At 45.2% G+C, this 57,671-nt stretch carries 44 protein-coding genes and 3 tRNA genes (2 of these 47 cut by a window edge); 10 read left to right on the forward strand and 37 right to left on the reverse strand.

What is annotated here, in order from left to right; translation table 11 throughout:
• Positions 1–260, reverse strand: the start of a protein-coding gene (locus tag ACQKMP_RS05230; protein ID WP_427468950.1) for an ABC transporter substrate-binding protein. 1,036 nt of this gene lie to the left of the window's left edge; the window shows 260 of its 1,296 coding nt (coding positions 1–260); its start codon is at positions 258–260; its stop codon lies off the left edge, out of view.
• A 118-nt stretch (positions 261–378) separates the two neighbouring features.
• On the reverse strand, positions 379–2,178 hold the full coding sequence (locus ACQKMP_RS05235) for a cache domain-containing sensor histidine kinase (RefSeq protein ID WP_076283298.1): 1,800 nt from the start codon (positions 2,176–2,178) through the stop codon (positions 379–381).
• A gap of 399 nt (positions 2,179–2,577) precedes the next feature.
• On the opposite strand from ACQKMP_RS05235, the gene ACQKMP_RS05240 reads away from it, so the two are divergent.
• The gene (locus ACQKMP_RS05240; RefSeq protein WP_427468951.1) at positions 2,578–3,159 is read left to right on the forward strand and encodes a TetR/AcrR family transcriptional regulator; all 582 of its coding nucleotides are present in this window, start codon (positions 2,578–2,580) and stop codon (positions 3,157–3,159) included.
• Positions 3,160–3,183: 24 nt separating this feature from the next.
• On the forward strand, positions 3,184–4,386 hold the full coding sequence (locus tag ACQKMP_RS05245; RefSeq protein WP_427468952.1) for an MFS transporter: 1,203 nt from the start codon (positions 3,184–3,186) through the stop codon (positions 4,384–4,386).
• Between the two features lie 144 nt (positions 4,387–4,530).
• On the opposite strand, the gene ACQKMP_RS05250 is transcribed toward ACQKMP_RS05245, so the two are convergent.
• The 3 genes from ACQKMP_RS05250 to ACQKMP_RS05260 are packed head-to-tail and all read right to left on the reverse strand — an operon-like array spanning position 4,531 to position 7,936.
• Positions 4,531–5,361, reverse strand: a complete 831-nt coding sequence (locus ACQKMP_RS05250) for a sugar ABC transporter permease (protein WP_379422373.1) — start codon at positions 5,359–5,361, stop codon at positions 4,531–4,533.
• Positions 5,362–6,684, reverse strand: a complete 1,323-nt coding sequence (locus ACQKMP_RS05255) for a carbohydrate ABC transporter permease (RefSeq protein WP_427468953.1) — start codon at positions 6,682–6,684, stop codon at positions 5,362–5,364.
• 28 nt (positions 6,685–6,712) lie between these two features.
• On the reverse strand, positions 6,713–7,936 hold the full coding sequence (locus tag ACQKMP_RS05260) for an extracellular solute-binding protein (protein ID WP_427468954.1): 1,224 nt from the start codon (positions 7,934–7,936) through the stop codon (positions 6,713–6,715).
• A 161-nt stretch (positions 7,937–8,097) separates the two neighbouring features.
• Here ACQKMP_RS05260 and ACQKMP_RS05265 point away from each other — a divergent pair, with 161 nt between their 5' ends.
• Together ACQKMP_RS05265 and ACQKMP_RS05270 are read left to right on the forward strand one after the other, a co-directional pair.
• A complete protein-coding gene (locus ACQKMP_RS05265; protein WP_379422379.1) occupies positions 8,098–8,985 on the forward strand; it encodes an AraC family transcriptional regulator in 888 nt (295 codons plus the stop codon).
• A gap of 91 nt (positions 8,986–9,076) precedes the next feature.
• Positions 9,077–11,071: a glycoside hydrolase family 31 protein gene (locus ACQKMP_RS05270; RefSeq protein WP_427468955.1), complete on the forward strand. Its 1,995-nt coding sequence runs from the start codon at positions 9,077–9,079 to the stop codon at positions 11,069–11,071.
• 155 nt (positions 11,072–11,226) lie between these two features.
• Here the strand turns inward: ACQKMP_RS05270 and ACQKMP_RS05275 are convergent, their stop codons facing one another.
• Genes ACQKMP_RS05275 through ACQKMP_RS05285 form a run of 3 tightly spaced genes read right to left on the reverse strand, consistent with a single transcriptional unit; the run spans position 11,227 to position 14,268 of the window.
• Positions 11,227–12,231 (reverse strand): FecCD family ABC transporter permease, encoded by a 1,005-nt coding sequence (locus tag ACQKMP_RS05275; protein ID WP_427468956.1) that lies wholly within the window; start codon positions 12,229–12,231, stop codon positions 11,227–11,229.
• Positions 12,218–13,234: a FecCD family ABC transporter permease gene (locus ACQKMP_RS05280; RefSeq protein ID WP_379422385.1), complete on the reverse strand. Its 1,017-nt coding sequence runs from the start codon at positions 13,232–13,234 to the stop codon at positions 12,218–12,220. The genes ACQKMP_RS05275 and ACQKMP_RS05280 overlap by 14 nt, the downstream gene beginning before the upstream one ends.
• Before the next feature lie 38 nt (positions 13,235–13,272).
• A complete protein-coding gene (locus tag ACQKMP_RS05285) occupies positions 13,273–14,268 on the reverse strand; it encodes an ABC transporter substrate-binding protein (protein WP_427468957.1) in 996 nt (331 codons plus the stop codon).
• A gap of 156 nt (positions 14,269–14,424) precedes the next feature.
• Here ACQKMP_RS05285 and ACQKMP_RS05290 point away from each other — a divergent pair, with 156 nt between their 5' ends.
• Positions 14,425–15,051 (forward strand): TetR/AcrR family transcriptional regulator, encoded by a 627-nt coding sequence (locus tag ACQKMP_RS05290; protein ID WP_427468958.1) that lies wholly within the window; start codon positions 14,425–14,427, stop codon positions 15,049–15,051.
• A gap of 79 nt (positions 15,052–15,130) precedes the next feature.
• Here the strand turns inward: ACQKMP_RS05290 and ACQKMP_RS05295 are convergent, their stop codons facing one another.
• The 7 genes from ACQKMP_RS05295 to ACQKMP_RS05325 all read right to left on the reverse strand — a co-directional run bounded on the left by ACQKMP_RS05295 (position 15,131) and on the right by ACQKMP_RS05325 (position 24,207).
• A complete protein-coding gene (locus ACQKMP_RS05295; RefSeq protein ID WP_427468959.1) occupies positions 15,131–17,041 on the reverse strand; it encodes a beta-N-acetylhexosaminidase in 1,911 nt (636 codons plus the stop codon).
• A 62-nt stretch (positions 17,042–17,103) separates the two neighbouring features.
• Complete coding sequence (locus ACQKMP_RS05300; RefSeq protein WP_042193549.1) at positions 17,104–17,964, reverse strand: carbohydrate ABC transporter permease; 861 nt, start codon at positions 17,962–17,964, stop codon at positions 17,104–17,106.
• 56 nt (positions 17,965–18,020) lie between these two features.
• Complete coding sequence (locus tag ACQKMP_RS05305) at positions 18,021–18,893, reverse strand: carbohydrate ABC transporter permease (RefSeq protein WP_427468960.1); 873 nt, start codon at positions 18,891–18,893, stop codon at positions 18,021–18,023.
• Positions 18,894–18,925: 32 nt separating this feature from the next.
• Positions 18,926–20,257 (reverse strand): extracellular solute-binding protein, encoded by a 1,332-nt coding sequence (locus ACQKMP_RS05310; RefSeq protein WP_076283303.1) that lies wholly within the window; start codon positions 20,255–20,257, stop codon positions 18,926–18,928.
• 105 nt (positions 20,258–20,362) lie between these two features.
• Positions 20,363–21,907 (reverse strand): response regulator transcription factor, encoded by a 1,545-nt coding sequence (locus ACQKMP_RS05315; protein ID WP_427468961.1) that lies wholly within the window; start codon positions 21,905–21,907, stop codon positions 20,363–20,365.
• A gap of 36 nt (positions 21,908–21,943) precedes the next feature.
• Positions 21,944–23,725, reverse strand: coding sequence for a sensor histidine kinase (locus ACQKMP_RS05320; protein WP_427468962.1), 1,782 nt, complete (start codon positions 23,723–23,725; stop codon positions 21,944–21,946).
• Positions 23,726–24,134: 409 nt separating this feature from the next.
• Positions 24,135–24,207: transfer RNA gene (locus tag ACQKMP_RS05325), tRNA-Lys, on the reverse strand.
• Between the two features lie 323 nt (positions 24,208–24,530).
• Here ACQKMP_RS05325 and ACQKMP_RS05330 point away from each other — a divergent pair.
• Positions 24,531–24,728 (forward strand): hypothetical protein, encoded by a 198-nt coding sequence (locus tag ACQKMP_RS05330; protein ID WP_379422398.1) that lies wholly within the window; start codon positions 24,531–24,533, stop codon positions 24,726–24,728.
• Here the strand turns inward: ACQKMP_RS05330 and ACQKMP_RS05335 are convergent.
• Together ACQKMP_RS05335 and ACQKMP_RS05340 are read right to left on the reverse strand one after the other, a co-directional pair.
• A complete protein-coding gene (locus ACQKMP_RS05335; protein WP_427468963.1) occupies positions 24,702–28,835 on the reverse strand; it encodes a DUF4855 domain-containing protein in 4,134 nt (1,377 codons plus the stop codon). The two genes, ACQKMP_RS05330 and ACQKMP_RS05335, sit on opposite strands and share 27 nt — an antisense overlap.
• A gap of 29 nt (positions 28,836–28,864) precedes the next feature.
• Complete coding sequence (locus ACQKMP_RS05340) at positions 28,865–33,169, reverse strand: S-layer homology domain-containing protein (RefSeq protein WP_427468964.1); 4,305 nt, start codon at positions 33,167–33,169, stop codon at positions 28,865–28,867.
• A 436-nt stretch (positions 33,170–33,605) separates the two neighbouring features.
• On the opposite strand from ACQKMP_RS05340, the gene ACQKMP_RS05345 reads away from it, so the two are divergent.
• Positions 33,606–34,436: a hypothetical protein gene (locus ACQKMP_RS05345; protein ID WP_427468965.1), complete on the forward strand. Its 831-nt coding sequence runs from the start codon at positions 33,606–33,608 to the stop codon at positions 34,434–34,436.
• A gap of 183 nt (positions 34,437–34,619) precedes the next feature.
• The gene (locus tag ACQKMP_RS05350; RefSeq protein ID WP_231573411.1) at positions 34,620–34,841 is read left to right on the forward strand and encodes a hypothetical protein; all 222 of its coding nucleotides are present in this window, start codon (positions 34,620–34,622) and stop codon (positions 34,839–34,841) included.
• Positions 34,842–35,358: 517 nt separating this feature from the next.
• On the opposite strand, the gene ACQKMP_RS05355 is transcribed toward ACQKMP_RS05350, so the two are convergent.
• The 3 genes from ACQKMP_RS05355 to nrdR form a co-directional block, all read right to left on the reverse strand.
• Positions 35,359–35,431, reverse strand: a tRNA-Lys gene (locus tag ACQKMP_RS05355).
• Between the two features lie 10 nt (positions 35,432–35,441).
• Positions 35,442–35,517 (reverse strand) — tRNA-Ala (locus ACQKMP_RS05360).
• Positions 35,518–35,676: 159 nt separating this feature from the next.
• Positions 35,677–36,153, reverse strand: a complete 477-nt coding sequence (gene nrdR, locus ACQKMP_RS05365; RefSeq protein ID WP_042126015.1) for a transcriptional regulator NrdR — start codon at positions 36,151–36,153, stop codon at positions 35,677–35,679.
• Positions 36,154–36,317: 164 nt separating this feature from the next.
• Here nrdR and ACQKMP_RS05370 point away from each other — a divergent pair, with 164 nt between their 5' ends.
• Positions 36,318–36,536, forward strand: a complete 219-nt coding sequence (locus tag ACQKMP_RS05370; RefSeq protein ID WP_042126012.1) for an alpha/beta-type small acid-soluble spore protein — start codon at positions 36,318–36,320, stop codon at positions 36,534–36,536.
• Positions 36,537–36,615: 79 nt separating this feature from the next.
• Here the strand turns inward: ACQKMP_RS05370 and ACQKMP_RS05375 are convergent, their stop codons facing one another.
• The 11 genes from ACQKMP_RS05375 to ACQKMP_RS05425 all read right to left on the reverse strand — a co-directional run bounded on the left by ACQKMP_RS05375 (position 36,616) and on the right by ACQKMP_RS05425 (position 49,234).
• Positions 36,616–37,179 carry a lytic transglycosylase domain-containing protein gene (locus ACQKMP_RS05375; protein WP_076283312.1) on the reverse strand — a complete coding sequence of 188 codons (564 nt, stop codon included), beginning with the start codon at positions 37,177–37,179 and terminating at the stop codon, positions 36,616–36,618.
• Positions 37,176–37,772 carry a dephospho-CoA kinase gene (gene coaE / locus ACQKMP_RS05380; RefSeq protein WP_427468966.1) on the reverse strand — a complete coding sequence of 199 codons (597 nt, stop codon included), beginning with the start codon at positions 37,770–37,772 and terminating at the stop codon, positions 37,176–37,178. Before coaE ends, ACQKMP_RS05375 begins: the two co-directional genes overlap by 4 nt.
• A gap of 9 nt (positions 37,773–37,781) precedes the next feature.
• Complete coding sequence (locus tag ACQKMP_RS05385) at positions 37,782–38,528, reverse strand: MntP/YtaF family protein (protein WP_076283314.1); 747 nt, start codon at positions 38,526–38,528, stop codon at positions 37,782–37,784.
• 127 nt (positions 38,529–38,655) lie between these two features.
• Positions 38,656–39,492: a DNA-formamidopyrimidine glycosylase gene (gene mutM, locus ACQKMP_RS05390; RefSeq protein ID WP_042186551.1), complete on the reverse strand. Its 837-nt coding sequence runs from the start codon at positions 39,490–39,492 to the stop codon at positions 38,656–38,658.
• A 52-nt stretch (positions 39,493–39,544) separates the two neighbouring features.
• A complete protein-coding gene (polA, locus tag ACQKMP_RS05395) occupies positions 39,545–42,214 on the reverse strand; it encodes a DNA polymerase I (RefSeq protein WP_427468967.1) in 2,670 nt (889 codons plus the stop codon).
• 372 nt (positions 42,215–42,586) lie between these two features.
• Positions 42,587–43,246, reverse strand: coding sequence for a phosphate signaling complex protein PhoU (phoU, locus tag ACQKMP_RS05400; protein WP_042186547.1), 660 nt, complete (start codon positions 43,244–43,246; stop codon positions 42,587–42,589).
• Between the two features lie 73 nt (positions 43,247–43,319).
• Positions 43,320–44,075: a phosphate ABC transporter ATP-binding protein PstB gene (gene pstB, locus ACQKMP_RS05405; protein WP_042186541.1), complete on the reverse strand. Its 756-nt coding sequence runs from the start codon at positions 44,073–44,075 to the stop codon at positions 43,320–43,322.
• Positions 44,076–44,274: 199 nt separating this feature from the next.
• The gene (locus ACQKMP_RS05410) at positions 44,275–45,003 is read right to left on the reverse strand and encodes a response regulator transcription factor (protein WP_042125998.1); all 729 of its coding nucleotides are present in this window, start codon (positions 45,001–45,003) and stop codon (positions 44,275–44,277) included.
• Between the two features lie 109 nt (positions 45,004–45,112).
• A complete protein-coding gene (gene pnpS / locus ACQKMP_RS05415) occupies positions 45,113–46,909 on the reverse strand; it encodes a two-component system histidine kinase PnpS (RefSeq protein WP_427468968.1) in 1,797 nt (598 codons plus the stop codon).
• 180 nt (positions 46,910–47,089) lie between these two features.
• Entirely contained in the window at positions 47,090–47,476 is a 387-nt protein-coding gene (locus ACQKMP_RS05420; protein WP_339269977.1) for a VOC family protein, read from the reverse strand.
• A 195-nt stretch (positions 47,477–47,671) separates the two neighbouring features.
• Complete coding sequence (locus tag ACQKMP_RS05425; protein ID WP_427469214.1) at positions 47,672–49,234, reverse strand: fumarate hydratase; 1,563 nt, start codon at positions 49,232–49,234, stop codon at positions 47,672–47,674.
• A 102-nt stretch (positions 49,235–49,336) separates the two neighbouring features.
• Here ACQKMP_RS05425 and yfbR point away from each other — a divergent pair, with 102 nt between their 5' ends.
• Positions 49,337–49,942, forward strand: a complete 606-nt coding sequence (gene yfbR, locus ACQKMP_RS05430; protein ID WP_427468969.1) for a 5'-deoxynucleotidase — start codon at positions 49,337–49,339, stop codon at positions 49,940–49,942.
• A gap of 88 nt (positions 49,943–50,030) precedes the next feature.
• Here the strand turns inward: yfbR and ACQKMP_RS05435 are convergent, their stop codons facing one another.
• From ACQKMP_RS05435 to ACQKMP_RS05460, 6 genes are all read right to left on the reverse strand, one after another.
• Positions 50,031–50,900 carry an SDR family oxidoreductase gene (locus ACQKMP_RS05435; protein WP_042186532.1) on the reverse strand — a complete coding sequence of 290 codons (870 nt, stop codon included), beginning with the start codon at positions 50,898–50,900 and terminating at the stop codon, positions 50,031–50,033.
• A gap of 230 nt (positions 50,901–51,130) precedes the next feature.
• Positions 51,131–53,356 carry an S-layer homology domain-containing protein gene (locus tag ACQKMP_RS05440; RefSeq protein ID WP_427468970.1) on the reverse strand — a complete coding sequence of 742 codons (2,226 nt, stop codon included), beginning with the start codon at positions 53,354–53,356 and terminating at the stop codon, positions 51,131–51,133.
• Positions 53,357–53,546: 190 nt separating this feature from the next.
• Complete coding sequence (locus ACQKMP_RS05445; RefSeq protein WP_427468971.1) at positions 53,547–53,975, reverse strand: hypothetical protein; 429 nt, start codon at positions 53,973–53,975, stop codon at positions 53,547–53,549.
• Positions 53,976–54,148: 173 nt separating this feature from the next.
• Positions 54,149–55,090 carry a malate dehydrogenase gene (gene mdh, locus ACQKMP_RS05450; RefSeq protein ID WP_042186530.1) on the reverse strand — a complete coding sequence of 314 codons (942 nt, stop codon included), beginning with the start codon at positions 55,088–55,090 and terminating at the stop codon, positions 54,149–54,151.
• Positions 55,091–55,152: 62 nt separating this feature from the next.
• The gene (gene icd / locus ACQKMP_RS05455; protein ID WP_427468972.1) at positions 55,153–56,448 is read right to left on the reverse strand and encodes an NADP-dependent isocitrate dehydrogenase; all 1,296 of its coding nucleotides are present in this window, start codon (positions 56,446–56,448) and stop codon (positions 55,153–55,155) included.
• A 251-nt stretch (positions 56,449–56,699) separates the two neighbouring features.
• Positions 56,700–57,671, reverse strand: the 3' portion of a protein-coding gene (locus ACQKMP_RS05460) for a citrate/2-methylcitrate synthase (protein WP_042186527.1). It continues 141 nt past the right edge of the window; 972 of the gene's 1,113 nt are visible here — the last part of the coding sequence; its start codon lies beyond the right edge, outside the window; it ends in the stop codon at positions 56,700–56,702.

A 57,671-nucleotide genomic window follows, 5' to 3' on the forward strand; every position in this document is an offset into this window, starting at 1 on the left:
TTATCGGGAATTGTCTCTACTTCAACCGTTACATTAGGCTTAATTTTAGAGTAGTCCCTTACCTTTTCCGTCCAAAATTTGATATCTGTCTTCGCTTCCCACATGCCGAATTTTATTTTAATCGGTTGATCCAGATTCACCTTTCCCTGTTGTTGCTCTATTGCCCCTCCTTTGGGACTGAATTTACTTAAAGAGAAGAAACCAACTACAAAAATAAGAGAAATGATCCCTATTAAAGATACACGGAGTATTATTTTCACTTCTATTAATCACAGCCTTCGAAAAAAGTTTATACCATCATACCTCCTCTGAAGTTACACATGAATGATGTTTTCCCTCTGGACTATGATCTTTTATGATCCTCCGCAGCATTTTGCTTCATCCTCCCTCCCCTAACAACTGATCCTGCATCTCTTCCTCCGGCGTGTCGATCAACGGTAGTCTTATCGATACTATCGTTCCCTGAGGTTTATTCTTCTCGTACTTTAAACCGTAACGCCTCCCGTAATGTAGCTGAATTCGCTTATTAACGTTACTGTTTCCCATACCACTGAAAGAATGCTGATGGCGTATACCATCGCTGTCATATTCCTGAGCATCCATATCCAACATGCCTACACCATTATCAGCTATAGTTATAAGAAGATCTTCCGCTTGTTTGCTCACTATGATTTCGATGATACCAGGATAGTCAACATTCTTTAGTCCATGAATAATACTGTTTTCTAAAATAGGTTGTAGTAGCAATTTCAATATATAATAACCTGCTAAATCCTCATCTACTTCCCATCTCGTTTGAATGGGTCTACCAAAACGAATCTCCATGATATACAAATAATTCTTTAAATGATCTATTTCCTCATCAATCGTAGTCAGAATTCCACCTCGATTAAAAGAAGAAGCCAACAGACGAGTTAGCGCATGTGTCATATTCCGTATGTTATCTGCTTTACTGATTAAAGCCATAAACTTGATTGAATTGAGCGTATTTATTAAAAAGTGTGGATTGATCTGCGACTGAAGTGCTGCAAACTCCGCCTTTCGCTTCTCCACCTCTTGCCTTTCATGATGGTAGAGCAGATCCTGAATACGTTCCGTCATGTGATTAAAAGAATGCCCAAGCTTAATTAGCTCCAGGCTGCCGGTTCTCATAAATTTAGCGTTTAAATCACCTTCAGTAACCAGATCCATTTGCCGGAGAAGCTCATTTAACGGCTTAGTAACATTAGATACAAAGTAAAATGAAACAAGAATAAATGCTAAGATGATCATCAATGCAAACACCCATACGATATAATTCACACTAAGGTAATTGGCTGTTAGATCAGCATATGGAATAGACTGTACAAGCCACCATCCAGTCTGATCAATCTTGGCGTAGGTTATCAAATTTCTATCTTCACCATTAACATCCACAACGTACCCTTTTTCCTGCGGACCACGATTTGCGAACCAGTGCATTTGGAATTCCCCCCCTCTAGAGGCAAGGGTATTGGATGAGATAATTTGACCTTCCTCTGTGACGATAAAAAGGCTGGATTCCGTATTATCACGTGACTGCAAAATATGATCAAAGGCACTACTCTCAAACGTAAAAAGAATCATTTCTAGCTGGGATAAAGGATTGATTACACTTGGAGATAGGGCAGCAACCATATTGTAAGGATTGTAGTTACCATATAAAATATTGGGCATCATCCCCAGAAAATGAACGCTATCGGGATTATTTAGCACCTGCCCATACCACGTTTTTTGGCGAAAATAAGAATCATCCAAATTCAAGTTCTTTAAGTACGAATAGGATTGATGGTCTTTAAATAGGAAGTTCACCGACAGTACTCGTCCTGAGATGGATGCCGTGTACTTCTCTATTAAGACCTTTAGCTCATAGTAAGCCTGCTGTTTCTCGACTCCACTCTTACGATTAATTTCATAAAGCTTTGCCATCACATCCCTGTCCATACCGATGGAAGCAAATAGTCCCGTCAACCTCCTTATTTCCTGACTAACAGAATAGGAGATCGCTTGAGCCGTTTGCTGAGATCGTGATGTATTTTGCTGAAGAATATCTCGCTTATAAATATTTAGAATAATGATGGAGAATAAGATGATCGGCAGAATGACTACCAGTATAAAAAAAAGCCTTAATGTGCTAGACATCCGCCAATTTTTTCTCATAAGTTCCCTCCCCTTTAAAAGATAACTTATAAACGCTTACTTCTACCTCACCATGAATATTGAACAACATATTCCCTTAAATTTGTGCTACTTCCTGCATGGCGACAAAAGTACTCAGAATATTACACATTCAAATTTACTTCACAAATAAATCCGAGTTTATTTTCATCTTTCGACATCGCTTACGAGCTGATTCAAAATGAAAAAGAGCCGACACTATTGTAGAAAGTTCTACTTTAGGATCAGCTCCTTTAGTTCGGTCAATCGTCTTTTCAAACCGCTTGAGAATTAAGGATATGTTAAAAGGGAAGACTCACTTCAAACAATATTCATTTGCATAAAATAATTTAATTTGATAGTATAACTGACGAACGTTCGTTAATATCGAGGTGATTTTTTTTGAAAAGTAAAGAAATTAAAGACATTGCTTTGAAATGTTTCACAACTCATGGATATGAGGGGGCTTCTTTGTCTCAAATTGCTGAGCAAGTCGGGATGAAAAAACAATCTCTTTATGCCCATTTCAAAGGGAAGGATGATCTTTTTCTGCAAGTTCTACAAGATGCCAAAGAGACAGAAATCTCATCCAAACTACAATATTTGAGTAAGGTAGGGACTCATAATCCTAAAACAGATTTATTAGGATATCTGCAATTGGTCATTGATATGTTTCAAAAGAACGAGCAGTTAAAGTTTTGGCTGCGTATCTCTTTTTTTCCACCGTCCCATCTTGCTAAAGCGATTGATGAAGAAGTAATCGACACAGAAAAAAAGATTCAACCCGTACTTGAAAGTAAATTCCAAGCTTGGATCGATGCCAAAGTCATCATGGAAGATGCAGCCTCCATCCCAACGCTTGCCTTTTTAGGTGTAGTTGATTCGATCATGCTAGAGCTTGTGTATGGCAATAATGAAATCCGTTTAAATGAAAAATTAAATGCCTCATGGACCGTATTTTGGAGAGGTATTTCACAGCTTTGATTCTACAAAGAGAGGTATTACTTCATGAAGAAACCATTGAAAGAACAAAAAACAGTCTTACTCATTCTGCTAAGTAATATATTCATTGTATTTCTAGGTGTTGGGCTTATCGTCCCTGTTATGCCATCCTTTATGAACATTATGCATTTGTCAGGTAAAACAATGGGGTATCTTGTAGCAGCATTTGCATTCGCGCAATTACTCATGTCTCCTCTGGCTGGGCGATGGATTGACACTTACGGCAGAAAAAAAATGATCGTTATCGGCTTAGTGCTCTTCAGTGCATCAGAATTAATCTTTGGTTTAGGCACACATGTATCCGTTCTTTATATCGCCAGAATTCTTGGAGGGATTGCTGGTGCATTCATTATGCCTGCCGTCACTGCCTATGTTGCGGACATCACCTCAGTAGAGGAAAGACCTAAGGCAATGGGTTATGTTTCTGCCGCCATTAGTATTGGTTTTATTATTGGCCCAGGAATCGGAGGATTTATTACTGAACTAGGTATACGTGCTCCATTCTATTTTGCTGCTGGCTTCGCCTTAATCACTTGTATTTCGTCGATATTTATTCTGAAAGAGCCACTATCCAAAGAGCAGCTTTTGGAAATCAGTAAACTTAAAAAAGACACCAACTTTATCAGTGATCTGAAACGCTCGTTTCATCCAGCATATATTATTGCGTTTATTATAGTGTTTGTCCTCGCCTTTGGCTTATCGGCATATGAAACTGTGTTTAGCCTGTTTTCTGATCATAAATTTGGCTTCACTCCACGGGATATTGCAACCATCATTACAATAAGCTCAATCTTCGGGGTGGTTGTGCAGGTCTTTTTATTCGGTAAAATGGTAGATAAGCTCGGTGAAAAAAAGCTCATTCAACTCTGCTTAATTGCTGGCGTAGCCTTAGCTGTAGCCTCCACCATAATCAATAACTATTTAACTGTTCTGCTAGTAACCTGCTTCATCTTTCTCGCATTTGACCTACTCCGTCCAGCACTAACGACCTATTTATCAAAAACGGCTGAAAAAGAGCAAGGCTTTGTCGCTGGCATGAACTCAACCTATACTAGCCTTGGTAATATCATCGGACCTGCATTAGGCGGAGTATTATTTGATGTAAACATCAACTATCCATATCTCTTTGCGGCTGTCATTATGTTTATTGGTCTTGGAATTACGATGGTATGGAAAGAAAAACAAGCTACTAATGGGTTGGTAAACTAAGCGGTGGAACATTCACAAGAACATATAAATATGTGACAAAATATTTTTTTGAATATTTTAAATCAGCAAAAAGACACCCGATCAAACAAAACCGGGTGTCTTTCATTTTGAAAAATCTCTATCGAATAATCCTCGCAACGAGTTTTATCCTTTTACAGAACCACTTGTGATTCCTTCAACATAATATTGCTGCAATTTCATAAACAGGATTGAAATCGGAAGCGCAATCAAGACGCAACCCGCAGCAAAAGCCATATAATTGGAATTGGAGCTGGACCGGGTCATCATAGAATATAAACCAATCGCAACGGTATACTTCTCAATATTATCTCCCATAATCACTTTTGCAAAGATAAAGTCCATCCAAGGCCCGGTAAACGACATCAGAATAGTGTAGACGATAATCGGTTTAGACAACGGCAATGTAATGCGTGTAAAAATATTGAATTTCGTCGCCCCATCAATCATCGCCGATTCATCCACGGAATGAGGTATGGTATCAAAAAAACCTTTGGCGATATAAAAACTCAAAGCCGCGCCGGAAGAATATACGAAAGTTAGCGCCCATAGGCTTTGCGTTAGGTCCATCGATTTTAAAATATAATAGATTGCGATCATACTCATAAAACCGGGAAACATATTAAGGACCAAGGCTATTTTTAAAATCTTCTTCCGAAATTTAAATCTTAACCGGGATAAAGTATAGGCCATGGAAACTGTAATAATGGTGCTTAAAATACAAGTAGCGATGGAGACAAATAATGTATTCAAAAACCACTGTAAAAACGGATAATTATCGTTCGTAAACAGATATTTATAATTATTTAATGTATACGTTTTCGGGAAAATATACGATACAAAACGTCCGCCTTCTTCCCGAAAAGAGGTTAACACAATCCAAATGATCGGAAACAGCCATAATAGAGCGATTAAGCTTAATATGACTTGTCCTACAATGCCTTTTCCCTTTTGCATTTAGAATTCCCCCTCTGACTTGAAGGCTTTGGATCGCGTATACATAATCATCGAAAAGGTTGCACTTAAGACAAAAGTTAATATACCGATGACGGACGCTAGGTTATAATCCGCTTTCTCCACCGTAAGTTTGTAGAGCCATGTCACGAGCAAATCGGTGCTTCCCGCCCCATAATAATTGCTGTTCGCCGGTCCACCGTCCGTCAGTAGATAGATCACATTGAAGTTATTGATATTTCCAATAAACTGTTGAATTAAATTAGGCATCATTACGAAGATTAGAGTGGGCATCGTAATTTTCTTAAAAATTTGAAAGACAGAAGCACCATCGATTCGGGCCGCTTCGATTTGATCTTCCGGCAGATTCATAATCACCCCGGTAGCAATCAACATGTACACAGGGATTCCGATCCACATATTAATCAAAATAACAAAGACTTTAGCTAACAAAGGATCGATCAGGAATGGAATCGGCGAATGAATAAGTCCAATGTTTAGCAGCCATTCGTTAACCGGTCCGGAGGTGTGAAACAGATTTCTCATGATTAATAATGACACGAATTGCGGTACCGCTATGGTTAATACGAAGACGGAACGGTATAGCTTTTTCCAACGAATCGTCTTTTTCTGAATAAACATTGCCAATAATATTCCGAATATAAAACAAGTTAAGGTGGCCAAAACAGCCCAGACAATCGTCCATGTTAGAACAGGTAGAAAAGTCTCGGACATTCGACCGGTCAGGATATTTTCAAAGTTTTTAAACCCTACCCAGGTAAACAGATTTTTCGGTGGAAGATTCGTATGATCAAAGCTAGTAAAAGCGATAGAGATCATATATACCAAAGGCATGATTGTAAACAAGAGCACCCCGATACCCGGAATACTTAACAAGGTAATATGAAAACGGCTGTCCAATAAGCTTCTTAAATCCTCTTTGAGATTGGGAATGGGCTGTTGCTTTAACACCAGTTGAGCAAGAGATTTCATACTCCGGATATAGCTGATGAAAAAGCAGATAAACACGATTATCGTTATTAATGCGACAATCCCGTAAATCAGCAGCAGCATGGAGTTATCCCCTTGAACCAACCGTTCAATACCTAGCTCCTTATCGAATATCCAGCCTTGTTGCTCAGTACCCAAGTGATTTAAGCCCAGAAGATTCTGAACACCAGCTGTTCCCATAAAGAAAATGACCAGAATTTCAAGGAGAAAAAAGAGCAGGCCTTTCATAACCTGCCCATGGATGACGTGGTAAAGCCCCATTATCGCAAATGAAAGTTTATACATGATGTTTTTTTCTACATTAGGTTTTGGCATAGTTCTCTAAGCCCTCCACATGCGCATGTTATTTGGAAACATCCGTAACAAAATCATCAAGTTTTTGCTGCATCTCGTTTTCCTTGATCTTCCCCGCATATGCATCGTTGATCAGTGGGCTAGCTTGAGTCCAGAACGCTGCGACTTCCGGGATTTTCGGCATCACGACGGAATGGTCTTCTTGTGACATGATGGCCACAGCTTGACCCACAGCATCATTTTTAACATCTTCCGTTTCTTGCGCGTTACTGTTACTAGGAATAATCCCCGTTAATTTGAATCGCTTCAGTTGATTTTCTTCGCTAATTAAATAATTGGCTAAAGCCATTGCTTCCAGTGGAGCCTTCGTCGCAGCCTTTACAGCAAATAACTTCACACCTTGGAATGCATACATTTGTTTGGATCCACTTCCAAAATCAGCTGTCGGGTATGGAGCGACTCCCAGATTTTCTCCTAAACTGGCCAAGTCCTTTTTGTTCCAAGGACCTCCAATGGCGGCCGCAATTTTGCCATCCAGCATACTGCTCACCATGTCGTCCTTAACATGTACCACATTAGGGTTAGCCTTCAAATTACGAATCCACTTTAGAACTTCCAGACCATGCTCGTCGTTAAAGGTAGTGCCTTGTGGATCCTCCCCATTTTCCCCATAAAGATAGGAGCCGTTGGCTACAAAAAAGGGAGCAATTTGATAATCCGCAATAGATTCCGAGAGGTTCATCCCGATTTTTCCTTTTTGTGTCAAGCCTTCAAACGTTCGGATGTCCTCTTCCGTAAGGATGGACTTGTTATAATAAAGAACGCCGGTTTCTACCCCGTATGGGTAGGCATATAGATCTCCGTTGTAAATAGCGCCCTCTATGGAGGCAGGTGTCATGGCTGCCTTTATTTCGTCTGCATACTTGGTGTTTTTATAAATGGAGCCTGACTCCACCAACTGCCCCAAGTGGTCATGAGGAAGCATAAATATATCGGCAGCGGCTTCCGGATCGTTTTTGACATATTCTTGAGCTTTCATCGAATCCGAAACGACAACTTCAATTTCATATTTTTTATCACTGTTTTCTTTGGCGAAGGCTTCGGCCATCTCTCTCGTTTGGGAAACGGATTCTTCATCCACCCACACTTTTAACACGACAGGTACGCTCTCAGCATCCTTTGAAGCACCCGAATTTGAGGTGTCTCCACAACCAGCTAACAGCAAAATAAGACCGATAACTCCCACATAGAACAATCCGTTTTTCATTTTCATTATTTTCCCCCCTTGAAGAATGAGCCTCGATAAAAGATTATCTAAGCGTTTTCAAAAATAAAAAACTAATTTATAGTATTTAGTATAGTGTCTATAATTGATAACCTTTTTAATATATTGTCTTGAATCTATTCAAATATTGTCATCGGAGGTAGCAACGCATGAGGGGTCATCCGATAATCAGTGAGGAATTTAAGGAACAGGTTCAGCATGGAAACGAAGATTTCCAATTACAGCTTTATAGAGAAGTAGAATATTACGAAAATGGCTTGATTTTTTATAATCATTGGCATGAAGAAGCGGAGATCCTTTATGTGATCGATGGGGAATTGGAACTGGTGGTTGACGGGAGATCCATTTTTGCTAAGAAAAATACGGTAATTTTAATTCCACCGAATCTCTTGCATGTTGCCTATCAATATCAGGGGGAAAAATGCCGCTTTTCATCCATCGTGTTTCATTCGGATTTTATCTCCAGTAAAATCGAGGATAGGATTCAAATAACACAATTGAACCCATTTTTTGAAAATACGTTTATCTCCTCTTATGTCATAACTCACAGCGACCGAAATGGTGAGATCGTCAAGCAGTTGTTGAGTGAGTTCGAGCGATGCTATCTGGGGGATCAACCTTATAGGGAGCTTTTATTAAAAGGGTATCTGTGCCAGATTCTATTTCATCTTCTTCAAAAAGAGGAGATCCACAATGTAAAGTCCGCTACGGATTATCTGAACGAGGTACGAAAGAAGAAAATCATTACCTTTATCGAGGACAACTATCAGAATTCGCTTAGCTTAAACGATCTAGCTAACGTAGTTTCCTTAAGTAAAGAACAATTTTGCCGTTTTTTTAAACAATCCTTTCGCTCAACACCCATTCATTACTTAAATCGGCATCGTATAAATCGCGCCATGGATTTGTTAAAGCGAACCCATTTATCGATTATAGATATCGCTATGGAGGTGGGCTTTGACAGCGGCAACCATTTCGCCATCGCTTTTAAAAAGACAACGGACATGACGCCGAGCCAATTTCGAAAAATGACATGATATTAATGAAAATTGACATGAATGTAAACGTCCCCTTCCCAAATAAAAACTACAATGATCTTAATTCGATCGTTAGGAGGACTAGAACATCATGTCATTTTTTTCGATAGGCGAGAACTATTTGGAATATCGTAACGGAGGAGAAACCCTTCGGATCATGGGATGGGGAGTAAATAGCCTAAGGGTGATCTCCGTACCGAGCGGACCGCTGGACCTTACAAGCAGCGCATTGCTTCCCCAATCCACAAAGGCTACGATCACGGTGGGTGAGGAAATTGCTCAGATAGTGAATGGAAATATTTCTGCCGTTATTGATTCGAGAGGTTGGAATAGTGCGGCGGTTATCACTTTCTTCAATGACAAACAAGAAGTCATTTTAAAAGAAATCGACGGCGGTGGTGCTTTGATTCGTAAAGCTCGCCATTTCAAACCCCATATTGGTGGCGACTTTCGTTTAAAGGCAACCTTTGAAGCCAGCTCAGAGGAAAAGATCTATGGGATGGGGCAATATCAGCAAGATATTTTGGATCTAAAAGGCTGTAATATCGAACTTGCCCACCGAAATTCTCAGGCCTCCATCCCCTTTTACGTGTCCAGTCTCGGTTACGGTTTCTTTTGGCATAACCCTGCCATAGGCAGTGTTTCCTTTGGAAAGAACACAACCGAATGGCGGGCCGATAGTACGAAAAGATTGGACTACTGGATTACGGTCGGTGATACGCCAGCCATGATTGAAGAACAATATAGCGCAGTAACAGGTCGTTCCCCGATGATGCCGGAATACGGACTGGGCTTTTGGCAATGCAAATTACGGTATTATAACCAGGAGCAAGTGCTTGATGTTGCACGGGAATACCATCGTCTTCAAATTCCGGTCGATGTGTTTGTAATTGACTATTATCATTGGCCACGCTGCGGAGATTTCCGCTTTGATGAATATTTGTTTCCTGATCCCCAGTCCATGGTGGATGAGCTGCGTTCTTACGGAATGGAAGTTATGGTTTCTGTATGGCCCCAAGTGGATTGGCGTAGTGAAAACTTCGAAGAAATGTACAGAAAAGGATTGCTGGTTCAAACGGAACACGGCTTAAATGTACAAATGAGCTTTCAGGGGAACAATGTCTTTTTTGATGCCACAAACCCTAAAGCCCGGGAATATGTCTGGCAAAAGTGCCAGGAGAACTATGGGAAATACGGCATTAAGCTGTTTTGGCTAGATGAAGCGGAACCGGAATTCAGCACCTATGACTATGACAATTATCGTTATTATGCCGGCAGCGTCCTTCAACAAGGGAACTTATATCCTAGGGAATTTGCCAAAGGGTTCTATGAAGGTCAACAAGCTAACGGGCAAAGGGATGTCTTAAATCTGGTAAGGTGCGCTTGGGCAGGAAGCCAGAGATTCGGAGCGTTAATCTGGTCTGGAGATATTCATTCTACGTATCAGGATTTCCGGAATCAAATTGTAGCGGGTTTACAAATGGGGTTATCGGGGATTCCTTGGTGGACAACCGATATTGGTGGATTTCATGGCGGAAATATTCATGACAAAGATTTTCAAGAATTGCTTATTCGGTGGTTCCAATTCGGCGCCTTTTGTCCCGTGATGAGACTCCATGGTAATCGTCTTCCAAGGGAGCCATTGTACAAAGCTGGTGGAGAGGTAACGGAAGGCACTGGAGCCTCTAATGAAATATGGAGTTATGGGGAAGAGAATTATTCGATCATGAAGAAGTTTATTATGATTCGTGAATTGATGCGATATTACACGCGCGAGCTTATGGAACAAGCACATATAACAGGAGCGCCAGTGATGCGTACGATGTTCTACGAGTTTCCTGAAGATAATGAAACATGGGATTTGAATTCACAATATATGTATGGCTCGGATCTTTTAGTTGCTCCAATCGTTAAAGCTCATGCGACATCTCGCCAAGTCTACTTGCCACATGGAGCAGTCTGGACCGATGCGCGTACAGGAGAAACATTCAATGGTGGTCAATGGCTAGAAGTATTAGCTTCTATCGAAACGCTCCCTTTATTTTTACGTGATCAGAAACAATCGTATTTAATTGGGAAAGTTTAAAATTGACGAAATAAAAATACGTTTTAGTGGCTTAAAGTATAGGACTGAGCCCCAGCGTAGTGGTGCGTACTCGGCTCTAAAGTGGCATTTCCACTCCCTTAGAGCCGGCACCAAAAGCCTATGAAGCAAAAGCATGTCATTCACAGAATCTTATTTTATCCTCGTTTCCCCTGCCTGTACATTAAATATACAAAGAATGGAGCCCCTAGTATCGCTGTAAATATCCCCGCTGGTATATCCATTGGAACAAACACGGTTCTACCTATAAGATCAGCCAACAATAGCAATAAAGCGCCTATTATCGCCGAAGCAACCAAGACTACACCATTATTATTTGCTACAATTTTACGAGCGATATGAGGGGCCATTAACCCTACAAAACTAATTCCCCCTGCAATTCCTACAGCTGAACTGGCTAGAATGACGCTTAAGGCTATGAACAGGAATCTCTTCCTCTCCACACTCACTCCAACACCCGTAGCAATCTGATCACCAACTTCTAAGATGTTCAGCGTTCTAGATTGAAATAATGCGATAAGCCCGCATAAGATTACCCATGGTGCCAATACAATGACATGATTCCAAGAGGTACCATATACTGTTCCTGCCATCCAGCCTAAAGCCTGTGATATCAAATAAGTAGGTCCAGCAATGGTAAAATAAATCGTTAATGCCCCAAAAGCGGCGGAAATCGATACTCCGATCATTGCTATTCTCAGTGGTGAACTTCCATCCTTCCACGCAAGCATATACGTTAAGGCTGAAGCTGCACAGCCTCCTACCAATGCAGCCAATGGAAGCCATGCAACACTAATTTGTCCATTCATAATCGTTATGAAAGCAACTACCGCTGCTGTAGCCCCAGAAGTAGTCCCCATCAAATCAGGAGAAGCCAGTGGATTTCTTACCAACGCTTGCAAAATTGTACCGGAAATAGCCATAGCTGCACCTACTAATATAGCGGCAGTTATTCGTGGTAAACGCAATTCAAATAGAATAAGCTGATATTTTGCCTCTCCCATCCTTACCAACGCTTTTATAACATCTAATACAGGCACATGTAAACTTCCGAGCCCGATGCTTAGTATAAGCGCAACAAATAAGAGAAGAGCAAGAGCTGAAATTTTTAAGGAAATGAATCGTTTACTAGATCTGGCCAAGTGTCTTCCTCCTTACGAGCACCACTACAAAAAAGACACCTAATATGGCTGTAGTAACACCTACAGGCACTTCTTTGGAATCAAGCAAAAATCGGGATAACAAATCAGCCAGCAGCAAAAAAGTTGCACCTAAGACTGCACTGTAAGGTAATACCCACCGATGATCATTTCCAATGATCCAACGTGAAATATGTGGAATCATAATGCCAACGAAACTAATGGGACCTGCTAGAGCAACACTTCCTCCCGCCAATATGACCACCACCAATATCGTTACCACTCTAATCCATGCCATACGTTGTCCAAGCCCTGTTGCCACATCATCTCCCATCGCCATAATATTGAGAGAACGGCACATGAAGAGAGCAATCACCCATGCAATGAAAAAATACGGCAACATTTGTAGCGTGTGATTCATATTGCTATTGGACAAAGAGCCTGTTAACCAATACAGCGCATTTTCTAATGTTTCATTACTAATCAGCATAAATAAAGAATTCAAGGAAGAAGCAAAAGACGCCAAAGCTGATCCTGTTAATATCAGCTTTAATGGCGTCATGCCTCCCTTACCTATCATTGCAATTATGTAGATAAGACATGCTGTTATTCCCGCTCCTATAAACCCGAACCACATTAACTGAGAAAAGGAAAACACAGCACCGTACCAATATAGCATCGCCACAATTGACAACGCAGCACCTGCATTAACTCCTAATATAGAAGGAGAGGCTAACGGATTCCTTGTCATTGCTTGTAACAGGACCCCGCTGATTGCAAGGCTACAGCCTATCACAGCAGCAGTTAATGCACGAGGCACTCTCGATGTTCGGATAATAAGCTGCTCATCGCTGCCTGTAAATGATGAATACGACCCAATCACTGTAGCAAAATCAAAGCTTTTCAATCCAAACAAAACACTTGCAGCAGCTGCTAAGATAAGCAGAAACACTGCTGCAACGAATCCTAAAGCTTTTCTTTTGTCACTCGACAAAAGAGAGTTCATTGCTTGCCTCCCCCTCTTTTTATAAGAAATAGTCCATTTTAAATTTGAATATTTTCAAAGTATTTTTCAATGTCTGCAATTAATAGTTTAGCAGCAATTATTCCACCAGCTGAATTCCAGATCGCCTCATCTACTTGATAGCTCTGTCCATTTTTATTAATATTCATATTTTGTGCTATAGGATCAGCGAGCCATTCTTTTGCCGTATCAGAAGCAGCGGTTTCACCACTACGATCCGATGCAAAATAGAACAATACATCACCATCTAGAACACTAATTTGTTCCTTCGTAATTTCTTCAGCGAATTCTTCTTTATTTTGAGCTTCTGTTCTCGCAAATCCCAACTGGTCAAGAACAATACCAGCAAAATTTTGCTTGTAGTATACTCTAGCTTTACCTGCTTGGAAGCGAGCAAGTGATACTTCTAATTTCGTTTTGTCTCCAAGTCTAGCAGAAGCCTCAGCAATCAAATTGTCGTAATCAGCAAGAACCTTTTGACCTTCTGCTTCTAAATTCAATGCTTTAGCGTATAAAGTGAAATTCTCAATCATGCTATCCCCAAGATTTTCAGTCATTACTGTTGGTGCAATTGCCTTTAATTGCTCGTAAATCGCCTCTTGTCTGACCTTCGTGCCTAGAATCAAATCCGGCTGTAAGCTAGCGATCAGCTCGAGATTCGGTTGCGTTTCATCCCCTAAAATTTCTACGCCTTCCATTTGATCTTTAATATGATCATACCAAGGATCTCCAATCCAGGATTGAACAGCTCCTATTGGTTTGATTCCTAATTCTAATAATGTCTCAGTACCTTGTGTCGTTAATACAACAACTCTTTTAGGTGTGCCAGTAATCTCTGTCTCTCCCATGGCATGGGTAATCTTTCTTATTTCCGTAGCCGCAGTGGGTTCCAGCGTTGGCGCATTTGCAGTTTCATCTGAATTAGCTGCATTGCTTCCACAAGCTGTTAATATCGTTAAGATCATAATCATTAAGGCCGATGCAAGCATTTTTGGTGATACTTTAAACTTTTTCACAATCTCACTCCTAATTTTCAATTCTAATAATGAATATCATTATCAATACCATATCAAAAAAATTTATCACTTTCCCGATGCGCATACGGTTCTGCAAATGTTACAATTGTAACATTATTATAGTTTGCACCTCATAGCAATAGATGGCTTACGAAAATGGACAGAATGAAGGAAGTGTTACATATAGATAATTTCATCGAAGGACAAGTGAAATCAAAAGAATGGATTACCCTCTCATTGCTCTATCTTATGGAAACTAAAGCTTATTCTGAGATCAAAATTACGGAGATTGCCAAAAAGTCTGGTTTGGCCAGACAAACGATTTATCGCAATTATCAAGATAAAGATGATATTTTATATGAGTATTTATGTCATCAATATAATTTCTTTGATAACGAGCTTAGCGAAGAGGAGTTGACTGAAGAAGCTGTATTTATTTCGTTTTTTCAAAAGTGGAAAGAATACACAACATACCCGCTATTTCTAAATATTCAACTGTCCGATCGTAAAATTAGACAAATCATTTATCGAAGTCTAGAGTATTTAATTCAAAATAAATATGTGAAGTATTTCATGTCTCCGCAATCGTCAACGAATGAACTATATGTCTATGCCTTTCGTTCCTTTGCCTCTATTTTGCATAGCATATTAATTGAATGGACTCTTCAACGCTATAAGCAATCTCCTGAGGAGATTGGCTTGCTTACCTATCAACTGACCAATTCCATACGAGAATACTGCAATCAAATTCCTGTAACCTCTCCTTCCAGGAGAGAGGAATAGATCTTACCTCAGCGTAAAAAAATAGGACAGCCACGATCAGCTGTCCTCTATCTATCTTCTTATTCTATAATTCTTCAACCTAGAATGGATTGATCACATGGTAAAAGACGTTAGGCGACGCCATGCGGTAATAATAGCTGCACCAGCCTGCGCCTTTGTCGGTGAAGCGGTTCGTCGTGCTATACAGCAATCGTTCCTGCTCCAGCTCCTCAATCCGCTCGAGCTTTTCGTCCGCATATTCTAACAGCCTCATGCTCGCTGTATCCAGCCGGTTTACGACACCGCCGTAACGAATATCGAGCACCTCCCATCCGAACGGTTTGAACATCGATAGCCATTGCTTCCGGTGTGCAGCGCGAAGATTTTGCACTCCCAGCGAGATTTCGGGCAAAACGTCCTCAGCAATCCGCCTAAGCAATGCCTTGTCTCCACTGTCATATGCCCGCTTCAGCTCAAGACCGATTTCACTCTTCTGCTTCAGCACCGCACACAGCTTTTGCGGCACCTCGAACAAGTAATCTAGCTCTGCCTCGGCTTTTCTGCGGCTTGCAATTTCGCCTTCCGCCCATGCATAATGAGCCGCCATATCTAGCCCATCAATCTGTTTGTCGAACAGCCCCAGCAGTACATCCTGATACAACAGAAACTTAGACGGATTGCTCTGCTTCTGATTATTTGGTGCAGCTCCCGGTGTCTCGTCCAAATACTTCAGCCCCATGTAAGCATCCGCCTCGATGCCGGTGCAGAACCGAACGCGCTCGGCCAGCGCCTTGTCAGTCGGCGTCGACGAAGAATAAGCATGCTCCGCATAAAACTGCAAGCCGAGCAAAGCGATGTACGGATTGCTCTCCATTCCGTCATCACCCCACATCGTCGCATAAACTTCCCTGATGCCTTCCTTCTTACATACCGTCAGCGCTGCATCAGTCGCCGGCAAGGATAGCCCGTAATTGACGCCGAACGTATTGAATACCCACACAGCACCCGCAAAAATAAGATTATTACCGAGCGGCCGGTGTTTGGCGATCAATGTTTCGTAGTCCTTCTCCTCGACGTGGTTATAGTCCCAGTAAACCATATCTATGTCCTTAGGAATGCGGCTCGACATGTCCTCTGATATTTGCGTCTCATGGCCATAATAATCTTCACCGTTAGCTGAAGCCAGCTTCAGGAACATATCGCTCCACATCATCGGTTTCAACCCTAAGCGTCGAGTTACTGCGAGCACCCGCTCCAGATGGCCTGTCATAATATCAAAACGGTTCATATGTCCATTGCGATCCAAAAATTTACCGCGTCCAAGCTCTTCCGCTTCATCCATGCCGATGTGGATTTTCCGGCTGCGGAACGGCGCGCTAATGCTGACAATCATATTTTCGACCAGACGATCGGTCTTCTCCGCTCCAACTAGCAACGCGCCTTTTGTATCTTTATATTCCTTTACCGGCTCCCATTTCAAAAACTCCTCCAAATGAGCCAGTGTTTGAATGCTCGGGAACGCTTCAATGCCGAATTGATCGGCGTAATCGTCGATTTCCTTCAACTCCGCCGCCGTGTAGCGGCCGCGCATGTAGCCGAAATATGGCTCGTCTTCTATCTCGTAAGTGTCTTCCAAATAGAGCATGACGCTATTCAAGCCCATCAGCGCCATTTTACGCAGCATAAACTTGAAGCTTTCAACGGTTAGCACTCCATTGCGCGATAAATCAAACATCGGACCGATTGCATCGAATTGTTGTTGCTCTGTAATTTGAAATTGCTCTCCGCCACTAATCTTCTGAATCAACAGTCCCAAGCCGCGGAAGAACTGATGTTTAGCACTATAACGAATATAAGCGCTTTTACCATCATAACCAACTTCCAGTTCTCCTGAAGACGGTTCTATCAAAACAGGAATTCCATCCTCCGACCATTCTGACTTAAGTTCGGCAAGCAGCAACCGAAGTCCTGATTGAAGCTCGCTCAATTCTCCTATAAAATGTAACTTCACTATCAATCCCTCCACAAAAATGAAATATATATAAAATTACACCAAAAACTCGATCAAGGGTGTTAACCTTTGACCGAGCCTGCTACCATGCCTTTCATAATTTGCTCTTGGAAGATCAAAAAGATGAGAATGGTTGGTATTGCAGCAATAAACATCGCGCCCATCGTTAAGCTGTAGTCCGTTCCGAATCCGTCGGAGAAGAGCGACAAACTGAGGGGCAGCGTCTTCAGCGCTTGAGAATTAATAAAGACGAGCGCGAAGGAGAAATCATTCCAAAACCTCAAAAATGCAAGAATTGTAATCGTAGCGACGATCGGCAGGGACAATGGGAAAATGATGCGTCCGAAGATTCCCCACCAGCCGTTGCCGTCGATCATCGCCGCTTCCTCTACTTCTCTCGGAATGGATACGATGTAGGACATTCCAAGGAAGATCGCAATTGGTAATTCAAATGCCGTATACGGTAGGATGAGTGACCAGTACGTATTCAGCATCCCGAGCTTGTTCATGAAAATAAACAATGGAACGAGTGTGCTATGAATTGGAATGAGCATGCCTAGCAAGAACAATCCTTTTATAACGCCACTCAACTTGAATGGGAACCGGGCAAGCACATAAGCTGCAAGCATGCCGAGCACAATGGTCAGCAGCAGTGCTGAGAGGGTAACAATTGTGGAGTTGAGCACCGCCCGGCCCATATTTCCGAGATCCCATGCCCGGGTTATATTGTCGAACTGCCAATGCTGCGGCCAGGAATAGGGACGATTGAAAAATTCCTGATTCGACTTGAATGCACTTATTCCTAACCAGTATAGCGGATACAATGTAATTATGGCATAAAATAACAGGATGATTTTCGCAATTCCGGAAATCGGCTTACGCCACAGAGAGCCTCTCATCTTCTCCGACCGAGCGTCTATCATTGCTTGCATAGCGATTCACTCCTTCATCGGCCGGGCTAACATTAGCCGACCGCCCATTAGCCGCGTCTCTTCGTGATGATATGATTTAGGCCAATGAGAACGGCGCTAATCAGAATAATCATTGTGGATACCGCAGAGCCGTAGCCGTAACGGTATACCGTAAAGGTGTTATTGTACATATATGTGGCGAGCAATTCTGTCGATTGTGCAGGACCGCCGCGCGTCATGACGATAACATGGTCGAATGCCTTCAAACTTCCAGATATGCACAGTACGATGGTTACAACAACTGTTCCCCAAATTATCGGGAGCGTCACGAAAAACAGCTTTCTCCAGGCTACCGCCCCGTCGATCTTCGCAGCATCTTCAATTTCTGAAGAGATATTTTGGAGTGCAGCGATAAAAATGATAAGATACGGGCCGATATTCGCCCAGTTAATCGGGATCGATAAGGCAAACATATTGATTTTAGGGTCGTCTAGCCAAGGCCGGCGCCAAGATTCCAGTCCCAGCGTCTCCAATAATTGATTCAGCAAACCGATTTGCGGGTGATAAATATAGCCCCAGATGAGACCGACGACGACTGTAGACAGCACCATCGGGAGAAATACAGCGGAGCGCATCAACCGATTGAACATCGTGTTCTTGAGCAAGAACAATGACAGCAGCAATGCAACCGATACTTGACCTATTACTGCCGAGACAACAAGGATCAGGTTGTTTTTCAGTGCTCTCCAGAATACTGGATCCTCTAGTATCATTCGATAATTATCCAACCCGATAAGCTTAGCAGCACCGAGTCCCTTCCACTCAAAGAAACCGTAGTAAGCTGACCAAAAAATCGGGACGATCGCAAAGATGATAAAGATGAGTAGTGCAGGAAGCAGCGCCATGATGACGAAGCTTCTGCTGCGCAATGATGCAGGCATGGCGACAGCCTCCTTTACGTACTTTTGTCTGATTACTTTTTAGTCGAACGCGCTTGCGCATCCTGCAGTTTTTTAGCTACATCCTCCGGCTTACCGCCCATCATAAGCTCTTGAAGACCGTTGTTGATCACTTCGCCTGCTTCAGCAGATAAATAGGCGTCATATACCGGCGTAATTTCAGAATTCACAGCCAATTCATAAGCTTTGAAGTAAAGCGGGCTTACTTTCGACTTATCCAGTTCTACTTTGTACATAACCATTGAGTTGCTTTCTGCGATCGCCTTTTGGCCATCTGGTCCGCTTACTGCGTAGATCAGATCAAGCGCTGCCTGCTTCTGTGCGCCTTTTGTATTTTTGTTAAGCGCGAAGCCTGCGCCTGCGCCACCGGAAATCGTATTCGGTTTGCCTGCTCCACCTTCTATGCCAGGCATTGTTGTGACTTCGATAGGTGCCAACTGCTCAGGAGTTGCAGATGCTGCAAGATTCGTAAGCGACCATGCGCCGTTAATCATCATAGCTGCCTTGCCTTGAATGAAGTATTGCTCTGCTTGCGTGTTGTCGATGCTGTTTGCGCCATCTTGAAACGCTTTATTGTCAACGAGCTCTTTGTACTTGCCCAAAGCGTCAATGAACACAGGATCTGTAAAAGATGCTCCATCTTGAGCTGCAGCTTTCAAGAACCATTCCGTGCCCGTCACGCGGTCAGCCAACGAACCGATAATCGTCGATTGTGCAACCCATGGCGCTTTATTGCCGAGGGCAATCGGCGTAATGCCGTTGTCGTTGAACGTTTTAATTGCAGTCATCATCTCTTCCCAAGTAGTCGGCACTTTTACACTATGCTTCTCGAAAAGATCTTTGTTATAATACATGAACGAAGTTGCTGACATACCGAGCGGCGCTGTGAAAATTTGTCCTTTTTCAAACTCATAGCGGTCGAATGCACCTGCCAAGAAACTGTTCTTCCATTCTGGGTATTTATCCATCAACTCTGTAATCGGTTGAAGCTTACCGGCATCATAGAACTCTTGGGATTGGCTGCCCGCATATACGAAAAATACGTCTGGCATTTCATTTGCCGCAGCCACCGTGCTTAGGCGTTGACGATAACCGTCAACCGGGATCGCTTGCGCGTCTACCTCAACGTCTGGATGCTCCTCTTTATACTTGTCGATCAGGTCTCTAACCGCTTTGGCACGAAGGTCGTCACCCGCGAAGTTATGCCATATTGAAATTTTCGTTTTTTCTTCAGAGCTTTTGTTGTCTCCATTGCTCTGCTCTTTTTTTCCGCTATTGTTGCAAGCGGTTGCCAAAAGGGCAATCATCAAGATAATTGTCGTTACAAACGCAAGTCTCTTCTTCATTCAAATATTCCCCCTTTAGTGATAACCCTAGTATAGATAAGACAGACGAGAAGTCGTAGGGGGGAAAGTTAAGCCCATACGGGGGATATTTTCACCTTCGTCTATTCATTTTGAACGATATTGCGAAGGGGTTTCGCCACTGTAACGCTTAAACAGCTGGTTAAAATGCTTCATATCCTCGTAACCTACCCGCTTAGCGATCTCACTTACCTTCGCTGGCGTTTCCTTCAACAAACGGCTAGCCCATTCCATTCTCGCCTCAGTTACATACTCAATATAGTTCTTACCTGTTTCCTGTTTAAACAGCTTGCTAAAATAGTTCGGATTCATATGTACGCATGCCGCTACCTGCGCCAAAGATAAGCTGTCTGCAAGATGCTCGCGGATATAGGCTACAGTTCGGTCAATGGCTTCATTCCGGCTGCCATTTAATCGTTCATACTGCGCATGGATTGCAAGCAGCATCTGCTGCAAAGTTTCTTCTGGATTCGCAGTAAGCAGCTTTATGTCCAGCTGTTCAATCTGTGGAAGCTTTGGCATCGATTGACCAACGGATGCTGCTGCACGCTCTAGCCAGCGGTACCCCCCAACAATCAAGGAATGCAAATACGCTTGAACGGAACAAGGCGTCGCTTCCGCATCCTGTCTAATGCTCTCCAGTTCACCTTTAATCCACTGCTGTACGACTTCTCGGCTCCCGCTTCTCAGAACGGCGGTTAGCTTACTCTCCACTTCTTCCGTACAAACGGTCCGCATTCCTTTCCGGTCTTTAATATCCTCATAGGCCAGCATTCTTGCTTCCTCTGCCAACCAGCGGTACGAGGCGGTATGTTCGGCGGTGCGAAGTGACTCCCTAAGTTCTGCCAAATTGCTGGCCCATACACCGCATGCTGCAAAAAAAGGCTGGCTATAAACGCGCTCCGCCCGCTCCATCGACGCCTTAACCAATCGCTTCGCGCCCGGCTGCCCCCTGCGGAAAATAAGCAGCCATCCATAGTCCCAATCCAGAATGACACAGCCAAGTGAATCCCTAATCATCGCAGCCGCCTCATTCATTTCACTTTCCGTCTCCTCCTTCATTGTCAGTGGATAAGCAGATGTCACTAGCCATAGCTCTAGCTTCTCCATATCCGATCCGAGCCTCAGCTCAGGATAATAGATCAACAGTTCCTCACTTTCACGCTCCGTCAGGAGATTGTCCCCGCGAAGAAACCGATCCAGTTGCTTCCAACGGTATGCCGTTTGATGAATGGCGCCTTGATGATCAGCCTCCCGTCTATTGACGATACGCTGCTTCACGCGCATAACCGCAGTCATAATATCGCCAGGACGGCTATTTTTAAGCAAATAATCACTTATTCCTTCCCGCATCGCTTGCTGTGCATATGCAAAATCATCGAATCCAGACAATATAACAATTTCAATGTAAGGAAAATTCCGCTTAACATCGCGAGACAATTCCAATCCCGTCATTCCCGTCATCCGAATATCGGTTAGAATGATGTCAGGACACTCTATCGGAATGCGCATCAGCGCTTCCTCCGCGGAAGCAGCCGGCGCGAGCAGCTCAATGCCATTCTCTTCCCATTTAATAACCGTGCTAAGGCCGGTCCTAATAATGACTTCGTCATCTACAATTAACAGCTTCATGTACAGATTCTCCTTCCTTCCCACAAAGGTTGCAGCCTATTTGATTTCTGATTGGAGCGGTATAATCGTAAAACTAACTTTAGTGCCGCTTCCTTCTACGCTTTCGATCCGTAAACCGGCTTCATGCCCATAATGAAGCTGCAGCCGATTATGAACGTTGCGCAATCCGTAGCTGCTGCCTGCCGAGTCATTATTCTTCAGCGGATCAATGCCCAAGTTTGCGCTTACCTTCTCCCTCAACAGCTCCAATCTTTCCCTGCTCATGCCTACACCGTCATCTTGAACAATAAAGGTTATATGCTCTCCCGCTGACGCCGCTTTAACGATAATGCTTCCTTTACCCTCTCTTTTCAAAATGCCATGAATCATCGCATTTTCAATTAGCGGCTGAAGCAGCAGCTTCAGCATTCTCATATCGAGCAGCTCCGCCGGAATATTCGCCTCGTAATCAAATTTATCCGGATATCGAATGGACTGGATCTTCACATAATGATCTACATGCAAAATTTCTTGGCTGATTGCACAATATTCCTGTCCTTTATTTAAGCTGAAACGAAGAAAATCACTCAATGAGCCGACCATATCTGCAATTTTTTCGTCTCCCTTCATTAGTGCCATCCAGTGGACTGACGATAACGTATTGTATAGAAAATGCGGATTGATCTGCGCTTGAAGCGCCGACATATCCGCTTCCTTCTTCAACGCTTCGTTTTGCTTCACCTCATCGGTTAAATTAATAATTCGCGAGCTCATCCGATTATAGCTAATAATCAGTTGTCCAACCTCATCGATCGATGTGACGGGCAGCGTCGGCAGCGGCTCGTCTGGGCTGGAATTTCTAAGAAAATTCGTTAATGCTGACAACGGTTTCGTCACCTTTTGAATAAGTACAAGTACAAAAGCGATGACAAAAAGCATGGAAATGCTGACTGCAATTGCAGTTAACGTTAAAAAATACTGGTTCTGCGCTCTGTAAGCTTTTGCCGGAATGATGCCTACGAGCCTCCAGTTAACATTAGGCATCTGATAGTACAGTACGGTACTCCGCTCCTCCGCTTCTCCGTAATCGAACGAACCCGACTTACTCTTGAAATCAACTATTCCGGGAAAATAATCGTTCAAGTTCTTGTTAGTCGAGTACCCTTCCGGCCCAGCCAATATCCGATTTTGTTCGTCCAACAGCAGGGCGACGCCTTCACCCTCTAGTCCAGCTTGCTTTAAATGGCTAGAGATAACCGATTGTGTCAAGCTAATTTTAAGCATGCCGATATCGTAATATTTTGATGTGCTGCGAATCGGCCGTGACATCGTAATGACATCCTCTTTGCCGTCCGATGTAACGAAGTGATGCACCGGAGACCACCATTTAGGATGTTTCTCATAATAACTGGGATATTCGCTCTGAATATCGGCCCATTCTGATTCGAGGACGGATCTGAAGGAAACCGACGGCTTATTATCTTCATTCGATTCGATCATGACATTGGCGATATATGGTTTGGAAATCGATAATGTTGTAAGTAAATTAACGATCGAGGTTTGCTTTAGCAAATCGTGTTCCGGTGTTTTCAAATAGCTTTGGACATCAGGGTGGCCGATGAGGAATAGTGATAGATTCTCAACATCGCTCACCATATTTTCCAAATAAGCCCCAATTTGCCGAAGCGTGTTCATACCTGAACTTTTCGCTTTCTCTTCCGTTAAGCTTTCAGCAATATAATAGGAGAACAGTCCCAGAGACAACACCGGTACCAATACCGAAATAATAATCAACAAGCTCAGCTTCTGCTTTAACGATTTACCCAACCAGTTTTCCATCTTATCCTCCGTTCAGATTACCTTTATGCTCTGTTGCTAAATTGTAGCTTTCAAGACTTCCAGAAAACATGTTTGCGCTTTCATATTAACCTAAGTCGCTCGTCCCGACTAGAGTCTATTGTTGACTTGATGAAGCATTGCCTGGTCTTGAGGTCGTCGATGTACCGGGAGCGAGCACCGGATCTTACCTCAGCACAAAAAAATAGACCGCCCTCTCGCAAAGGAATACGCTCTATTTCCTGTTTGATCCTTCGAAAAGCGGCTATTGCACCGGCAGTCGTGTTTCCACACGGCTCGCTTGCATTGCACATTTTTTCTCTCCAAACTATTCCATGAAAGAAACCTAATAAAAAGCCACTCCACTCTCCACACAACAAAAAAAAACGGCATTTCTGCCGTTTCTTTAGGATGGACTCTCAGGGGCTCGAACCCTGGACAAATAGATTAAGAATCTACTGCTCTACCAACTGAGCTAAGAGTCCATATGATGTTTGGTGGAGCCAAGGGGGATCGAATCCCTGACCTCATCGCTGCCAGCGAAGCGCTCTCCCGCCGTTGTTGGTTTCACTACCAAAGACACCCCGAGGCAATCACATATTTTCCAAAAAAACAACTTGCAATCCATTCTATGGATTTCGTCGGGACGACGTTATCCGGCTATACGCCGCATGCCCCTCGGTCCGAAGGCCCCGACCTGGAGCTCGTCCGGTGAATGAGCGAAGCGTAGTGCGTTACCGTTCGTCGCGAAAGGCGCATCAGGACACCCGAGGAAGCGGTGTCGGCCATGCGCGCCGGGGCGGCTTACGTGGGGGGGTCGGAGGCGCCATCACGCGCCCGCAGTTCATCGCGGAAGCGCGGGACGGCTTACCGGCTTCATCCGTCCATTCAGGAAGTTTTATTCTGTATCGTCGAAAAAGCACATTCCGGTCGCGTTGCCGCACTAATCGGAATGTGCTTTAATCAATTGTTTCCGCGTCTACTCCTGCTGCTGCCCCTCGATTAATTGAAGAACGCGATACAAGAACGTCGCCGCTTCCGCTCTGCTGGTCGTACTCTTCGGCTTCATATAACCGCCCGAGCCCGTAACCAGCCCATGCTCGAACAGAGTTGCCACGCTGTCCGCAGCATATGGCGCAATCTGGCTCGCATCACGGAAGCCCTCAAGTGTTGAACCGGATGTGGACGGCTTGATTGCCCCCGTCGTTTGAAGCGCTCGGGTTAGCATAACCATAGCGTCCTGGCGGCTGATTGAGTCACGAGGAGCAAAGTTAACTTCGTTCACTCCCGAAACGATTCCCAATTGCTTGACGATGGACACCGCATCGTAGTAATAATCATTCGGTTTCACATCGGTGAACGTCGAGGTAATCTCGGCGCGTAGGTCAAGCATGTTCACCAGCATAAGGATAAAATCAGCTCGCGTTACTTGATTTGCGGGGCTGAAAGTGCCATTTTCGATCGAAGTGCCTTTGACGATGCCTCTTTCGGCCAGCTTCTCTATTGCCTCGCGCGCCCATTCATACTTGCCAAGGTCAGTGAACGCAACTGGTTTCTTGCCACCGACAGCATAGACGCCGACTTGGTCGATGGAGAATCGCAGTACGCCCTTGTCTTTGTCATAAGACGTGCCATCAATTACTGCCGCGCTGTCGCCCGTCAGCTCGAAAGCTTGCAGATCAGCAGCTTGCTCGCCCGCTTGAAGCGAATACGGAATCGCAATGGAAATCGGTGCCTTCGCATTATTCCAAGACAGAACTTCACCGTCCAGTTGCAATGCAACTTCAACGATTGGTCTGTTGCCGATCCGGCCAGCCGCTTCGTTGCCGCGATACTCGCCTGCATGGTCGCTTACGATAACGAGCAGCTTTCCGGCATTCTCCTTGACTCCAGCCAGCATGTCGCCAGTCAATGCAAGCTGGGCATACGGCGTGGAGATATGCAGAATCAGATTAGACTGGTTCGTCAGATTAGCTGCGGGAAGCTCCAAAGCATAGCTGACAGCCGCGTTCGACAGCTTCAATTCAAGACGAATATGCTTGTTGCCGTTGCTGTCGGCTGTTGCCTTGAGAATCGCGGCATTCAGATCTGCTACTCCGACCGAAGCCACAGCCTGATTGCCTTTCAATGTCGGGACAAGCACGGCTTTGACTGAATCGTACGTTTGCAACGTATACGGATCTTGCGCCGAACCGCCTCCAATGCTGCCCCCATTGCCTCCGCCAGTGGAAGGCGGCTTGCGATATTCGAAGGCGGCCTGCGCTGGAGTCGTCATGTCATCCGTTTCAAGCTCGACCGTATACAGTCCTTGCTCTTCTCCGGTCAACGTAAAGGCGATGCGGAAGCTTCCGTCATCCTCAGTGTCCGTCTGGCCGGTATATTGAATGTTGCCTTTTGGGTCAAGCACTTTGACATACAAATGTTCTTTCTTGCCGTTCATGACTAACCCATTGATCGTAACTTTCTTCGTGGAGGCGTCCACGGCGGCTTGTATGCCGTCCAATGTCTTCAGCTCTTGCCGCTGGGAAAGATTGTACACGCCGAATTCATAGAAGGAATAACCGTAGAACGTAGCCCGATTTAGTCCCTCAAACTTGATGTATCTCGCCGTCGTTGCCGGGAATACCAGCGTATTCTTGCCGTCGGACGCTTTAACCACGCCATTGTTGCCGACTTTCAAGGGCTCCCACGTCTGCTTATCATCCGAGACGCTCAGACGGTATTGGTCCGCGCGCGCATATTCCCAATCGATGCGGACCGTATCGAAGGTTTGCTTGCTGTCCAGATCGATCTGGAACCAAGCCGTATCGCGCACTTGGCTCGCCCAGCGCGTACCCGGTGCGCCATCCAGCGCCTTAGAAGGCTCTAGACCTGCGGTTTCCGTCGAGGATGCCTCTGCTTCTTTGTCTTGTGCGATGCTGCCAATCTCGTAATACATGCCTTCCTTCAGGGCCGTATAAGCGCCTTCCGTTACAAATTCAAGGCCTTTAGCCCCATCCAGCTTCGCATTGAATGCCAGCAAATAGCCTATGGCTTCCTCAGGATCGCTCTCTTGCGTACGCTCCATCATAATCAGAGCGTTGCGCATAGCGCGTACCGTATCGGCATTGCTAAGCTGCTTGTTGTCTGCGTATTTATCAACAAGAGCCAATAGACCTTCAGCGCCCAAACGAGCTTCTATTACGAACTTAACCGTCTTGGATTTGGCAGCCGCCACCGTCAGCTCCAGCACATGCTTGCCCGGCTTGCCCGTCAGATCTACTATAGTTCCTTGCGTATAAGGTTTGCCGTCATACTTGGCCGTTACTTTGACGATACCGCTGTCATCATCTCCCGGAATGGCCCAGGTGAAGGCGGCCTGTGTCGTATCAGGCACAATCGTATGCTCCGAGATCGGCTCCCCGTTCATGAGCGCTACAACATCAGGCGCAGCGGCGTCTTGCTTCTGATAAGTGCCCTTCACGAATTGGTACAGCCAATCGTAGAGGACGCGGATAGCAGGATCCTCGCTTTTCGCCGCGCTGAAAATGGCGTTGTTGCCTTGATAATACGCTCTATACCCTTGCTGCATTAGCCCTGTATCCACGCCGCTGTTCAAGTAATCGATGAACCGCTCGCGGAAGACGGCGTCATTGATCATCCGGTCATCGAACTCCAGCTCCAGCGACATGCCGTACCGTTTCGCCATATCCGCTGTATCTTCCAGACGCGAGAACTCCATTTTCTCGAAGAAATAGTTCGGCTGCAGAGATACGGCATCGATGCCGACATCCTTCCACATGAATTTCTTATAAGCCAAAGAATGAGGGATCCAGAACAGCTTCAGGTCTGCGTTATGAACGATGTCGCTCGCTTTCTTGACCATCTCCGGGCCAGTCGAATGCGTGCTTATTTGTTCCTCCAGCCAATACATGCCGACGAGCTCCAGATTCGAGTAGCCCGCAGCCGCCCATCTTGCTTGCACTTCATCGGTCCACCACTGAATCGCTTTGGTCCGGTTGTTCAGCGATACGTCATTACCGACCACACTTAGGTTGAAGTCCAGATTTTCATCGTTAATGCTGCCAAAATCGGACTGATATTCGCCCGGATCGGGTATCATCATAACAACCTTCGTCTTACGGTCAGGCTCGCCAAGCTTCGCGCCTACCTCGGCCGTCGCCTCGTTCAGCGCGCTCATATCGCCGCCGGTGTTAAACGTTTTATTCAAATACCATTCCCATTCCACTCTTCTGGCTTTGCCGGCCGCTTCAACCGCGCCGAAGCCTCTGCCGTTTTCCGACGTCAAACCCAGATATAGCACGCCGTCGAACAGCCAATCGACAGGCTCTCCCTGCTTGTTCACATAGCTGATATTAGGGATAACCCGTTCCTTCGTCCAGGTTCCTGTACCATCCGGGTAATGCCCGTTATACAGCAAGCCCAAATTTTCAATCCCGCCAGTAGCCTCCCCAGGTTGCTGGAGACCATAAGGTTCGGGCTGCACTGGCTGGGCTCCGTCGATCAAGCCGTCCGCGCCGGTTATCGTCACCTCGTCGATCATAGTCCACGCCCTCGGATGCACGGAGAACACCACTTTCACATACTGAGCGTAAACCAATCCTTCGGTATAATCGCCACGCTTGACGACTCCGGTCTCTGGGCTGCCGTCCCATTTATACGTCTCGGTGTTGGTCTGATCGCCCCATAACAATTTAGTCGCATTATGAGACAATACGCCCCAGTTCACCCCATCGTCAGACGCGTAGAATGAAACGGTGAGCGGTACAAGCGTTTCGTTGTTCGGCCAATCTTGCAAGAAACGCGCGCTCACGTCCTTGATCGTTTTTTGCTCGCCTAGATCAAACACAACCGAACGGGATTTCTTGTAGCGGTGGCCCACCCAGTTGCCGCTGTCACGGGATGTGTCTACGGCATTGCCGTCCGTCAGCTTCGTCCCGTCATCCGGGAAAGCGTCCTCCGGCTGATCCAACCATGTGTACGTTTTCCCTTGAACCAAATTATAAAAGCTGGCACTCTCTCCGCCCGGCTCCTCCGCATACACGGAGGATATCAACGAGAACAGCATGACCGGGACAAGCAGCAAAGCAGTCAAACTTCGTCTAGTTTTCACTTAAGCTCACGCTCTCTTTCTATACATAATTAGTTCTGCTCCTGCGCTTGCAATTCTGCAAGCGCATCGAGCATGTTCAGAATGACGACCACAGCTTCAGCACGCGTCGCCGAGGCGGCCGGGGCAAACCGGTTGTCCCCGCGACCGTTCATTACTCCCGCCTTCTGGGCTGCTGCCACATACGGCTTCGCCCAAGCCGGGATTTGATCCGCGTCAGCATAAGAGAGCTCATGCCCTTCCGAAGTCTTCAGGCCCAAGCTGCGAACAATCATCGCTGCCAGTTCTGCTCGGCTAATCGAAGCCTTCGGACGGAAGGTCCCATCCGCATAGCCGCTGATCAGGCCGGATTCCAAGGCTTGCGCAATATAAGGATTCGCCCAAGCTTGAATTGAGCCTGCGTCCGCGAAGTCCAGCGAACTGTTCGTACCTTGCAGTTTCAACGCTTTGACCAACATGACGACGAATTCGTCCCTGCTGACCGTCTTATTCGGCTTGAAAGTCTCGTCGGTATAGCCAGCTACGAATCCAAGCTCGACGGCCCGTTTGATGGACGCTTTTGCCCAATGACTCGCAATATCGTTCAGTCGAACCGTTGTCGATCCGCCAGACTCCCCGCCATTGCCGTTGCCGTTCTCATTGCCATTGCCTGGATCTCCGCCTCCCGGATTCGAACCGCCGTTTTGGCCTTCTTCCGGATCTGGAGTTATTGGAGTCGGAACCCATCCTCCGCCACCAGAGCTAGGCAACGCTTTGATTTTGATCTTGAACGTTTTTTTCGCGGATGCATCTCCCTTGCTGATCGTCGCGGTCAGCACGACCTCCATGTCGCTGCCTGACGGACGTTGCAACAATTGTCCGTTGGCATTCAGATAGTCGGGCTTCGAGCTGCTCCAGACGATACGCGTTCCGAGCTGTCCTTTCTGCGGTAGATAGAGATTCGCGGCAATGCTTTCATTCACATTAAGCTCGATCAGACCCATTACGTCTTCGATCGTTAGACGATCGCGCGCAATGCTCAGCCCGGCATACGCCTGCTCGGCCTCAGGACGAGTCAGCTGGGCGGTTTGAATCGCCGCAGTCGCTTGTACCATCGCCTGTTGAAGCTGTGCCCAGCCCTCAGGAGAGTAATTGTCCTCCACGAGCTTGTATGCCTCGATAGCCGTCAACAGGTCGATAATCGGCCGTATATTGCCGAGCTTATATTCCTCGCCGTACACTTCAAATTCCTCAAAGGAATAGCCGAACATGGTAGCTCTGGACACGCCTTCGAACTTCACGTATCTGGCCGGCGTGCTTTGGAAGGTAGTCACGACGCGTCCCGGCTTGCCGTTAATCTCGCCGTTGTTGTCTTTCACGACATTCGTCCAGTTCTCCTTGTCCTCGGACACGAGAATGCGGTACTTCGAACCGTAAGCCGTTTGCCACAAAATAGATACAGCATCAATGTTCTTCACTTCACCCAGATCCACCATGAACCAGGTATCGTCCACCCAATTGCTGGACCATCTGGTGTCCCCTCTGCCGTCCACCGCTTTGTCCGCCGTGTAGGACGAGGATTCCGGCAGTGAGGATTCGGCTTGCTTATGCAAAGCCAGATTTCCATGCAGGTCCACGTAGGTGTTCCTCACGATGAGTTCGTCAATCAAGCCTTTAAAAGCATTCGTTTCACTGCCTATTTTGGCTACTGGCAATACGAACGTTTCCAACTTGGAGCCGTCTTTTAGAGTAGCCGTATACTCACTGCCGTTAATGAAGATGGAGGTCCCCGTGTCGTCGCCGATCATAAAGACATGGGTCCAGCGGTCGGTCGGCAGCTTATAATTGAATTCGCTGACGTAGTTTTCTTTCGTGATGGCCAGTTTGCCGCTTCCCCCGATGTTATATTTCAGCTGTCCATCCGGAGATTCCAGCAGCACAGCTCCTTGCGGGTTGTCAGCATCCGGTTTGATCCACATGGACATCGTCCATCCGAAACCGAGCGTGCGAAGCGGCGTTTCCACGTAGCTGGCTCCGCCTTTGAGCCTTACTGCTTGCCCGAAGATTCCCTTCTCCGTGCCTGCATTCACCTCGTTGCCGTCAAAGCCGTTGCCCGAACGATCCGCGAAGCCCTCGTCGAAAGTATAATCGAGAACGATATTGCGCTCATTGTCGACTTGAAGCTTGTGCGACTGATGAACACCCGGCGGGTCCACGTACTTTGCGGCATCCGCCTGGAAGCTTGCAAAGTTCCGGTCGACGCGGTTGCCTCTCCACAGCTTCTCCGCCAACACTTGCATGGAAGGCAAGATACGCTGATGCGAGTCCGCCATGGAGACGCCCTTCTCTACAGACACGTCGTTCCAGAGCGCGAACATGCCGCCTTTTACCTGCGGGTGCCCATAAGGAAGCTTCGTCTCCAGCCAATCGTTAGGCTCCCACTCATTGTAAATAAAATCGTAATTCAAATAGCTGCGATACAGTTGCGGAACGATATAGAGCAAGTTCGTGTTGGTATTGACAACGTCGTAGCCAAGCTTAATGGCCTGCAAGACACTTCCGTACGGCTCATACCAGATGTCCATCGTCGCATTGTTGCTGACTGGCGTCGTGCCGTCATATGCGGACAGACTGCCCCACAGACGAGCGCGCTTGCCTTTGCTGTTAATGTGGTTAAGGAGCATATCCGCATACCTGCGGAACGCCTCCTTGTCGTCGCCGAAATATTCATCCGTGCCGACGTGCACGTCCGGGCCGACGAAGGTCGGATTGCTGCCGTCGAGATACTCGTCAAAGAGTTCTTTAATGAAGTCGAGCGTCTCCGGACGATTGATATCCAGCTGATTGTTGATGCCCAACCTAGGGTCGTAAGCGATGAACGCGCCGGAATGGCCCGGTGTATCGATTTCCGGCACGACGTTTACGCCGTATTCCATCCCAAGCAGCTGCAGGTCTCTGAATTGCTGCTTCGTATAGAAGCCGTCCTTGCTCGTCACTCCCGGGAATTTCTCGCTCTCCAGACGGAAGTAACCGACATCGCCGACATCATCGTTCAGATGAATCTGGAACCGGTTCATCTTATAGTAGGACATCAACTTCACATAATCCCGCAAAAATTCGATCGTATAAAACTTGCGGCCCACATCGAGCATGAAGCCTCGATCCGCGTATTTCGGATAATCGCGCGATTGCCCCTTGGGCATCGTCTTATGATCGGCATCGTGGCCGAGCAGTTGAAGGATCGTTTTTGTGCCGAACATGACGCCCGTCTGATCGGAGCCAGCGACGGAAGTATATTCGCCAATATTCAGCTCATAGCCCTCTATCCCCAATCCCGTTTGCGCGGCATCCAGCACCAAATAGATGTCTCCCTCTTGAGGTGAACCAACCGTAACCGTCAGCGGAAGCTTCGTTAAATCAAGCAAGTCCTTCCGCAAAATATTGGCCGTCCCCTGCAGAGCCGCTTCATCCTCCGCGCGAATGACGATATTGGATTTATCCGTCAAGCGGAACTCGCCGGTTGTGCCCAGCCACTCACGCAAAGAAGGAATGACTCGCGGCTCCGGGTTCCGATCGCTCGTCTGCTCGTAGAGACCGGGTACGGTGACTAACGCATTATCCGCTAACAGATATGTCGGATCGCTGTCGCTCTCGATTTGCAGCAGCAGCTGAACCTGAGTATCCACAAGCGGCGCATGAATATTGCCCTGCTCGTCGATCACCGGCAAGCTGTCCGTGTTCACCAGCGTCAGCGTATAACCATCCGGTACAGCGGGCAGGTTCAGCTGAGTGTCTCCCTCGGAGACGACGATGCTGTTTTTGACCGCATCCATCATAGGCGGCAACAGCGGTTTGCCCTTGTATACCTCGAATTCCCAGAAGGAGTATCCGTAATAGATATCCTCAATTGGACGTCGCGTTACTCCTTGGAACTTAACGTATTGCGCCAGTGTCGGCTCAAAATCGATCGTATCCTCGACTGGTCCGCGGGCGACGAGCACGCGGTTGTCCGCGAATACGTTCCTCCAGGTTACCGCATCGTCAGACACAAGAACTTGATATTGTTCCGCCGGAGTCTGCCAGTTGATGATTACTCTTCCAATTTCTACAGGCTCGCCTAGATCAACGTAGAACCACTGGTCATCCGTTCTTTCCGAAGACCATCGGCTTGCATCCCGATTGCCACCGTCGACCGCTTTCTCAGGCCCGAAAAAGTCTACTTCGTTCGACGACGAATAAGCCGTCTTTCCTAAAGCCAGATTACCTGTTGCGGCGTCGGACTTCTCCGATGAAACGGCAACTAAAATGAAAGCGGTAACAAAAAACACTAAAAAAATATTCCTATACCGTAAACGCACTACGATCCCCCCCGTTGTTTATTAGCTCGAATTTTACTCCAGCTTACCGCATGACTCTCCATGCTCAACTGCTGCAGCAATTTTATTATAAGTAGGGGCATTCGTTTCATCGATATACTTATCTTTACAATACATATACAAATGTGGACATTCGGCCTTCTATAGTGAATCAAGCATGCCAACATTTCTGTCATATCTCATGCTAATTAATAGTACAAAATCGTGATCCTTTCGAAGAGTAGTGAAAAAGAAAAAAGCCATTTCAGTAGAATTGGCTTTTCTTCATGTTATGGAAATAGAGCCTAGGGGGAATCGTCCTAGGCTTTAAGCCCTATTCTCGAGGGGGAGTATATCCGTTGCCCTATTCAGGACCCGCCGATCTTATAGGATAATATAGAAAATGTATCCACTTGAATAGGGATGGGAGTGATTCCTCTTGTTACAATTAAACAGCGAACTGTGGGGCAAGCTAACCGGTCCTTACGAGTCAGGCGAAATGGTACCTGAACTGTTGGAGCGTCTGATGCTTGATTTCGATAAAGAAGTTTTCGACGAACTATTCCAGGAGCACTTATATCACCAAAATACGATCTATACCGTCACTTACGCGGCAGTACCTTATCTGGCCAAACTTGCTCTCGCATCAAAAAATATGGAAGTGCGCCATGAAATCTACATCACTTGCGGGATTATCGAGTCGTGTCATGACAAAACAAGATCTGAGCCGTATCCCTCGGATTGGAACGAACTCGCTGCTGAAGCGGGAAACGAGGTTTGCGCGGAAATGTTCCAATCTTACTTAAAAGCGATAGCGGAGCTTGCTTCGCTTGTTGCAGAGATGTTGGCCTACGCCAAACAAGAAATAAGCAGCGATACCGAAAAAAGATATGTTCTCATTGCCGACGCGGCTTATCGGGAATCCCAGAGCGTGGCAAACATGCTTCTGAATTTTACGGCTGGCGACGAATATGTGGCCGTTTGCGGAGTATGTAATCAAGAGGCTTACTTGTGGCCGAGCGGAGAAGGCGGTCGTATACAAGCATTCGCGGAAGATCCGGTATTCGAACCCCTTCAGGCAGCACATGAGGTTACTCCCGTTGAGGCATTCGTTGAAGCGGAACATCAAATACTGGCGGAGCGAGCCGATCAGCTGGGCGATTCCTCTTTTTTGAACCAATTGCCGTATTTGGCCGGGGAAATGAATTGTCCTTCATGCGGCGCCAGAATGCAGGTTTGGCCTAGTTTGCTTTCGACTTTTGGAGGGTAATAAACAGGAACTGGATATCGCATCCATTTCTATGTTTGGGGGGAATGACTTATCAGTGTTTCTATTTATTACACATGCACGAGAGAATACGTCCTAACAGAAAGCGAACAACAAGCAATCACAGCCATTGTCCAACGTTATGATCAGGATTTTGAAGGGAAAGACCGGGCGGAGTCTTTCACAGTGTACAAATTCGATTCGTCCAGATCAACGGAGATCTTCGCTGGCGCTACCAAGCTGTCCATGACGGATCAGATTGAAGATTTGCTGAACGATTTATTTCATTGGTTGAAATGTTTGACCGAGATACGTAGAAAAGTAGACGGTGGTGAATGGCATGTTCACCTGGATGATATCGATGCCGTGTGGGATGATGAATTAGGCTGGAAAATGCCTGAAAACTGATTTCCATAATGAATGCCATGCACTTGCTTGCCAGCCTTCAAATCATAATCATTACCTTTTAGACTACTTACACTTGAAGTCGCTAAAAACGAGCTAATGTTCAATTTTAACGTCAGTTCTACTGAATCTCGGTAAACCCTAACACACTCAATGATCGTACTAAGCATCATTTTCTTTTTAGCAGTAGAAGCTTTCTTAAATACCTCGCTCCAAACAGGAATATAGGTCTGGAGAGCCTGCATTTCAACTTGTTCTACCTTTTTAGCATTGAGCTTCTAAATTACCTCAAAAAGAAATAGACCGCCCTAGTCCAAAGGATGCGGTCTATTTCTGCCCGTAATACCTGAAATCAGCCGCCCTTAAAAGCGGCTATTGCACTGGGAGCCGTGTTTCCGCACGGCACTCTTTGCATTGTACGATTTATCTACCCAAACTATACCACGATCAAAACCAAATAAAAAGTCACTCCGCTTCCTGAACAACAAAAAAAAACGGCATTTCTGCTGTTTCTTTAGGATGGACTCTCAGGGGCTCGAACCCTGGACAAATAGATTAAGAGTCTACTGCTCTACCAACTGAGCTAAGAGTCCATATGAAGTTTGGTGGAGCCAAGGGGGATCGAACCCCTGACCTCATCGCTGCCAGCGATGCGCTCTCCCAGCTGAGCTATGGCCCCAAACGTAATTTTCAGATGTATGTAATCACACATTCTAAAATTTAGTTCGGTGTATTTAAGTCATTCTGACAAATCCAAGCGCCGTAGGCGACTCCTATATAATATAAAAAATCGCCTTCGCTGTCAACACTTTTTTTAGTCATTAGACTAGCCACAACTCTACAATCTGTCCAGATCTCCGGTGCTCTTAGATAACAGACCCTTCAGTTCCTTCATAAACATGTTAATATCCTTGAACTGGCGGTATACGGATGCAAAGCGAACATAGGCGACTTCATCTACTGGATAGAGCTGCTCCATAACCAATTCACCGATCTGTTGGCTCTCCACCTCAGCTACGGCGATACCGCGTAGGGATTTCTCCACCTCAGAGACGATCTTCTCTAGACGTTCTACAGAGACGGGGCGTTTTTCGCAAGCCCGAATTAAACCACGCAGAATTTTATCACGGCTGAACTCCTCGCGGCTGCCGTCTTTTTTGATCACGATTAACGGTGTTTCCTCGATCATTTCAAAGGTTGTAAACCGTTTGCTGCAACGCTCACATTCACGCCTGCGGCGGATTGACTTATTCTCATTCGCTGGTCGCGAGTCGAGCACTTTAGTATTTGTGTGATCGCAGTAAGGGCATTTCATAAGCTTCATCACTTCCTATTACATAATGTTTTTAGTCCCGGTATGTTAAACATCCGGCTTTTAAAGGGCTATTTCATTTTTTCCAGAAATCACCGTTTTTTTATTGTAATGATTATGGCAAGTCCGGCACATAATACAGTTACCAACAGAGGAGGTGAACAGCAATGAGCCAAAACAACAGCTCCAATAACCTTGTAGCTCCAAATTCCCGTGGTGCTTTGGAACAACTTAAATATGAAGTTGCCCAAGAACTCGGAATCACGCTTTCCCCAGATGGTTACCAAGGCAATAAAACTTCTTATGAAAATGGTTCGATCGGTGGTTACATCACTAAACGTCTTGTAACCCTGGCAGAACAACAATTGGCAGGTCAATACAAATAACCTGTCCACATAAGCTTACTGAAGAAGTATTAAACGATCGCAAGATCGTTTAATGCTTCTTTTTATACATAACACGGTTTTAGAATTCGTTGTAAATATCCGTGTACTGATCATAGTAATAGTTGACGCGCTGTACATAATGGCGGGTTTCACCAAACGGAATATCCTTAATCGTAGCATCCGTTCCATCCCAGATCCCCTCATCCAGCCATTTTTGAACTTTACCCGGTCCAGCATTATATGCAGCGATAACCGCTGTACGTTTTCCTTCGAATTGACGGGATAATGTTGAAAGATACCAGGTACCTAGTTCAATATTTGCTGATGGTTCATGCTTTAGCTCCTCCATAGAAACATCAGGAAGCTTGGCCTTTTCAAGGGCCCATTTGGCGGTATCCGGCATAAGCTGCATTAAACCTATAGCACCTTTTCTGGATTCTCGTCCAGTTTTGAAGTTCGTTTCCACTCGGATAATCGAAGCCACTAGAAATGGGTCAATATCGTACGTAACGCTGTGCTTACGGATCTCATCTTTATAATGGATCGGATAAAACCAGGACATCCAGTTCGTACTCAGAAACAATATCGCAGTAAAACCAATGAATAACAGAAGAAGGACTCTTTTTTTACGTAACCATTTCATGATAAGCCCAGCCTGTCCCAAAGAACAGCAACCTGTTGCTCAGTGTGCGCAAGTTCGCCACTGTTGTCAATGATATAGTCCGCTTTGTTTCGCTTCGTCTCAATATCCATCTGTGCATTTAAGCGTGCTTCTGCTTGTTCTAAAGAAAGTCCGTTACGTTCCATTAATCGCGCAATTTGCACTTCACGAGGCACGTAGACCACCAGTATTTCATGGAACATGTTCTCGAGTCCTGATTCGAAAAGAAGAGGGATATCCACAATTGTTAACTTCTTTGGATCTTCTTCCTCCATGCTGTTCATACGTTCTTTAATTTCCCGCCGGATTGCGGGATGCGTCAGATTGTTCAGGGCTTGCAGGGCCGCCGGGTCTTGAAATACAATATCCCCCAGCTTGCCCCTATTCAGTGTGCCATCCGGAGAGAGGATCTCACTTCCGAATTGTTTCACAGCCGCAGCCAGCACCTCATGACCGGGGAGCATAACTTCTCTGGCGATCACATCCGCGTCAACCAGCCTCGCTCCCTTGCTCACAAGCAGTGCGGACACCGTGCTTTTTCCGGATGCAATGCCTCCGGTTAAGCCAATAATCATGTACTCACCTCATAATAGCTTCAGTATTCCCATTGTAATTAATAATAACGCGGGTAGTGCAGCAGCATGCTTCATCCAGTAGTTCCCAGCGAATCTTAATCCAGTCTTCATGCCCAGCAATAGAAATGTACCACTAAACAGAGCAATTGTAAGTGATGTCCATATCGGATTGAACCCCAGCAATGCTGCGCCAAGTCCAGCTCCAAAAGCATCTAGAGAGAGGGCAATCCCGAGCAGCATAGCCTCCATCGAAGAAATACTCCCGGAATCATCCATATCTGCAGAAGACGGAGTACGTAAGATCTGTACAACAATCCCCAATCTTCGTAACTCAAGGGAAAAGACAGCCGACTTTGCCTGCTCAGGAGCCATGGTAACCTGTTCTACAACATCTTCAGTATCAACAGCTACCTCTGCCCGAGCTTCTGTGGATAGCACATTTTCTTCACTACCTACTTTACGCTCACCTGTCTGTTCCTTCTCTTTCTGCATTAACATCTGGACGAGCGACCAGCACCCCATTAGCACGAGTATAACAGCGCCAACCTCAGAAGCTGCATGTGGAGACACTACCTTGGCAAGCAGAACACCCACTTGCATAGATACACAGATAACTACCCCCGAACAAAGCGAGATAATCAGAATGGAGAGCAATGGTATTTTCATTTTACGCAGTCCATATGTAATACCAACGCCAAAACCATCCAAACTCAAAGCAAAAGCTAGTAATATTAGTGAAAAAAATGGGCTGAGCACCCGCAATCCCTCCTGTGAAGAACCGGAACACTGCAGAATACACTTCATTCAGCTTCCGTTCTCTATTAAGCATTCTTCACACAGTATATGGGCGGGACAAGTAGTGGGTGCCAGCCTAATTACTTCTTCAGTTTTCAACCTTACGCTGACAGCTTGGACAATAATGCGTGCCGCGGCCACCTACAACCGTTTTCTCAATCATCGTTCCACAGTGGTTACACGGCTGATCTTTACGACCGTAAATCAACAGCTGTTGCTGATAAGTGCCGCTCTCACCTTGACCATTCACATATGATTTTACAGACGAACCACCAGCGTTTACCGCTTCCGTCAGCGTACTGACAATAGCGTGATGCAGCTGATCAAGTTGCTCATCCGAAAGATCTTTGGCGCTGACTTCAGGATGTATTCCTGCACGATGTAACGACTCATCTACATAAATATTACCTATGCCGACGATATATTCCTGATTCAGCAGCAGCGATTTAATTTTTGTGCTTTTGCCTGATACAATCTGCTTAAACCTCTCCGGCGTAAAGGATGGCTCCAGCGGCTCCTGTCCTAGCTTATTAAGAGGAGGCAGCTGAAGGTCTTCACCAATCTGAAAAAGATGCATTGTACCAAACTGACGAACATCCGTGTAACGCAGCTCAGTGCCATCGGTAAAATGGAATATCACATGCGTATGCTTGTCCAGTGGATCTTCGTTCGAAAAAAGTCCGTAACGGCCCTCCATCCGTAAATGAGATACCAGCACCAGACCGTCTAACACGATGCGCAAAAATTTCCCTCTTCGTTCAACATTAACAATGCTATGACCTGCGAGCAGGTTGGCAAAAGCCTGAATATCATCCGGCCGCTGAATAATCCGGGCCAACCGGACGGTTACACTCTCTATCTGCTTTCCATTAACTAAATCATTCAGTGTTCTCTTGACTGTCTCTACTTCCGGTAATTCCGGCATGATGTCTTCACCTCAACTACATTATAGCTGATATGCACACCTTAAAGGGAGCCTATTTCGCTTCGTACCAGTTGCTGCCAAAACTTACCTCTGCTTTAAGCGGCACCGATAACTGCAATGCTCCACCCATTACTTCCGGCAAAAGCGTCTTCATGAGCTCCATTTCATCCTCTGGCACCTCGAATACAAGCTCATCGTGTACCTGAAGCAACATACGGCTCTTTAGCCCACGCTCAAATAGCGCCTTGTCCATATGCACCATCGCCAGCTTAATAATATCAGCGGCAGTTCCTTGTATAGGTGTGTTCATTGCTGTACGTTCCGCAAAAGAACGTAGATTAAAGTTCTTCGCATTAATCTCAGGCAAGTAACGACGGCGTTCCAGCAGCGTAGTTACATAACCATGTTTCCTTGCATCAACTACAATATCATCCATATATCGACGTACACCTTGGTATACCTCGAAATACTGCTCAATAAATTGAGCGGCTTCTTTGCGAGGAATATTCAAGTTCTGCGACAGACCATAATCACTGATTCCGTACACGATACCAAAGTTAACGGCTTTAGCAGCACGACGCATATTGCTATCAACCTGATCGGCGGTAACTCCAAATACATCCATCGCTGTCTTCGTGTGAATATCCATATCATGGAGAAAAGCTTCCTTCATCCGCTCATCACCGGAGATGTGCGCAAGTACCCGTAGTTCAATCTGCGAATAGTCCGCCGCCAGAATGGACCAGCCCGGTTCGGATGGAACAAACACTTTACGGATTTTACGTCCTTCTTCTAAGCGGATTGGAATGTTCTGCAGGTTCGGAAATTGGCTGCTAAGCCGTCCTGTCGCAGCAATCGTCTGCCGATAGAATGTATGCACCTTCCCTGTTTTCGGGGAAATTTCCTTGAGCAGCCCCTCTACATAGGTGGATTGCAATTTGGCAATCGTGCGATATTGTAGAATCAAACGTACCACATCGTGATACGGTGCTAACTTTTCCAGCACCTCTGCGTCTGTTGAATATCCGGTCTTCGTCTTCTTGACGACAGGAAGACCCAGTTTTACAAATAAGATCTCGCCCAACTGCTTAGGTGAATTCAAATTAAACTCTGTGCCACAAATTTCATAAATTTCGGTGACCAGCTTTGAAATCTGAGCTTCGAATTCTTTTCCTAATTCTTTAAGATCCCCTTCGTTGACTGCAATCCCCTGTTTCTCCATATCCGCAAGAATACGTGATAATGGCATTTCGAGATCCTCGAACAGTCCGGTCATCGCCGTTTCGATCAATTCCTGCTGTTGTTTCTGGGCGATGCCAAGTACCGCAGCACTCTTACGTGCGACATGATTTCCTAAGATTTCAAGCTCAGGAATCTTATATTTGGCGCCTTTACCAAATACATCTTCATCAGGTGACAATCTTGGCAAGCCGTATTTCGTAGCGAGATCGTTTAGGTTCTGATTAGCTTCCGTCGGATCCAGCAAATAAGCCGCCAGCTGCACATCATGGGCTGCACCTGCAAAAGCAATCCCCTGCCAATGCAGTGCCAAATCAGCACGGTGAAGATCATATCCGCTCTTCGGAGCCTTCTCATCTCCTAACCAGTCGCGTAGCTTCGCAGCCGCTGGTTTCTGTAGTAATTCAAACGGCACATAATAATGTCGCTCCAGAGTAGATAGCCCTACCCCGATCACCTCGGCACGATGTGGATTATCCCCATTGGATTCTACATGCAGTGCCGAAATACTAGGGAGCGCTTCATTTAGCGCCTCAAGTTCATCTTCACTCACGATCGAAATATCGAGTGTAGCAGCTTCTACTTCCGCTGCACCCACTTCTCCATCAGCTACTGGAGCATAGGCACTAAGTGACAACCTTTCCAGAAGTGATTTGAATTCTAATTTTGCGAGTGCGGGTCCTGCTGTATCCGCAGAAATTCCGTTAAAGATCATATCTTCCCACGAATGTTCAAGAGGCACTTCACGATAGATGGTTGCCAGTTTCTTACTCATGACAGCGTCTTCCGCGTGAGCTTCCAGCTTTTCTTTCATTTTACCTTTAAGCTCACCAGTGCCTGCTAATACACCTTCAACCGATCCAAATTGATGCAACAGCTTGAGCGCTGTTTTCTCACCAACACCCGGAACGCCCGGAATGTTATCACTCGCATCACCCATCAGTCCCTTAAGGTCGATGATCTGCTCGGGTGTTAAATCATATTTCTCACGAATTTGTTCTGGTCCATAAAGCTCAACCTCAGTAACTCCTTTGCGGATCAACGCAACGGTCGTATGTTCGGAAGCCAATTGAAGCATATCCTTGTCTCCCGACACGATCATAACCTGCCGGCCTGCTTCATCTGCTTGGCGAGAAATGGTTCCAATAATATCATCGGCCTCATAATTGCCAATTTCAAACTGCGGTACACCCAGATTTCTGAGCAAATCTTTCAGCAGTGGAAACTGCTCGGAGAGCTCGGGAGGTGTCTTTTGCCGACCGCCTTTATAATCCTCATAACCTTCATGCCGAAATGTGACTTTCCCTGCATCGAAGGCAACAATCATATGTGTCGGCTTGTGTTCTTCAATTAAACGGAGCAGCATCGTTGTGAAACCGTACACCGCGTTCGTCTGTTGCCCTGCTGTATTCGTTAGCGGAGGCATCGCGAAGAATGCGCGGTAAATAATATTATTTCCATCTATAAGTATCAACTTGTCCATAGTGCACCTCGCCTTTTTCATGCTTACTTCTTACATCTTAACATATGGCCTGTCCAAGTAGAAACGGCTATACCAACTTAAACAATGGGATTAGCTGAAATGTTAGTAACATTAAGAGCTAATATGGGGTAATACAACAAGTAGCCGCCCTTATAAAAGGACGGCTACTTTCATTTACCTAAAAACACAAAAGATGTGAAGGTACGATAGTAATGGAGGAGAAGTTTGGAACTGTAGGAGCGAAGCGCCCGCCTTTGTCTCCGGATTTCAACCATAAAAAGCGGTATAAAATCAAGAAATCTGGAGACAACAGCGGCCGAAAGTCCAAACACTCTCTGTAATTACCAGCCACTGAACATCTTTTGCAAAACACTACTCATTCAAATCTGGACGACTACCGGTAACTAGGTAAACTACGCTTTCACCAATGTTAGTAGCGTGATCGCCAATCCGTTCGATATAACGGCCTACCAGTGTCAATAACATAGCTTGGGATACTGTCTCCGGCTTTGTTACCATATAAGAATACAACTCATTGATCATCGCACCATACAATTGATCGACCTGATCATCATCCTGTGCCATTTTATAAGCCAGATCAGTGTTCTCATCCAGGTAAGACTGGATCGCCTCATCGATCATAATTGTCACGATTTCAGCCATACGAGGAATGTCTACAAGGGGCTTAATCAGCTGTTGGCCTTGAAGACGCATGGTCGCCTTAGCTACATCAATCGCCAGATCCCCCATGCGTTCCAAATCGCTTGATATTTTGAAGGCAACTATAATGCGGCGCAAATCCTTAGCTACGGGCTGCTGCGTAATAATTAAGCGTGAGCCAATTTCCATGATTTTATCTTCCATGGCATTCAGCTGTAAATCCGCTTCAACGACTTCCTGTGCGAGCGTTGTATCTAGATTTTGTAATGCATTAATTGCACCTTCAAGAGCATCCTTAACATGCTCACCCATCTGCTGCAGCAGACTGCGCAGCTCTTCCAAGTCTTTATCAAATTCTTTTCTGCGAATCATAATAAGAGCGATCCTCCTCATTAACGTATGGTCAGCTTGCCATTTCCAGGGACGAACACCCTTTTAAATCTGATCAGCCGAAACGTCCGGAAATATAATCTTCAGTGCGGGAATCTTTAGGGTTCGAGAAAAGCACCTCTGTGTCCGCCGCCTCTACAATTACACCATTTAAGAAAAACACGGTTCGACCGGATACACGTGCGGCCTGATGCATGTTATGAGTTACCATAACAATGGTATACTCACTTCTTAATTCCTGAACAAGCTCTTCTATCTTGAGAGTGGATACAGGGTCGAGCGCAGAGGTTGCCTCATCCATTAGCAGAATATCCGGCTGTACCGCTAACGCTCTAGCAATACAAAGCCGCTGCTGCTGTCCACCAGACAAGCTAAGGGCAGATTTCTTCAGAAAATCTTTCACTTCCTCCCATAGGGCGGAGTGACGCAAGCTTTTTTCTACGATCTCATCCAGTTCACTTTTGGAACGGATGCCGTGTAAACGGGGACCGTAAGCTACATTGTCGTAAATCGACTTAGGAAAAGGATTCGGCTGTTGAAACACCATACCGACCTGCTTACGCAGGCTTTCCACCTCTACCTCATCACTATAAATATTTTTGCCACCGATGTTTACAGTTCCTTCTATACGTGTGCCAGGAATCATATCATTCATACGATTCAATGTGCGAAGCAACGTGGATTTCCCGCAACCGGAAGGTCCAATAAAAGCGGTAACCTGTTTCTCCGGGATTTGCAGATTCACATTCTTCAGTGCGTGGAACGACTCATAGTAGAGATCAAGATTCTCTATGTCAATGATGGATTTCATTAGTGTTTACGTCTCCTTCTCATCATCTTCGATCTCCATGATAAGCTTTTAGTGTAAATACAGTTGGAGAGAAATGTTAACGCAATGTAAAATCAGTGAGATGAATGGGTCCACATCACAGTATTTCCCCAGAAGCCAACTAGTACTCCGAACATTTCTTATTTATGAAAAGTATAGAAAAAATAGAACTCCAGTCACTCTAAATGACCGGAGCTCTTTTTTTATTAACCACTAATTTATAGCCTACGCCTCGAATCGAATCGATATGAACGGATTCTGGATCCAGCTCAAGCTTTTTACGAAGTGAACTCACATGCACGTCCACCGTACGCTGCCCACCAATATAATCAAAGCCCCATACAGCATTCATGAGATCATCTCTCGTCAACACAACCCCTGGCTTACGAGCCAAATATAATAGCACTTCGAACTCTTTAGGCCGCAAGTTAATACTATGACCACCGAGGGAGACTTCATATCTCTCAGGGTAAATCTCTAATTGACCTAAGATAATGGTAGAAGCAGAGATAGGTGTTTCTGTAGGTGCTTCCTCAGCAAGTCCAGAAATCCTCCGAAGTACAGCACTTACTCTAGCGAGCAGTTCAGAGACGCCGAATGGTTTGGTTATATAATCATCAGCACCTGATTTCAGCCCTCTAACAACATCTTCTTCCGCATTTTTGGCGGTCAACACAATAATAGGTGTACGGATACCTTGTCCACGCAATTTATCAAGGATGTCAATGCCATTCATACCTGGCAACATCAGATCTAATACGATCAAGTCAAAAGGTTCCCTCGTCGCACGATCATATCCTGCCGTACCATGATCCTCTACTGTTACCTCGTAACCTTCCTGCGTTAAGTTATAGGACAGCAGCCGGGCCAGTGTCGGTTCGTCTTCAATGACAAGCAATCGTTGAGCCATAGGTTCCCCCGTCTTCCATATAGTTTGATTTTTACAAAGCAACAACAAAACAATCATATCACCACAATGTTAACTTGGTGTAAAATCAATAAGGTGAATTTACAAAAATCTAATCCGCCTTTTCTTCCTGCAAGAGCGGCAACTCAATAATAAATGAACTTCCGATCCCCAGATCACTTTTAACCGAAATCACACCATGGTGCAGATCTATTAAGTGCTTCACAATAGACAGTCCCAGCCCCGTTCCACCGGAACTTCTTGATCTTGCTTTATCCACTCGATAAAAACGTTCGAAAATGCGCGGCAGATCCTTTTTGGGAATTCCCATCCCTGTATCGGTAACGGTAAATTGGACATTCTCAGAACCATCTGGCTTCAGTATATTCTTAACATAGACTTTTACGCTACCCCCTTCATGCGTGTAATTAATCGCATTGGAGAGCAAATTCATAAAAATTTGACGTAGTTTATCTTCATCGGCCTCAATGAACAGCTCCTCAGGAACCTCTACGTTAAGACTAATACTTTTCTTCTCAGCCACTTTGCTAATGGTTCCCAGCACGGAATCAAAGAATTCAATGATATGAACAGGTGAGCAATCGAGCTGCACACGTTTAGATTCGATTTTAGATAATTCCAGAATATCTCCAATCAATCGATTTAAGCGTTCGTTCTCATCATAAATAATTTGCAAGAAGGAACGGGCTGTCTTCTCATCCTTAACCCCACCACCCAGCAAGGTCTCGGCAAATCCTTTAACAGCGGCAACCGGCGTCTTCAATTCATGGGATACGTTAGCGACAAATTCACTTCGCATCCGCTCCAGGCGACGAATCTCTGTTACTTCCTGCAGCAGGAAGAGCATGCCTCTATACGTCCCGTCCTGGATCATAGGTACTGCGTCCATACGTACAATCCGCTCTCTCGGATTGTAAATACTTCGTTCTTCATGGAGCGGTTCTTTATTCGATACCCCTTCTTCAAGCAGACGTGTTAACTCATAATGACGCTTTAGCTCCTTGTACGAATGACCCGCCATTTCACTGTTGCTAACATCCAGCATCCGCTCTGAGGCTCGGTTCAGCAGGGCAATTTCTTCGTCGGCATTGATCATTATGATGCCGCCAGTCATATTGTCCAGTACGCTTTGCAGCAGATCCTCATTATCACGAATGGTCTTAAGCTGAGCTTGAAGACTGTCAGCCATGGCATTTATCGCTGTCGCCAGCTGCCCGACCTCATCTTTACGCTTCAAATGGACTCTTGCATCATAATCAAGATCTGTAATACGCCGCGCGACTCTCGTGATTTGTTCAAGCGGTGAAGTCATGCTCGATGCCACTTTGTAGCTGACAATAGTTGCTGCCAGGAACAAAACAACTAACCCCCCAGCCATAATCATCCAAGCACGGTTAAGCCCTTCCGTTACTGCATCCAGTCCCATCGAGACCCGAATGTAACCGTCAAAACCATGATCTGAGGTCACCCGCTCAGCTACATATAACATCTCGCGATCTAAAGTTTCGCTGTAACGAATGGCTCGTCCAGTCCCCTCTTTAGCCGCAACAATCTCCTCTTCACGATTGGCGTGATTGTCCATCTCCAGAGGATTTTTCTCTGAATCCCCTAAAACTTCACCTGACTTACTGATAAAAGTAATCCGGGAATCTAGAAGCTCGGCGACATGCTCTGCCTGCTCCGTGTAATACGGAATGGCATTGGTGGCGTTCATATCTACAAATTCCAATGTGCCTGCGAGTAAATTTATTTCCCGGGACATGTTCTCTTCGAGAGCAGCTATATGGGAGCTCTTAAACAGATGAGCCATCGTAAATCCAGTGCCAATCATGGAAATACCGATTAAGGCCATAAGTATAAACGTAAGACGAGCGCGAAACGGTTTCATCTGAAGTGTGCCTCTCCCTTTTTCATTGTATCTTTTATCCTAACTTCATTTTCATCAAAAAACCAGTGCTACTATTTTCGTGACATAAATCCCTACTATAATAGATTATATAAAAATAACAGCCCAAGTTGATTATCTCTGGACTGTTACTTTGTATTACTTTTGTAAAATATCATGATTTCATTCTATACAGGTTGCAAGAAACCACTGATTGCCCTGAGCATCTCTAATACCCGCTCCTCTTTCTCCATAAGGCTTATCCAATGGTTCTTCAATGATGGATGCCCCGGCATCCAAGCACTTACGAAAGGTCTCATCCACATTTCTTACATATAGATGAATAGCGAGCTGTACTGGTGAATATTTCTCATTAGCTTCGGAGACCTCGATGATCGAATCTCCTATTCTAAGTTCTGCATGTCTAATCTTGCCTTCATCATTCCGCAGCATATCATTAATTCTTGCATCAAAGCAGTTCACAACAAAATCAATCAATTGATCTGCACCAGCCACGATAAAATACGGAGTAACGTTAAGAAGACCATTTCTAATATAATGTGGTACCATTCGTAAACCTCCTTTAGACAAGCATAAACACCTTCGACGTCCCTATCTATATGGACGCTAAGTGATTATACGAGGAATATAAGGATAAATTATAGCTTGGAACATATAAATTCTTATATTTTTGATAAAACCGGAGAAAAAGCCATAGCAGCGGATGTCCCCACTTTATGACTATTTCACCGGACTGTACCCGACTTATTTAAATACAGGTTCTTTAAACTGAGTTAATTTTGCTGCGGAATCTTTCTCTACATCTGCGTGCAGACTGTTGCCATGGGCATCCATCGTTACAATAGCAGCAAAACCATCCACATCCAAATGCCACATTGCTTCAGGAATGCCAAATTCCATAAAATCAACAGCATTTACCTTCTTGATGCATTCCGCGTAATACTGTGCAGCGCCACCAATCGCATTGAGATATACGCCCCCGTGCTCCTGAAGAGCTTTTAACGTTTTAGGACCCATTCCACCTTTTCCGATGACGGCACGAATTCCAAATTTTTTGATAATATCGCCTTGATAGGGCTCTTCACGGATACTAGTAGTCGGACCCGCTGCTTTAACATGCCAGCCTTCCTCGTCCTTCATCATTACAGGACCACAGTGATAGATAACTGCACCGTTCAAATCCACCGGAGCCTCATGATCCATTAGATATTTATGAAGTGCGTCGCGGCCCGTATGCATTTCACCGGATAAAATCACTACATCCCCAACTCGTAAACTACGGATATCCTCTTCACTAATCGGTGTAGTCAGATGGACTTCGCGAGATCCAGTAGCTGCATTGTCTTCACCTGCATCCGCCACTTCCGTTTCCGACGCCTGGTCCCGTCCATCATCAACCGAAATCCCTGTACCACTCTCGTACAACCAGTCCTCTATATTGCCTGTTGACGGATCAACCAGCACACCTTGGCGACGGAAAGCCCAACAGTTGTAGGCAACAGATACGAAAAAGCTGGCTGGTAAACGATTCATAACGCCGACCTTACAACCAAGCAGCGAAACTTCCCCACCAAAGCCCATCGTTCCAATACCCAACTTATTGGCATTCTCCATGATGTAGTCTTCCAGTTTGCTGAGATCCTCTATTGGATTAACATCCTCCACTTTGCGGAACAGCTGCTTCTTAGCCAGCTCATAGCCAGTTGTGCGGTCGCCGCCGATACCAACACCAATAAAACCAGCGCTACAGCCTTGCCCTTGTGCCTGATAAACAGCATGTAAAATACATTTACGAATTCCGTCCAGATCACGGCCTGCCTTGCCCAATCCTTCTAATTCTGCTGGAAGGCTGTATTGAATATTCTTATTCTCGCAGCCGCCACCCTTCAGAATCAGTCTGACATCTATTTTTTCCTCTTCCCATTGTTCAAAATGAATGACCGGTGTACCTGCTCCCAAATTATCTCCGCTGTTCTCACCTGTCAATGAATCTACAGAATTTGGACGAAGCTTACCATTCTTGGTCGCCCGTACAATGGCGTTGTGAATATCTTTTTCCATCTCAATCTGATTGATTCCCACAGGTGTGTGAATGATAAATGTAGGCATTCCCGTATCCTGACAGATCGGTGATACTTGCTGCTCAGCCATTCCGATATTTTGAGCAATCGTAGTTAACGCAAGACCTGACCGGGTAGCTCTGTCCTCTAGTGCGCGACCCTTGGCGACCGCCCGGCGTACATCACCCGGCAAGTTCGTGGACGTTTCAACAATTAGATTATAAATGCTGTCTTCAAAATGCTGCATATTCATTCAAGCTCCTCTCAGCAGATCCAGATTATCAAAAGTCTGATACAATTAGTATAATAATATCATACCTAGCAGCTCATGAAAGGGGTTACTTTAAAATTGAACTACCATTTTTCCGCCTATTTATATCGGCTTCAATATATTCAGCGCTGGAGCCTAATGCGAAGCACCGCACCTGAGAACGTTGCCGAGCATTCTTTCCATGTAGCTCTGCTCACACATATGCTCTGTTCCATTGGTAATATTCATTATGGACGTTCATTAAACGCTGAAAGAGCAGCAACTATGGCCCTGTTCCATGATGCCAGCGAAGTGTTCACGGGTGACATCGCCACACCTGTGAAATACAATAATCCTCGGCTACTTACCAGCTTCCGCGAAATGGAAAGAATTGCTGCGGAACGCTTGACCGCTATGATTCCTCCCGAGCTTCAGGGCATTTACACGCAGCTCATGCAGCCAGAAGACAGTTCTCCCGATTCAGAGGACGTTCTCCTGCACAGCTACGTTAAGGCAGCCGATCGACTGGATGCTTACCTAAAGTGTGTCTGGGAGGTTGCTGCGGGCAACCGTGAATTCGCAGCGGCGAAAGAGCAGACAGGTGCGAAGCTACGCGGACTCGGCTTACAGGAAGTAGATTATTTCCTCACTCATATGGCTCCGAGCTTTGAAATGTCGCTCGATGAGCTGTCTGCTGGAAACTAAATCCCAAGATCAATACAAAAAGCTCTAATTCGGCTAACCCTGAATTAGAGCTTTTTAAATAAGTATCTAGGTTTGGTTGGCTGAGCGTCTACCCGTTTACGACCTCGCCACCATTTACATGAATAACTTGTCCGGTCACATAACTCGAATCGTCGGAGGCTAGATATACATAAGCTGGGGCCAGCTCCTCCGGTTGTCCCGGTCGCTTCATAGGCTGCGTACCGCCGAACTCACTAACCTGTTTTGCATCAAAAGTAGATGGAATAAGCGGTGTCCAAATTGGACCCGGAGCAACGCCATTTACCCGAATGCCTTTCTCTGCCAGATTCGTAGATAAGGAACGCGTGAAGCTCAGAATGGCTCCTTTCGTTGACGAATAGTCCAGTAATTGTGGACTACCACGATAAGCGGTAATCGAAGTCGTATTAATGATAGCTGATCCTGCTTTTAGATGAGGCATAGCCGCTTTGGTCAAATAAAACATTGCAAAAATATTCGTACGGAATGTACGCTCTAGCTGCTCGGACGTAATATCCTCGATCTTAGCTTGTGGATGTTGCTCCGCCGCGTTATTGATGAGAATATCCAGTTTCCCGAGGCCCTCTACCGTCTGTTTAATGAGATCTTTACAGAAGGTTTCCACACCAATATCTCCTGGAATCAGAATGCATTTGCGACCTTCCTGCTCCACCTGGCGTTTCGTTTCCTCTGCATCAGAGTGTTCATTCAGATATGAAATAACTACATCGGCGCCTTCTTTTGCAAAAAGAACAGCCACTGCCCGTCCGATCCCGCTGTCTCCTCCAGTAATAAGTGCCGCCTTGCCCTGCAATTTACCTGCCGCCTTATAATTAGCCGGCTCATATTTCGGCAACGGCTTCATTTCGCTCTCAATTCCTGGTTGATGATGCTGTTCTTGCGGGGGTAAGGTTTTCGTAGCTTGCTTGTCGTTTGACATAATCCTAGCTCCTCTCGTTAAGTAATTGATAGTTAACTGATCGTCTTAGGATGGCTCAAGCGTATACGTTTATACGCCGGCTTTATCATTTTTTTAAATTGCTGTATGAAAAGTTACTTACCACATGGCTGAGAGAATCAAACACCCTGAAGTTCATTTGAACGCAAATAAGGACTGTCCCCTAAGCCATGAAATGGCGATGTGGAACAGTCCTTATCGTTTAATGAAATTTAGCTTTGCTTCAGAAGAAGCAATTTTGCCTTAAGCTCTACAATTTTAGTTATAAAATCTCCCGCAATCAGATTCTTTTGATCGTCGGTTAGCTTGATATATCTGTCATACACCCAGTTTACTGCTGCCTCATCATTCAATACTAACAAATCTACAGCAGGAAGCTTGCCAATCTTAAAACCCACATTATTTGCTTTCTGTTGGTCGGTTAAGTTAGTCTTTTCCTGATAGTAACCCAACACCTTTAACTCCGAGTCATATAGAAGAACCATATATTCCTCTTCAAAATTCGGTTGAGTATAAAATGGTGATTCATCGTAATCAAAACTTTCATACGAATACTCAACAGCGCTATAACTTTTAGAAACCTCATTAAGATACGCTACCGTAGATGAAATATGTTCTACATTAAAATCCTTAGTAGGGTCCAACATATAGAATGCTGTATTTGGGGTTGTAGTAAAGTACTTCACTTCAGGATGTTGCTGAACAAATGCACCAGCTATCGAGATGCTATTTTGAATGTATTGCGAATTGCTCGCTCCTGTAATGTTTACACCTTCACTATATTTAGTTACCATTGACATATCAAGAGTAGTATATTTCACATTAAGATCCAATTTTATTGTCTTAAAGCCAATGGGTGCACCATTCTTATCAAATAAAATTATCGTCATGTAATCCTTAACATGCTCTGAGTAGATTGGAAAACTAATTAAAGGAGATACAGGGAAGCTCTCACGTTCTTTTTCCCAATCTAATGCTTCTTCAGGAACGGTAGTGAAATAATACTCTGCGTGATTAGTTTTGCTAAATATTTCGTGTGATAATCCAGTCATCTTAATTGTAATTGTAGCTGCATTCGTATATTTATATACAGCCTCCTGTACTAAAGTTATGCCGTTCACTTCGGGAACATTCACCGCAGGTGTTGGCGTTGGTGTTGGTGTTGGTGTTGGTGTTGGTGTTGGTGTTGGTGTTGGTGTTGGTGTTGGTGTTGGTGTGATTGTTGGTGTTTCCCCGCCACTACCGCCTCCACCACCGCTCGAACTGCCAGTAGCCGCTCCTACAGTAGGTGTAACGGTGGGAGTAGGCATAGTGATGGAATCCTTCTGAGATCCCTCTAACAGATCGGGCTTTTTCTCAAACGAAGACCCTTTAGCCCCATCGTTCACTGTTGCAGATAATAGCTGACCTTGTCCAGTTACCTTTGTGAGTGCATCCAGAATAACCTTACTCACAGTAGTACCTTGGCCTAGATTAAGAATTGCTCCAGTCTGTACAAATATACTCTTGATTCGGGTTGCTCCTTCAGTTACAAGACGAACAACTCCGCCTTTTCTCTGAACGACTACTTGCTCTATGATAGAATTCTTGAAGTGTATAGAATCAACACCTCCACCCTTAACAAAGACTTTTCCTTTTACAGTTACATTATCTAGTGATACTTCACCTTCTCCAATGCCTTCATCCAAAAGCAAATCCCCGTATATAACAGCGTTCTGAAGGTTAACCCCATAAGTACTCACTGTTACACTCTCATAACCCGTTAGGTGAGCAGGGTCTTTGCTGCCAAAAACTCCTGACTGCGTGATATGAAATCCAGCACCTATTGGTGTATTCAAGGATTCCAATATAGCTACTGCTTCAGCCCGGGTCATAGCTTGCAATGGAGCAAAATTCCCGTTAGGATATCCTTTCATTGCTCCTAGATTCACCATTCCCGCTACCTTGCTCTCACTCCATGACGCTATTTGGTACCGATCTTTGAATTGATCCAATACTACAGGGTCTGGATCTTCCAATTTCAGCAGCTTACTGATTATTACCGCAACCTCCTGGCGGGTAACAGGATCATTTGGGCGAACCTTATCACCATAACCCTTTATGTAACCTTGCGTAACTGCCTTGGAGAATTCCTCATACACCCAGCCGGTTGCAGGCAAGTCAGTAAATTTTGCTGCTTGACTCTTTGTGATCTCAAAGAAACGATTCACAAGGGCCACAAATTCAGCTCTCGAAATGCTTTGATTAGGCTTTACCGATCCATCTTCAAATCCTTTTAACCAGCCCTTCTCTAACCAGCTTTCGATCTGCTGCTGCGCCCAGTGACCCTCATAGTCTTTAACCGAGCTATCTGCTGCTGCGGATACGGAACCCAACGAACTAAATACTAAACTGAGACCCAAGCTTACACTCACAATCCTTCTTAACTTCACACCCATCCAAACTCCCCCGTAATCCCTCAGATAATAAAATAATTGTAATTTTAAACCAATCACATAAACATTTTCATATTACTCTATTACTACGTAATTGAAAACGTCTTTTTCTCTAAGAAATAACTACTGTAATATTCTCAACACACAAAAAAACCCGCTCTCCATTACGGAAGCGGGCTCATAGTGCTACAGATTAAATAATATCGTTAAATACCATGAAGAATACCATCAGCAGCAATGACACGGACAGCAGCGCACTAAGCGTACGCAATTTGCCTGTTTCTGCTTTGACATCACGGTTCTCACGAATTCCAGCAGCAGCAAGACGCAGAGGCTTGCTCATAATACCACCAAGCGCAAACATTGCTAGCAACAATACAACGATAATGATCATCCATGCTACAGAATAATCACCCTTGGTCATCATGTAACCACCTGTAAGTAGTTGAATCACTAAACCGTACTGTGCAAAGCGGTTAAATCCAGTAACTGCACTTAACGTACCTTCTTTTGCTGCAGGCGACAATTTTTCAGCACGACCGATGATGAAAGGCAGTACAAGGTAAAATCCTAGTGACAGCGTCCCGATCATATGTAAGAAAAACAAAACGTTCCAATCCATAGCATATCTCCTCCAATTTAACTGTGATAATAGTTACATATAATTATACCCATAATATTAGAATAAGAAAAGCAACATAGGTGTCCATTCTTTGAAGTTGTTGATATAAAAAAAGAGAGCGCCCTTAAGCCATTTCACGGCCTTCGGGACCCTCCCCTTTCATCTGACACAATCTACACAGATAATATTGCTGTTACACTACGTACGGACTCTGCGGACTTATCTAAAGCCGCTTTCTCCTCAGCCGTAAGCTCCAGTTCAAAGATCTTCTCAATCCCATTCGCACCAAGAAGAGCTGGAACGCCCAGAAACAGATTGTCATAACCATATTCGCCTTCAAGCAAGGCAATAACCGGAATGATCCGTTTCTTATCCTTCAAGATCGCTTCCGTCATCTGAACTAAAGAGGCTGCAGGAGCATAATACGCACTACCATTTCCTAAAAGGTCAACGATTTCCCCGCCACCCACACGTGTACGCTTCACAATCTCCTCAATACGATCCGTAGGAATCAATGTATCGATTGGAATGCCTCCAACACTAGAATAACGAACGAGCGGTACCATATCATTGCCGTGTCCGCCTATTACGAAACCACGTACATCTTCAACGGATACGTTCAGCTCTTGTGCAATAAAAGTGCAGTAACGCGCTGTATCCAGCACACCGGATTGTCCAATTACGCGGTTTTTCGGAAAGCCTAACGCTTCAAATGCAGCATAAGTCATCGCATCTACCGGATTACTCAAAATAATTACGATGGATTCCGGTGCTACATCTCTTACGTTCTCGCATACCGACTTTACAATCCCTGCATTGATATTCACAAGATCGTCGCGGCTCATCCCAGGTTTACGGGCAATCCCTGCAGTGATAATTACAATATCAGAATCTACAGCATCTTCATAACTTGAGGTTCCAATAATATGACTGTCGAATCTCTGCACAGGACCTGCTTCTTGCATGTCAAGCGCCTTACCCTTGGTTGGGTTCTCCATTTGTGGAATATCGAGCAGCACAACGTCTCCAAGTTCCTTTTGAGCTAACATAAGAGCTGTAGTAGCGCCGGTAAAACCGGCGCCTACCACTGTAATTTTATAACGCTTGATCGCCACAGATTCGCCTCCTAGAAATGATAAAGGTAAGGCTAATGTTATCTGGCTAAGGCTAATCTAACCTATAGGTGGTTAATAATTTCGTCTGCAAATGCGGAGCATTTCAGCTCAGTTGCACCTTCCATCAGGCGGGCAAAGTCATAAGTCACGGTCTTATTGTTGATAGCAGTTTCCATACCTTTATAAATCAGGTCCGCTGCTTCCTGCCAGCCCAAGTGCTCTAAGAGCATTACGCCGGACAGAATAACAGAACCAGGATTCACAACGTCTTTGTCTGCATATTTAGGAGCTGTACCATGGGTAGCTTCAAAGATGGCGTGGCCAGTAATGTAGTTAATGTTCGCTCCAGGAGCGATGCCGATGCCGCCGATTTGTGCAGCCAGTGCGTCGGACAGGTAATCCCCGTTCAGGTTCAACGTAGCAATAACATCGAAATCAGTTGGACGAGTCAGAACTTGTTGCAGCGCGATATCCGCAATTGCATCCTTGATAATGATTTTGCCAGCAGCTTCAGCATCCTTCTGAGCAGCATTAGCGGCAGCCTCACCGTCACGTTCCTTAATCACATCATATTGACTCCAAGTGAAGACCTTATCTCCGAACTCTTGCTCAGCTACTTCATAACCCCAGTTTTTGAAGGCACCTTCAGTGAACTTCATGATGTTTCCTTTATGAACAAGCGTTACGTTCTTACGTCCGTGCTTGATCGCATATTCAATTGCAGCGCGCACCAAGCGCTTCGAACCTTCGGAGGATACCGGTTTGATACCAATACCAGAAGTTTCAGGGAAACGGATTTTGTTAACTCCCATTTCTTTTTGCAGGAATTCGATGACTTTCTTCACTTCAGCAGAGCCTTCTTGATATTCAATCCCTGCATAGATATCCTCTGTATTCTCACGGAAAATAACCATATCCACCAGCTCAGGACGTTTAACAGGAGAAGGAACACCTTGGAAATAACGAACTGGACGCAGACATACATACAAATCCAATTCTTGACGCAAAGCTACATTCAATGAACGAATACCGCCTCCGATTGGAGTAGTAAGTGGTCCCTTGATCGCCACAAAATATTCGCGGATTGCTTCCAACGTATCATTTGGCAACCATTCACCATATGTATTGAAAGCTTTTTCGCCAGCAAATACTTCGTACCAAGCGATTTGCTTAGTGCCACCATAAGCTTTAGTTACTGCTGCATCAAGTACGCGCTTGGAAGCTTTCCAAATATCACGGCCTGTGCCGTCACCCTCGATAAAAGGAATGATTGGATTATTCGGAACTTGTAGTTTTCCTTCTTTAATCGTGATTTGTTCGCCTTCTGTAGGTAGATCGAATTTTTCTAGTTTCAACATTTGAGTGTATTCCTCCTAAAGTTTTGTGGGATTTAAATAGCATTGACAAGCATCCAAGCATAAACGCCTTCGGCGTCCTTATAAGGACGGTAAGTGTTTAAGCGAGAAATATAAGACATAAAGTATCGTGTGAAACTTATACTTTCTTATATTTGAACAAAACTCTCATCATCATTAAAATCAAAAATTTAAAACACTATTGCTAGAGTTCATTCTACTAAACTTTAGGAGCAGCCCGCAAGGCTGCTCTTCTATCTTTCGTCTACTGGAACGTATTTCTGTTCAACCATACCCGTGTATTCTGCACGTGGACGAATAATGCGGTTATCTGTATATTGCTCCAGAATATGCGCAGTCCAACCTGAAGTCCGGCTAATTGCAAAAATAGGAGTGAACAGTTCACGATCTATGCCTAGCTGTGTATAAACAGAAGCCGAATAGAAATCAACATTCGGTCTTAATCCCTTTTGCCCGGTAATCAATTGTTCAATATTTACGGACATGTCGTAAAGGGTGGTGTCATTTTTCATCGTGCCAAGCTCCAGCGACATTTTCATCAAATGTTTTGCACGTGGATCACCATTCTTATATACTCGATGACCGAAGCCCATGATTTTCTCACGGTTATCCAGTTTCTTTCGGATAAACGGTTCAACCGCTTCCAAACTTCCGATCTCCTCTAGCATCTTCATAACTGCTTCATTCGCCCCACCGTGAAGCGGGCCTTTGAGCGCACCAATAGCGGAGGTGACCCCAGAATAAATATCGGATAATGTCGCAACTGTAACCCGGCCAGCAAAAGTTGAAGCATTCAGCTCATGGTCCGCATGAAGAACAAGTGCGGTATCAAGTGCTTTGACAGATACGCTGTCCGGCTCTTTTCCCCACAGCATATACAGGAAGTTCTCAGCAATAGAAACGCCTTCTTTCGGAGCCACTGGTTCAAGCCCCTTGCGAATACGCGACAGTGCCGCCACAATTGTTGGGAGTTGTGCCTGCAGTTTTACCGCCTTAATCTCGTTCGCTTCTCTGCTCATATCGTCAGCCGCTTCATCATAGAGAGCAAGGCTTGATACAGCCGACCGCAATGCTGCCATGGTGTTGGCGTCTTTTGGATAGAGCTTCATTTGCTCGATTACCTGTTCAGGAATCTGTGCGAAGGCACTAAGATCCCGCTTGAGCGCTTCCAGCTCTGGCACCGTCGGCAGACTGCCGAACCATAA

The sequence above is a fragment of the Paenibacillus sp. NPDC101420 genome (genome assembly GCF_050277435.1).
In the GTDB taxonomy this organism is placed as follows: Bacteria; Bacillota; Bacilli; order Paenibacillales; family Paenibacillaceae; genus Paenibacillus_AQ.

Bases quoted from the DNA above. Each gene is read 5' to 3' on its own strand.
- polA (WP_427468967.1), bottom strand. From the start codon at position 42,214: ATGGACAAGTTGATACTTATAGATGGAAATAATATTATTTACCGCGCA.
- nrdR (WP_042126015.1), bottom strand. From the start codon at position 36,153: ATGAAATGCCCTTACTGCGATCACACAAATACTAAAGTGCTCGACTCG.
- ACQKMP_RS05315 (WP_427468961.1), bottom strand. From the start codon at position 21,907: ATGAAGCTGTTAATTGTAGATGACGAAGTCATTATTAGGACCGGCCTT.
- icd (WP_427468972.1), bottom strand. From the start codon at position 56,448: ATGTTGAAACTAGAAAAATTCGATCTACCTACAGAAGGCGAACAAATC.
- ACQKMP_RS05255 (WP_427468953.1), bottom strand. From the start codon at position 6,684: ATGCCAAAACCTAATGTAGAAAAAAACATCATGTATAAACTTTCATTT.
- ACQKMP_RS05280 (WP_379422385.1), bottom strand. From the start codon at position 13,234: ATGAACTCTCTTTTGTCGAGTGACAAAAGAAAAGCTTTAGGATTCGTT.
- coaE (WP_427468966.1), bottom strand. From the start codon at position 37,772: ATGATTATTGGCTTAACCGGAGGCATTGCATCCGGAAAAAGCACGGTG.
- ACQKMP_RS05435 (WP_042186532.1), bottom strand. From the start codon at position 50,900: ATGTCAAACGACAAGCAAGCTACGAAAACCTTACCCCCGCAAGAACAG.
- ACQKMP_RS05440 (WP_427468970.1), bottom strand. From the start codon at position 53,356: ATGGGTGTGAAGTTAAGAAGGATTGTGAGTGTAAGCTTGGGTCTCAGT.
- ACQKMP_RS05375 (WP_076283312.1), bottom strand. From the start codon at position 37,179: ATGAAATGGTTACGTAAAAAAAGAGTCCTTCTTCTGTTATTCATTGGT.
- ACQKMP_RS05235 (WP_076283298.1), bottom strand. From the start codon at position 2,178: ATGAGAAAAAATTGGCGGATGTCTAGCACATTAAGGCTTTTTTTTATA.
- mutM (WP_042186551.1), bottom strand. From the start codon at position 39,492: ATGCCGGAATTACCGGAAGTAGAGACAGTCAAGAGAACACTGAATGAT.
- ACQKMP_RS05290 (WP_427468958.1), top strand. From the start codon at position 14,425: ATGGACAGAATGAAGGAAGTGTTACATATAGATAATTTCATCGAAGGA.
- ACQKMP_RS05250 (WP_379422373.1), bottom strand. From the start codon at position 5,361: ATGCAAAAGGGAAAAGGCATTGTAGGACAAGTCATATTAAGCTTAATC.
- ACQKMP_RS05310 (WP_076283303.1), bottom strand. From the start codon at position 20,257: ATGAAGAAGAGACTTGCGTTTGTAACGACAATTATCTTGATGATTGCC.
- ACQKMP_RS05260 (WP_427468954.1), bottom strand. From the start codon at position 7,936: ATGAAAATGAAAAACGGATTGTTCTATGTGGGAGTTATCGGTCTTATT.
- ACQKMP_RS05320 (WP_427468962.1), bottom strand. From the start codon at position 23,725: ATGGAAAACTGGTTGGGTAAATCGTTAAAGCAGAAGCTGAGCTTGTTG.
- ACQKMP_RS05265 (WP_379422379.1), top strand. From the start codon at position 8,098: ATGAGGGGTCATCCGATAATCAGTGAGGAATTTAAGGAACAGGTTCAG.
- pnpS (WP_427468968.1), bottom strand. From the start codon at position 46,909: ATGAAACCGTTTCGCGCTCGTCTTACGTTTATACTTATGGCCTTAATC.
- ACQKMP_RS05300 (WP_042193549.1), bottom strand. From the start codon at position 17,964: ATGATAGACGCTCGGTCGGAGAAGATGAGAGGCTCTCTGTGGCGTAAG.
- ACQKMP_RS05420 (WP_339269977.1), bottom strand. From the start codon at position 47,476: ATGGTACCACATTATATTAGAAATGGTCTTCTTAACGTTACTCCGTAT.
- ACQKMP_RS05410 (WP_042125998.1), bottom strand. From the start codon at position 45,003: ATGGCTCAACGATTGCTTGTCATTGAAGACGAACCGACACTGGCCCGG.
- ACQKMP_RS05305 (WP_427468960.1), bottom strand. From the start codon at position 18,893: ATGCCTGCATCATTGCGCAGCAGAAGCTTCGTCATCATGGCGCTGCTT.
- phoU (WP_042186547.1), bottom strand. From the start codon at position 43,246: ATGATTCGCAGAAAAGAATTTGATAAAGACTTGGAAGAGCTGCGCAGT.
- ACQKMP_RS05245 (WP_427468952.1), top strand. From the start codon at position 3,184: ATGAAGAAACCATTGAAAGAACAAAAAACAGTCTTACTCATTCTGCTA.
- ACQKMP_RS05445 (WP_427468971.1), bottom strand. From the start codon at position 53,975: ATGGATTGGAACGTTTTGTTTTTCTTACATATGATCGGGACGCTGTCA.
- ACQKMP_RS05370 (WP_042126012.1), top strand. From the start codon at position 36,318: ATGAGCCAAAACAACAGCTCCAATAACCTTGTAGCTCCAAATTCCCGT.
- ACQKMP_RS05270 (WP_427468955.1), top strand. From the start codon at position 9,077: ATGTCATTTTTTTCGATAGGCGAGAACTATTTGGAATATCGTAACGGA.
- ACQKMP_RS05425 (WP_427469214.1), bottom strand. From the start codon at position 49,234: ATGCAGCATTTTGAAGACAGCATTTATAATCTAATTGTTGAAACGTCC.
- pstB (WP_042186541.1), bottom strand. From the start codon at position 44,075: ATGAAATCCATCATTGACATAGAGAATCTTGATCTCTACTATGAGTCG.